Genomic DNA, 53,311 nt, shown 5'->3' on the forward strand with positions numbered 1-53,311 from the left:
CGATCTGTATTTCGAGATCGAGAACCTGGTGGGCTCGGCGTTCGACGACCGTCTGACGGGGTCGGAGGCGCGCAACCAGCTCAACGGGCTGGGGGGGGATGATTTCCTCTTCGGCTATGGCGGGATCGACTACCTGAAGGGGGGCCTGGGCGACGACACGATCAACGGCGGGGCGGGCTCGGACTACGCGCTCTTCGACGGCGACCGGGCGAGCTACACGCTGACGCGGAGCTCGGGCACGGAGGTCACCGTGAGCGGCCCCGACGGCACCGACAGCCTGACCAACGTGGAGTATTTCCGCTTCGACGACATGGACGTGACCATCTGGGACCTCGCGATCGTGTAGAGGGGGGCAATGCCCTGAGAACGCGGAGGAGGCTCGACGTCGCATGAAGGTATCGGCGTTCACGGTTGCGCAGAGAATGTGGCGACCACGGCTATCGACGCTGCGAACCGCCGGCGGGAAGAGATCCTTGCCGACCTGACATCCGGTGGGGCGAGGGTGCAGGACGATGTCCGCCGCAATCTCGGACGTCGACTTCGAAGCGCTACGGGTGAATGCACACCCGCGGGCCTCTTCGGCCATCCTCCCTTCGTGTCCACCTCCGCCGACCGGCAACGCGGTGCTTTCGGACGGATATCCTGCGTGCCGAACCGCGCCGCCCATTCGTGTCGCATCGCCGGGCCACTGCCCGCAAAAAGGGCAGCGCGACGGTCCTTGCGGAGACGAACCCGTGCGTGTCCGACAGTGCGCGCAAGCCGGCGCACGATCCAGATTGACAGGCGACGGGAAGCGATCCAAAGCGTTCCAGAACAACATGTCTGGAATCGGTGATGGAGAAGACCGCGCCTGTCTCGCATCTCGAGGACGACCACCCCGAGCTTGACGCCATTTTCGCGTGCATCTGCGACCTGAACGGCGTGATGCGCGGAAAACGGCTTCCCGCCGACCAGATCCAGAAAGTCCGCGACGGCGGCTTGCGCATGCCCTTGTCGCTTCTGGGGATGGATATCTGGGGCGAGGACGTCGAGGGCTCGGACCTGGTGTTCGACACCGGCGATGCCGACGGCATCTGCGAACATACCGACCGCCCCGCGAGCCTTCTGGGCTGGACCGAAAGACCCACCGCGTTCATCCAGCTCTGGACCCGGACCGAGGACGGAACGCCTTTCGCGGGCGATCCCCGCCGGGCACTGGCCGATGTCGTGGCCCGGCTGGATCGGCGCGGCCTTCGGCCCGTCGTCGCGACCGAGCTCGAATTCTACATCGTCGATCCCACCAAGGCCGCTCCGCAACCGCCGCGCTCGCCCGTCACCGGCAAGCGGCTGGACACCGACGGCGCGCTCAGCCTGGACGAGCTGCAACACTTCGACGTCCTTCTGAACGAGATCTACGACGGCTGCCGGGCGCAGGGGATCCCTGCCGACAGCGCGATCTCGGAAAACGGCGCGGGCCAGTTCGAGATCAATTTCGTCCACCAGTCCGACCCGCTGAAGGCCGCCGACGATGCGGTGCTCTTCAAGCGGCTGGTCCGGGGCCTTGCCCGCAAACACGGCTTCGCGGCGACCTTCATGGCCAAACCCTATGGCGAGCGGGCGGGATCGGGCATGCACGCCCACCTGTCGCTCGTGGACGCGGAGGGCATGAACCTGTTCGACGATGGCGGACCTGAGGGCACGCCCCTGATGCGCCAGGCCGTCGCCGGCCTGATCGCCACGATGCAGGAAAACGGACTGGTCTTCGCCCCGCACGAGAACTCGTATCGCCGCCTGCTGCCCGGGGCCCACGCGCCGGCGGCGGTCGCCTGGGGATACGAGAACCGGACGGTGGCCATCCGCATCCCCGGCGGCGACAACCGCGCGCGCCGGATCGAGCATCGCGTGGCCGGCGCCGATGCCAATCCGTATCTCGTGCTGGCCGCCATCCTTGGCGGCATGCTGCTGGGCATCGAAAAGGGCATGGAGCCGCCCCCGCCCGTGACCGGCGACGCGTATTCCATGCGGCTGGACCGGCTGCCGCCGGACTGGGCCTCGGCGATCGACGCCTTCGCCCGCGGCGCGGCCCAGACCGGGATCTTCGCGCCCCGGCTGGTGCGGATGTTCGAACAGATGAAGCGCCAGGAGCTCGGCCGTTTCACCCGGCACGTCACCGACTTCGAATACCATTCCTACCTCGAGGCGGTGTAGTGGACGGCACGTCGCCCCCGGCCGCGCAGGCCACCCCGTATCCCGACAGCTACTACGCGGCCAGCAGGAACCCCGCGCCGCCGCGCCCCCGTCTCGAGGGGCGGCATAGCGTCGATGTCTGTGTCGTCGGCGGCGGGTATTCGGGCCTGTCGACGGCCATCACCCTGCTGGAACGGGGCCATTCGGTCACGCTGCTGGAAGGTGCGAAGATCGGCTGGGGCGCCTCGGGCCGCAACGGGGGCCAGATCGTCAACGGCCTGAACGCCGGGCTGGACGTATTCGAACGCCGCTTCGGCCGCGATGTGGCGGCGCGCGTGGCGAAGCTGGTGCTGGAGGGCGGCGACCTGATCCGCGAGCGGGTCGCGCGTTATGACATCCGGTGCGACCTGAAGGATGGCAACGTCTTCGCCGCCTTCAACGCGCGCCACATGCGCGGTCTGGAGGCCAAGCGCGACCTGTGGGCTTCGCACGGGCTGACCAACCTGGAGATGCTGGACCGCGCCGGCATGCGCGCCCATGCCGACACGGATCTTTACTGCGGTGGCATGATCGATACGCGCGGTGGCCACATGCACCCCCTGAACCTGGCCCTGGGAGAGGCCGTCGCGGTCGAGCGTCTGGGCGGCACGATCCACGAGGATTCGCCCGTGATCCTCGCCGAACCCGAGCGCGCCCGACCCCTGGTGCGCACGGCCCATGGAGAGATCGAGGCGCGCACCCTCGTGCTGTGCGGCAACGCCTACCTGAAGGGCGTCGTGCCGGGGCTGGAATGGCGGGTCATGCCGGTCTCGACCCAGGTGATGGCGACGGCTCCGCTGGGACAGGACCTCGCCCGCGCCCTGATGCCGTCAGACACCTGCGTGGAAGACGTCCGTTATATCCTGGACTACTACCGCATGTCCGCCGACCACAGGCTGCTGTTCGGGGGCGGAACGGTCTATGGCGGCACCGACCCGCGCGACATCAAGCGCAAGCTGGTCGCGTCGATGCGCAAGGTCTTTCCCGCGCTCGCGGGCACCGCGATCGACCACGCGTGGTCGGGCAATTTCGCCCTGTCCTTCCTGCGGGTGCCGCAGATGGGGCGGTTGGGCGCCTCGACCTATTTCGCGCACGGCTACTCGGGGCACGGCGTCACCGGATCGCATCTCTTCGGCCGCATCCTGGGCGAGGCGATCAGCGGCGACCTGGGCCGGTTCGACATGTTCGCCGGTCTTCCCTGGCTTCCTTTCCCCGGCGGGCGGACGTTCCGCGTGCCGTACTCGGTTCTCGGATCGTGGTGGTACGCCACCCGCGATCGCCTTGGCGTCTGACTTAACCCCTCCATGGAGCATCCCATGACCTGCACGACCCTGACGGCCCTTCTCCTGACCATGCCCCTCGCGGCACAGGCGCAGGAAACGCTGAACTTCTACAACTGGTCCGACTACATCGCCGAGGACACGATCCCGAACTTCGAGGCCGAGACCGGTATCGACGTGAATTACGACGTGTTCGACTCCAACGAGGTGGTCGAGGCCCGCATGCTCACCGGTTCGACCGGCTACGACCTGGTCGTGCCCTCGCTGGAATTCATGGCCCGCCAGGCGCAGGCCGGTGTGTTCCAGCCGATCGACACCTCGAAGATCGCCAACTACGGGAACCTCGACCCCGAGATCATGCGCATCATCGCCACCAACGACCCGAACAACACCTACGGCGTGCCGTGGATGATGTACTCGGTCGGTCCGGGCTACAACACCGCCATGGTGACCGAGAGACTGGGCGCCGAGGCCGATCTCGACACCTGGGGCATGGTGTTCGACCCCGCCAACGCCGAGCGGCTGGCCGATTGCGGCATCGCCCTGCTGGACAGCCCGTCCGAGATCGTGGGCGCCGCGCTCAACTATCTCGGGCTCGACCCGAATTCCGAGGACACCGCCGACCTCGAGCAGGCCGTCGAGCTGCTGGACGGCATCCGTCCGCACATCCGCTATTTCCACTCGTCGCAATACATCAACGACCTGGCGAACGGTGATATCTGCGTGTCGGTCGGGTATTCCGGCGACATCCTCCAGGCGCAGGACCGCGCCGCCGAGGCCGGGAACGGGGTCGAGATCACCTATACGATCCCGCGCGAAGGCGCGCTTCTGGGCTTCGACATGATGGCCATTCCGGCGGACGCACCCAACCCCGATGCCGCGCACGCCTTCATCGACTACTTCCTGCGGCCCGAGGTGACGGCGGCGGTGTCCGACGCGGTCTTCTACGCCAACGCCAACAAGGCGGCGACACCGCTGGTCTCGGACGAGGTGCGCAACGATCCCGGCATCTACCCGCCCGAGGAAACCGTCGCCAAGATGTATACGCCCACGCCGAAATCGGCGCGGTTCGACCGGGCCCTGACGCGGGCCTGGACCACGTTGAAAACCGGTCGCTGACACGTCGGGATCGCCCCGGACCGGGGCGGTCCTTCTTTCGGGATCGAGCGATGTCCAACCCCTTCATCCGCATCGACGGCGTCACCCGCACATTCGGTGAGGTCTACGCCGTCGATGACGTCTCTCTCGACATCCAGCAGGGCGAGCTGTTCTGTCTGCTGGGCGGATCGGGTTCGGGCAAGTCCACCCTGCTCAGGATGCTGGCGGGGTTCGAACGGCCCACGACCGGCCGTATCATCATCGACGGGCGCGACATGACGGATGTGCCGCCCCATGCGCGCGACGTGAACATGATGTTCCAGTCCTACGCGCTGTTTCCGCACATGAGCGTCGAGCGTAACATCGCCTACGGTCTGCACCGCATGGGCATGCCCAGGGCCCAGATCGCCACGCGCGTGACCGAGATGCTGTCCCTCGTGCAGATGGAAAAGCTGGCCCGCCGCAAACCGGACCAGTTGTCGGGCGGCCAGCGCCAGCGGGTGGCGCTGGCCCGGGCGCTGGCACGGCGGCCGAAACTTCTTCTGCTCGACGAACCGCTGGGCGCGCTGGATCGCAAGCTGCGCGAGGAGACTCAGCTTGAGCTGAAGAAGATCCAGTCGAGCCTTGGCATCACCTTCATCGTCGTCACCCACGACCAGGAGGAGGCGATGACGCTGGGCGACCGGCTGGGCGTCATGAACGAGGGGCGAATCGTCCAGGTGGGCGCGCCGCACGAGGTCTACGAGTTTCCGCAAAGCCGTTTCGTGGCCGATTTCATCGGCACGGTGAACCTGTTCGATGGCACCATCGCCGAGGATCGCGACACCGATGCCGTCATCGCGAGCCCGGAGGCCGGCATCGACATCCGTATTCCGCACGCCGTGGCCGGAACCGCGGGGCAACCCGTGGCCGTGGCCCTGCGGCCCGAGAAGATCGTCATCTCGCGCACGTTGCCGGACCCCTACGACAACGTTCTGACGGGGCAGGTCACCGACATCGTCTACAGCGGCAACCTGTCGGTGTTCCACGTCACGCTGGCCTCGGGCAAACGCGTGCGCGTCAGCCGCACCAACCGCCTGCGCGCCGAAAGCGAGGGCATCGGCGCCGGCGATGCCGTGCAGCTTGGCTTCACCGGACACTCCGCCGTGGTGCTGGCTTCGTGAAGCGGCTGGTCGCCCTCATCCCGATGGCGTGGCTGGGGCTGTTCTTCCTGGTGCCGTTCCTGGTGCTTCTGAAGATCTCGGTCTCCGAGCCGGCCATCGCCCAGCCGCCCTACATGCCGCTTCTCGACTGGGCCGACGGGATCCTGACCATCGCGCTGAACCTCGGGAACTACATCTTCCTGACCGAGGACCCGCTCTACCTGCTGTCATACCTGTCCTCGGTGAAGATCGCCGCGATCTCGACCATCCTGACCCTGCTGCTGGGCTATCCCATGGCCTACGTGATCGCGCGGGCGCCCGAACACCGGCGCGGGCTGCTTCTGATGCTGGTGATCCTGCCCTTCTGGACGTCCTTCCTGCTGCGGGTCTACGCCTGGATCGGCCTGCTGAAGGCGAACGGGATCGTCAACAATGCCCTGCTGGCGGTCGGGGTCATCGACCAGCCTCTGGTCATGTTGCAGACCGATTTCGCCGTCTATCTCGGCATCGTCTATACCTACCTGCCATTCATGATCCTGCCGCTCTACGCCACGCTGTCGAAGCTCGATGCCGACCTGCTGGATGCGTCCGCCGATCTTGGCGCACGGCCCGGGACCACCTTCCTGACCGTGACCCTGCCGCTGTCTCTGCCGGGGGTCGTGGCGGGATCGATGCTGGTCTTCATACCGGCGGTGGGCGAATACATCATTCCCGCGCTGCTGGGCGGCCCGGGGACCCTCATGATCGGCTCGGTCCTGTGGAACGAGTTCTTCCTGAACCGCGACTGGCCGGTCGCCGCGGCCGTGGCGATCGTCATGGTTCTGGTCCTGGCGCTGCCCATCGGCCTTCTGCGGCGGGTTCAGGCCCGCGAAGGCGAACGGCCATGAGCCGCACCGTCCTGCGCCTTGTCGTGATCGCGGGCTTCGTGTTCCTCTACGCCCCGATCGTCAGCCTGGTGATCTACAGTTTCAACGAAAGCCGCCTCGTCACGGTCTGGAGCGGTTTTTCCACCAAGTGGTACGGCGAGCTTCTGCGCGACCCGCAAATCCTGGGCGCGGCCTGGATAAGCCTGAAGGTCGCCTTCCTAGCCGCGTGCCTGGCCACGGTCCTCGGCACGCTGGCGGCGACGGCCCTTGTGCGCCACGGGCGGTTTCGCGGGCAGACCCTTCTGGGCGGGCTGGTGACCGCCCCGCTGGTGATGCCCGAGGTCATCATCGGGCTGTCGCTGCTGCTGCTGTTCGTGGCCCTGGACAATGCCCTCGGCTGGCCCGGCGGTCGCGGCCTGAGCACCATCGTCATCGCCCATGCCACCTTCGGCACGGCCTTCGCGGTGGTGGTCATCCAGGCGCGCATGGTCGCGCTCGACCGTTCGGTCGAAGAGGCCGCTCAGGATCTTGGCGCGCGTCCCCTGCGGGTGTTCTTCGACGTGACGCTGCCGGGGCTCGCGCCCGCGCTGGTGGCGGCGTGGCTGCTGGCGTTCACCCTCAGCCTCGACGACGTGGTCATCGCCAGCTTCGTGGCGAGCCCAGGCTCGACCACCCTGCCGATGGTGATCTTTTCCAAGGTCCGTCTCGGCGTCTCGCCCGAGGTCAATGCCCTGGCGACACTGGTCATCGCGACCGTCTCGATCCTGGCGCTCATCGCGGCATGGCTTTCGGCGCGCCGACGCGGCGCGGTTTCGGTCTAGGCCACGCGGTTCGAGGCGGGCAGGGCGGCTGGACTGCCCGTTTCCATTGGCTCTTGTCCCGCGACGGATAGCGTTGAAACGTGCCCGCCTTTGCCGGAGGGCTTCGCCGAACCGTGTAAAATCAGGAACTCGCCCGCTGCCGTCCCTATTGATCTATGACAGCAACGGAGGACCGGCATGACCGAGACGCAAGAGCCAAATTGGTGGCAAGGCGCCGCGATCTACCAGATCTACCCGCGCAGTTACCTCGACACGACGGGCAATGGCGTGGGCGACCTGAAGGGCATAAGCGAGAAACTGCCCCATATCGCCGAGCTGGGCGCGGATGCCGTCTGGATCTCGCCTTTCGTGCGTTCGCCCATGCTCGATTTCGGCTACGACGTTTCCGACTACCGGGCCGTCGATCCGCTTTTCGGCACGCTCGAGGATTTCCAGGCGCTTCTGGACCGGGCCCACGAACTGGGCCTGAAGATCATCATGGACCAGGTGCTGTCGCACACGTCGAACCAGCACCCCTGGTTCCTGGAAAGCCGCGAGGGGCGCGAGAACGCCAAGGCCGATTGGTACGTCTGGGCCGACCCGAAGAAGGACGGCACGGTGCCGAACAACTGGCTGTCGGTCTTCGGCGGCTCATCCTGGCAATGGGAGCCGCGGCGCGGCCAGTACTACCTGCACAATTTCCTGCGCGAGCAGCCCGACCTGAACTACCACAATCCCGAGGTGCAGGACGCCGTACTGGATGTCTGCCGCTTCTGGCTGGACATGGGCGTCGACGGGTTCCGGCTGGATGTCTGCGCGTTCTACTTCCACGACAGCGACCTGCGCGACAATCCCGACAACCCCGATATCAATCCGGGCGCCCATTTCCGCTTCAATCCCTACTCGATGCAGCGCCATACGCGCGACATCGCCCAGCCCGAGAACCTGGCCTTTCTCGAACGGCTGCGCGCGCTCAGCGACGCCTACGAGGATCGCGCGCTTCTGGGCGAGTTGCACGAGGGCGACGGCGCGCGGCTGCATCGCGAATACACCGCGCCGGACCGGTTGCAGCTGGCCTATGGTTACTGGTTCCTCGGCGCCGACGAGATCGACGCCGGGCTGATCCGCGACACCGCCGCGGCGCTGGGACACGAGACACGGGACGGCTGGCCCTGCTGGGCGCTGGACAACCACGACTTTCACCGCGCCGTCACCCGCCTCGGCAAGGAGGATTGCCCCGAGGCGGTGACGGTGATCCTGGCCGCGCTGACCTGCCTGCGCGGCGCGTGCTGCATCTACCAGGGCTCCGAGTTGGGCCTGGCCCAGGCGCACGTGCCCTACGACCGTATCGTCGATCCCTACGGGCGCGAGTTCTACCCTTCGTTCCAGGGCCGGGACGGCGCGCGCACGCCCATGCCCTGGGAGGGCGGCGAACCCCACGGCGGCTTCTCGAAGACCGAGCCATGGCTGCCGGTTCCGCCCGAGCACCTGGACCGCGCCGTGGACCGGCAGAAGACGCTGCCGGGCTCGACGCGGAACCAGATGAGCCGTTTCCTGAACTGGCGGCGCGAACAGCCGGCGCTGCGCCATGGCGGCATGGCGTTCCTGGATCTGCCGCAGCCGGTGCTGGGCCTGACCCGCGAACACGGGGGCGAAACCGTGACCTGCCTGTTCAACCTCGGCGCCGACGAAGCCGTGATCGAGATGCCCGAGACCCGCTGCGGCGCCGCGCTGGAGGGCCACGGCTTCGGCGCCCCGCGCGAGGGCGACCTGGTCCGCCTGCCGGCGCACGGAGCCTTCTTCGCCAGCACGGGAGGCGCGGGATGAAGAATACCGGACGCGAGGCCCTCGTCGCCGAAGCGATGCTGCACCGCCCGCGCCGTGACCGGTCGCGGGACGCGCAGGAATGGTGGCGCGGGGCGATGTTCTACGAGGTCTACATCCGTTCGTTCCGCGACAGCGACGGCGACGGTGTCGGCGACCTGCAGGGCGTCATCGAGAAGCTGGACCATATCGCCAGCCTGGGCGTGGACGGATTGTGGCTTTCGCCCTTCTATCCCTCGCCGCAGGTCGATTTCGGGTACGACATCAGCGATTTCTCGAATGTCGATCCGCTCTACGGCTCGATGGGCGACTTCCACGAGCTGACCGAGAAGGTCCACGAGAAAGGCATGAAGCTGCTGATCGACCTGGTGCCGTGCCATACCTCGGACCAGCATCCCTGGTTCAAGGAAAGCCGGCAGGACCGCGAGAACGAGAAGGCCGATTGGTACATCTGGGCCGACGGGGCCGAGGATGGCGGCCCGCCGAACAACTGGCTCAGCAGCTTTGGCGGCTCGGCCTGGCAATGGGATCCCCGGCGGTCGCAGTATTACTATCATCCCTTCCTGACCTGTCAGCCCGCGCTGAACCTGCAGAACCCCGAGGCGCTCGAGGCTGTGCTGGACATCTTCCGCTTCTGGATGGACCGCGGGGTGGACGGGTTCCGCCTGGATGCCGTGCAATGCCTGTGCTGCGACCCCGCTTTGCGGTCGAACCCGCCGTCGCCCTCGGGCGAACAGAACATCATGGTGGGCGGCGGGCCGAACAATCCGTTCCGCAAGCAGTTGCACCTGTTCGACCGCGACGTCCCGCAATCCGCCAAGGTGCTCGAGGCGTTCCGCGGGGCGGTGCGCGAATACGAACCCGAGCGGGTGCTGATCGGCGAGCTTGCGGACGTGGACAGCTCGCGCTTCGCGGTCAAGTACACGCTTCAGGATCAGCGGCTGCACGCGGTCTATGATTTCGACCTCATCAACGCCGCCAACTCTCTGGACGACTGGCGCGACATCCTGCGCGTGCGGGTCGAGTTCATGGCCTCGGGCTGGATGATGAACGTGTTCACCAACCACGACTCGGTGCGCGCGGTGTCCAACCTGACGCTTTTCGCCGAGAGGGAAGGCTGTCACGACCAGGCGGCCAAGCTGCTGCTGTTCATGCAGTCCACGCTGCTGGGCGGCGGGATCATCTTCCAGGGCGAGGAGCTGGGCCTGCCGCAGCCCGAGCTGGAATACGAGGATCTGCAGGACCCCTGGGCGAAGGCCTTCTGGCCCGATTTCGAGGGGCGCGACGGCGTGCGCACGCCGATCCCGTGGAAGAAATCCGGCAAGCAAGCGGGGTTTACCGACGCCGAGGAGGCCTGGCTGCCCGTGCCCGACGACCACCGCGACCATGCCGTCACCACCCAGGAGAAGGATCCGGACTCGGTCCTGAACTTCACCCGGGCGCTGCTCGCGTGGCGGAAAGAGGAACCGCTGCTGCGCACCGGGCGCGAGCGGGTCTACGAATCCGACGTCGCGCCGGTGATCGCCTATGATCGCTACGACGACGAGCGCTGCCTGACCTTCGTCATCAACGTCTCGATGGACGAACGCTGGTTTCCGATGGAGGCGGGTGACGCGCCCATCGAAATCGCCGGCGCCTGCCCGAGCCGGGACAAGAAGGGATTGCGCCTGGGCCCGCTCGATTTCGCCGTGATCCGCCGCGCCGGGAATTGCGTTCCGGAAACGGGATCGGCGGACCGGACGAAGACGATTGCGCCGGGGTGAAAAGGCAGTCTTGGCAGTGGGGATGGTTCTGGTGAAATTGAACCGACGAATTTTGCAGACTGCCAATTGCGCGGTCTGCCGCCGGGCCTGAAATTGCGGGGGTGCATGAACCGGGAGCCGGACCGCCCGAATTTCAGGGTGCGGTTTGACTTCAATTCTTTGCGCGGGCTTGAAAAACGGTCTTGCAGCAATCCCGCACCGGCTTGCCGCCCGGATGGGATCCCGAGGGCCCCACAGGGTTGTCATCCCGCCCGTCCCTGCGCAGGCTGATCCGTGGACCCTCGTCGCCGCCGCGAGAAGAATACGGCGATAATCGATGGATGATTTTTCGAGCGACGTGACCACCACGGGGCGGCTGACACTCGACGGCCTGTCATTCGGGACGATCGAGGAGAGCGGTGACACCGACTGGTTCGAGGTCGAGCTGGTCGAGGGCGTCGCTTTTTCGATCCAAGTATTGGGTTTGGGAGTTTACAATCGGACCCTCTACGAGGCGCAGCTACGCCTGCTCGATGAGAACGGAGAGCTGTTCGCAGCTGCAACCCCGCCCGTACCTATCATTCCGCAGCGCAACGGTTACAGCCGAGCCGACGAGGATCCGGGCACCTATTACGTCGAGGTGAAAGGTTTTCTAGGGGCCACTGGAACGTATGCTCTCGAATATTTGCAAATGGTTCCCGAGACCGGGAGTTCCCGCGCAGATGCCACGGAGCTGACACTCGGGGCGTCTGTAGGAGCCGTCGACAATTCCACAGTTTACAATTTCCCCCGCGTGGGAACTGACGTACCTGACTTTGACTGGTTCTTCATGGATCTGGACGGAAACCAGTCTTATGTGATCGAAATCGACGGCGACCGGTTCTTCCCGTCCCGTTTACGCAGCGCCACTAGCCAGGTGTTCGATCAGGACGGCGAAATGATCGGCTCCAGTGCCGTCGTTGACGACGGGTTCGGAAACCAGGACATCATCCGGTTCGAGACCGGTGCGGCGGGCCGGTATGATCTGGAAGTCCGGAGCGTCGATGGACGCGACGAACACTACTCCGTTGCTCTGAAGAGCCTCGTTGCGGTCTCCGGCACCGATGGCGCCGACTGGCAGGTGGTGCCCTCCAATATGGAGGCCGTGCCGGGTTCGATCTCGGGCGGGGCGGGGGAGGACATGATCTCCTTCGCTGGCCGCGAGCGCCTGGGCGTGCTGGTGAACCTCGACAGCGGCCTGGTGCAGGCCGAGATGCCGGGCTTCATATCCCTGATCATGGACAGCATCGAGCATGTCACCGGATCGTCCCATGGCGACACGCTCTACGGCGCCGAGGGGGGCGAGCGCATGCGCGCCCTCGGTGGCTGGGACATGGTCTATGGCTCGGCCGGCCGCGATACGCTCGACGGGGGCGGCGGGCGCGACACGCTCAGCTATCTCTTCTCCGACACCGGCGTGCAGGTCTCGCTCCTGCGCGGGCGCGGCTGGACGGGGGACGTCGCGGGCGACCGGATCGACGGGTTCGAGACGCTGATCGGAAGCTACCACGACGACTTCCTCTGGGGCGATCACGGCAACAACCGGCTGGAGGGCTCCACCGGTGACGACACGATCGTAGGTGCGGGCGGGGACGACTACATCCTCGCGGGGCAGGGCACCGACGTGATCGTCTACCTGGGCAACCGCGCGGATTACGAGATCATCCAAGACGGCATCCGCACGGACGTGATCAGCGACGGCTGGGAGGGCCACGACATCATCGGCCACGCCGAGGTGCTGCGCTTCGCCGACGGGGACGTGGTGCTGTAGCGCCGCCATCTCGCCCGTCCCGAGCATCCCGGCGGCGGACCGGATGACGGGACGCATCCCCGCAACAGCCGCTGTCGACGACCCCGCCCGGACGGCATCGGGAGGACAGGGCGTCCGTCACGGGAAGTGGCCCGTTCGCGCGTGGCGTCAGTCGGTGAAGGCGGCGACGGTTTCGCGACGGCCGAGCATGAAGGCGTCGGCGACATGGATCAGCGGCTCGGGATCCACGTCGCTTTCAGCCTGCTCGATCAGTTCTGCAAAGCGGCGATAAAGGCTCGGGTATTCGCCCGGGGCCTCGACCGGCTGTTCGGTGCCGTCGATCATCAGCCGCGCGCCCCCGTCGACGAGCCTCAGCGTCCCGGCATCGGTCCCGATCTCGATCTGCCAGACTTCGCCGCCGTCCTGCCGCCAGTCGAATGCGGCTTCGGCGCTTAGCCCGTCCGGGCCCGCGAAGGCCAGCGCCGCGGCGATGGGGGCGGCGCGGTTCTCGGGGAAGGACAGGGTGGCCTCGGTCAGGTGCAGTTGGACCGGCAGGATCTTCGTGACGAGCGACAGGGCGTTGATGGCGGGATCGAATACGCCCAGCCCGCCGGGCTGCCAGATCCAGTCCTGGCCCGGGTGCCACTTGCGCACGTCCTCCTTCCAGTCGATGCGCACCGACCGGATGGCCTTGTCCGCCAGCCAGTCGCGGGCCGCGTCGGCGGCCTCGGCGTTGCGGCTGTGCCAGGTCGCAAAAAGCGTGACGCCCCGGGCACGTGCCTGCCGTTCCAGCTTCAGTACCTCGGCGACCGAGGCGCCGGGCGGCTTTTCCAGCATGACGTGGCGGCCCGCGGCGATGGCGGCCGCGGCGGCGGCATAGCGCGGCACCGGCGGCATGGTGAGCGACACCGCCGGGATATCGGGCCGCGCCGCCAGCAAAGCGGGAAGGTCGGCGTGGGTCTCGACCCCGTCGATGCCGCCCGACCGGCTGACCGTGGCGGCAAGGCGAAAGGCCGGATCGGCCGAGATCGCCGGGATGTGCTGGTCGCGGGCGATCTTGCCGATGCCGACCAGCGCGATGTCAGTGACTGTCACGCGGCACCTCCGATCCCCGGCAGCCGCGCAGGAAGTCGAAATCCGCGCCCGTATCCGCGCCCTCCACGTGGTCGTGGAACAGCTTGGCGTAGCCACCCGACGGGACGTCGACGCTGGACGACCACGCGGCCAGGCGCTGGGCCAGCTCCTCGTCGCTGATATCGAGATGCAGCCGCCGCGCGGGCACGTCGAGCTCGATCATGTCGCCCGAGCGCACGACGGCCAGCGGCCCGCCCACCGCCGCCTCGGGCGCGGTATGCAGCACGACCGTGCCGTAGGCGGTCCCCGACATGCGCGCGTCCGAGATGCGGACCATGTCGGTGATGCCCTTCTTCAGGACCTTGGGGGGCAGGCCCATGTTGCCGACTTCGGACATGCCGGGATAGCCCTTGGGCCCGCAGTTCTTCAGCACCATCACGCAGGTCTCGTCGATGTCGAGATCGTCGTCGCCGATGCGCGCCTTGTAGTCGTCGATATCCTCGAAGACGACCGCGCGGCCCCGATGTTTCATCAGGTGCTCGGACGCCGCCGAGGGCTTCAGCACCGCGCCATCGGGGGCGAGGTTGCCGCGCAGCACGGCGATGCCACCCGAGGCCGTCAGCGCCCGGTCTGCGGGGCGGATGACGTCCTCGTTCCAGTTGACCGCGTCCTTTACCTCGTCCCAGACCGGTCCGCCCGAAACGGTCAGCGCGTCCTTGTTGAGCATCCCGGCCTCGCCGAGACGTTTGAGCACCACGGGCAGGCCGCCGGCGTAGAAGAACTCCTCCATCAGGTACTTGCCGGACGGCATCAGGTTCACGATGGTCGGCACGTCGCGGCCCAGCCGGTCCCAGTCGTCGAGCGTCACGTCGACGCCGACCCGGCCCGCCAGCGCCAGCAGGTGCACGACCGCGTTGGTCGACCCGCCGATGGCGCCGTTGGTGCGGATCGCGTTCTCGAATGCCGCCTTGGTCATCACGTCCGACGGCTTCAGGTCGTCCTTGACCATCTGCACGATGCGCCGCCCCGACAGCTGCGCCATGACCCGCCGGCGCGCGTCCACCCCGGGGATCGCGGCGTTGCCCGACAGCGCCATGCCCAGCGCCTCGGCCATGCTGGCCATCGTGCTCGCGGTGCCCATGGTGTTGCAGGTGCCCGATGACCGGCTCATGGCCTGCTCGGCCTCCAGGAATTCCTCCTGGGTCATCTTCCCGGCCTTGATGTCCTCGCTCATCTGCCACAGCGCGGTGCCCGAGCCTACGCGCTCGCCCCGGAACCAGCCGTTCAGCATCGGGCCGCCGGTCACGACGATGGACGGGATGTCGGTCGAGGCCGCGCCCATCATCAGCGACGGCGTGGTCTTGTCGCAGCCCACCAGCAGCACGGCGCCGTCGATGGGCTGGGCGCGCATCGTCTCTTCCACCGCCATGGCGGCGAGGTTTCGGTACATCATCGCCGTGGGGCGGAACGTGTTCTCGGACGCCGAGAAGACCGGCACCTCGAGCGGGAAGCCACCGGCCTCCCAGATGCCCGCCTTCACCTTCTCGGCCAGTTCGCGCAGGTGGCCGTTGCAGGGCGTCAGGTCCGACCAGGTGTTGAGAATGCCGATGACAGGCCGCCCGTCGAACAGGTCGTGGGGGTAGCCCTGGTTCTTCAGCCAGCCGCGGTGGTAGATGTTGTCGCGGCTGGTGCCGCCGTACCATTCCTGGCTGCGCAGCTTGCGGGGCCACTCGGCGGGTTCAAACGGCATGGCAATCTCCAGAGAAGGGCAAGACGGTCCGCCCGGCGCGGACGCGCCGGGTCGCTGGGGGCGTGATGGCCAAAGGCTCAGCCCTTTTTCTTGTTCATGACGTCGAAGATCACGGCGGCCAGTAGGACGAGTCCCTTGATGACCTGCTGGTAGTCGATACCGATCCCGAGGATCGACATCCCGTTGTTCATCACGCCCATGATGAAGGCGCCGATCACCGCGCCGACCACCGTGCCGACGCCGCCCGCCATGGACGCGCCGCCGATGAAGACGGCCGCGATCACGTCGAGTTCGAAGGTCGCGCCGGCCTTGGGCGTCGCGGTGTTAAGGCGCGCCGCGAAGACGAGCCCCGCGAGCGCCGCGAGCATCCCCATGTTGGCGAAGGTCAGGAAGGTCAGCCGCTGGGCGTTGATGCCCGACAGCGACGCGGCCTTCTCGTTGCCGCCGATGGCGTAGATGCGGCGCCCGATGGTCGTGCGGCTGGTGATGAAGGAATAGATCGCGATCAGCAGCGCCATGACGATGAACACGTTGGGCAGGCCGCGGAAATCGGCCATCAGCCAGCTCATCCAGATGATGCCGAAGAAGATCAGCGCGGTCTTGGCGGCGAAGAAGGCGAAGGGCTCGGACGGTGCGCCGGTCCGGGCCTGCGCCTGCCGGTTGCGGATCGCCAGCCCCGCGAGGATCGTGGCCACCGCGATGCCGATCAGCAGCGACAACAGGTTGAAGCCGTCCATGCCGAACGGGTCGGCGATGAAGCCCGACGAGATCAGCTGGAATTCGCGCGGGAAGGGGCCGACCGACTGGCCGGCCAGCAGCCACAGCGTCAGGCCCTTGAACACGAGCATCCCGGCCAGCGTCACGATGAAGGACGGGATGCGGAAATAGGCCACCCAGAACCCCTGTGCGGCCCCGATCAGCGCGCCCGCCGCAAGGCAGAGGATGCCCGCCAGAAGGTAATGCATGTCCCAGTTCACGATCATTACCGCGGCGAGCGCCCCGATGAAGCCCAGGACCGAGCCCACCGACAGGTCGATATGCCCCGCGACGATCACCAGCAGCATGCCCACGGCCATGATGATGATGTAGGAGTTCTGGAGGATCAGGTTCGTCAGGTTCACGGGCCGCAGCAGGATGCCGCCCGTGGCGACCTGGAAGAACGCCATGATGGCGATCAGCGCGAAAAGGATGCCGTATTCGCGCAGGTGCCCCTTGAGGAAGCGCCAGCTTGCCTTGGCCTGTTCCCCGGCCGGTGCGTCGGCCTCGATACCGCGCTCGGTCGTGTCGCTCATGTCGCGGGCTCCCCTGACTTGATGATGCGGGCCATGATCTTCTCCTGGCTGGCCTCGTTGGTGGGCATCTCGCCCACGAAGCGGCCCTCGTTCATGACGTAGAGCCGATCGGTGATGCCCAGAAGCTCGGGCATCTCGGACGATATCACGACGATGGCCTTGCCCTGTTTCGCAAGGTCTCGGATCACCGTGTAGATCTCGAACTTCGCGCCGACATCGATGCCGCGTGTGGGTTCATCGAGGATCAGGATGTCGGGATCGGCGAACAGCCACTTGGACAGGACGACCTTCTGCTGGTTGCCGCCCGACAGGTTCACCGTCTCCTGCTCGATCGAGCTCGACTTGATGTTCAGCCGCTTGCGGTATCGCTCGGCCACTTCCGTCTCGCGCGCGCGGTTCAGAACGATCCCGTCGGCCACCGCGTCGAGCTTGGCCATCGAGATGTTGCGCCGGATCGTGTCGTCGAGCACGAGGCCATAGGTCTTGCGGTCCTCGGTCGCATAGGCAAGTCCGGCGTTGATCGCGGACCGCACGCTCGACAGGTCGGCGGGCTGGCCGTTGATCTTCGCACTGCCCGAGATGTCGCGCCCGTAGGAGCGGCCGAACAGGCTCATGGCAAGCTCGGTCCGGCCCGCGCCCATCAGGCCGGCGATGCCCACGACCTCGCCCTTCTTCACGTGGAAGGACACGTCGCGCACCACGATCCGTTCGGCGTCGATGGGGTGGTGCACGGTCCAGTTCGAGACCTCCAGCGCCACCTGGTCGCTGATCTCGGGGTCGCGCGGCGGATAGCGGTCGTCCAGCGACCGGCCCACCATGTCGCGGATGATGTCGTCCTCGCTGATGCCGTCCTTGCAGTCGAGCCGCGCCACTGTCGACCCGTCCCGCAAGACGGTGATCGTGTCGGCGACGCGCGATATTTCGTTCAGCTTGTGGCTGATGAGGATCGAGGTCACGCCCTGGCGGCGGAACTCGGTCAGAAGGGCGAGCAGCTTCTCGCTGTCCTGTTCGTTCAGAGACGAGGTCGGCTCGTCCAGGATCAGAAGGCGGACGTCCTTCGACAGCGCCTTGGCGATCTCGACCAGCTGCTGCTTGCCCAGGCCAAGGTCGCCCACGGGCGTCTTGGGATTTTCCTTCAGGCCCACGCGGTCCAAGAGCTCGGCGGCGCGGGCTTCCGTCTCGCGCCAATCGATGATGCCGCCCGAGGCGCGTTCGTTGCCCAGGAAGATGTTCTCGGCCACCGACAGAAGCGGGACAAGCGCCAGCTCCTGGTGGATGATGGCGATGCCCATCGCCTCGCTGTCGCGGATGGTGCGGAAGGACTGTGGCGCGCCGTCGAAGGCGATCTCGCCCTCGTAGGAGCCGTGCGGGTAGACGCCCGACAGCACCTTCATCAGCGTCGACTTGCCCGCGCCGTTCTCGCCCACGAGGGCGTGGATCTCGCCCCGCTCGACGCTGAGGTTCACCCGGTCGAGCGCCTTCACCCCCGGAAATTCCTTGGTGATGTCGCGCATTTCGAGAATCGTCGGCATGACGCGCCCCTTGCGTGGAAAGGCCCCCGGCATGACGCCGGAGGCAGTCGTGGCCGCGCGGGGGCGCGGCCACGTCGGGATTCACTCGATCTCGGAGGCGTCGTAGTAGCCCGAGTCGACCAGCACCTCGGTGATGTTCTCCTCGGTCACCGGCACCGGCTCCAGCAGGTACGACGGCACGACCTTCAAGCCGTTGTCGTAGGTCTCGGTGTCGTTGATCTCGGGCTCGCCGCCCTGAAGCAGCGCGTCGACCATGCCCACGGTCACACGCGCCAGTTCGCGGGTGTCCTTGAAGATCGTCGAATACTGCTCGCCCCGCTTGATCGCCTTGATCGACGGGATCTCGGCGTCCTGGCCGGTGACGATGGGCATTTCCATGTCGCCCGAGCCGTAGCCGACGCCGCGCAGCGACGAGATGATGCCGATGGACAGCCCGTCATAGGGCGACAGGACGCCGTGCACGCGCTGGTCGGTGTAGTTGGCCGACAGCAGGTTATCCATCCGCGCCTGGGCGACCGAGCCGTCCCAGCGCAGCGTGCCCACCGTGTCCATGCCCATCTGGCCCGACACGATGTTGATGCTGCCATCGTCGATCAGCGGTTGCAGCACGCTCATCGCGCCATTGTAGAAGAAGTAGGCGTTGTTGTCGTCCGGGCTTCCGCCGAACAGCTCGACGTTCCAAGCCTCCGCATCCGGGAACCGCTCTTCCAGGCCGTTCACGAGGTTCGTGGCCTGCTGCACGCCGACCTGGAAGTTGTCGAAGGTGGCGTAGTAGTCCACGTCGCCCGAATCGCGGATCAGGCGGTCATAGGCGACCACGGGGATGTCCATCGCGGCGGCGTTGGCCAGCGCGTTGGTCAGGGTGGTGCCATCGATGGCCGCGATCACCAGCGCGTCGACGCCGGTGGTGATCATGTTCTCGATCTGCGCCAGCTGGTTGGGGATGTCGTCCTCGGCGTATTGCAGGTTCGTCTCGTAGCCGGCTTCCTCGAACTGGGCGACCATGCTTTCGCCGTCCGAGATCCAGCGCGCCGAGGATTTGGTGGGCATCGCGATGCCGATGGTGCCCATGTCCTGCGCGAAGGCGGGCATGGCGATCAGGGTCGCCAGGGCGGTCGCGCCAAGGGCGCGTCGTGTGAATGTCATGTCTTCCTCCCTTGAAGCAGCTCCAGTCGGGCGGGCTGCGTTCTTGTCGCGGTCATTGCCGCGTTGGAACCGTCGCGGAAGATCGCTATGCCGACAAATTCAAAAACGGCGAACGAATATACCAATATTGGTAAGTCATTCGGTCGGCGTGGGTGCGCGCTCCATCAGCTGCCTTATCACCCGTTCGGCCGCGGGCGTCGCCTCGTCCTCGATCCGCCGGACCAGGCCATAGGTCTTGACCCGCAGGTCGGGCGCGACGTCAAGCATGTCGACCCGCCCGCCGATCCCCGTCTCGCGCACGTAGAACTCGGCCACCGCGCGGGCGAGGGGGGCGATGGCGTCGGTATCGTGGACCAGGGCCAGCGTGAACAGCGTCGACGTGGTCCCAAGCGTGCGCTCGGGCAGGCGGAAGCCGTGCGAGACCAGGTAATTCTCGGTCGTCTGGCGCAGCAGCCCGCCCGGCGGCTGCATGACCCAATCGAAGTCGAGGCAGTCGTCGAGGGTCAGTTCGGTGCGTCCGGACAAGGGATGCCCGCGCCGCACCACCAGCGCGATGGGCTCTTCGCTCACCGGCTCGAACCGGAACGGTCGCGGATCGACCCCGTCCGGCACGCGGCCGAGGAAGAAATCAAGCTCGCGGGACAGCAGCGCGTCGGTCAGCTTGACCGAGGTGTCCACGTGCACGGTCAGTTCGATCTGCGGGAACTCGGCGCGCAGATCCCGCACGGTGGGCAGCAGCCACTGCATCGACGGACCCGTAACCGAGCCGATCCGCACGATACCGTGCGCCCCCTGCAACGTCTGGTCGATCCGTTCCTGCGTCAGGTCGAGATCCGAGAGCATCCGCGTCGCCCCCTTGGCAAGAATTTCCCCCACCTCGGTCAGCTTCACACCGCGAAGGTGGCGGCGGAAGATCGGCGCGCCCACCGCCTTTTCCAGCTGCGCCAGCAGGCGCGACGCCGCCGGCTGGGTCATGCCGACCTTCTCGGCCGCCGACAGGACCTGCCCCGTCTCGGCGATGGCGGCGACGAGCTGGAGATGGGTCATCTTCACCCCGCGCCGGATCAGGACGTTGAACGAGTTGCTGCGGGAGTATTCGGGGGGCGGTGGCATCGGGCGCTCGGACTCTCGGGCTGGAAGGATCGCGCAAGCCTAGGAAGCCGTGAGGACGGACCACAAGTTGGAATATACCATGAGGGGCATGAAGCGGGCCGAATTCGTGCCATTCTGTGAAGTCCGTCCGCCTGGATGGTCGCGGCATCGGGGGCGCCGATACCGCACGCGCTTGTAATGCCGTGCCGCGGCGTCATCGAAAGCCTTGCGTTACCCTTGCGGCACCCTGATCGTGGCTGGCACGGGGCACTCCCGATCACACCGTGTGAGGGCGAGGTACAGGATGGGCGAAACGGTTGAAAACACCTGGCGCGGATCCGGGATGCCGCTCGACGCGCCCTGGCCGCGCTCCGACGCGGCCCCCGTCTCGGCCCTGCTTGCGCGATGCCCGTCCCACGCTCCGACGGACCTGATCGACAGTGAGGCCCTGGCTGGGCTTTTCGGCGTCCGTCGGATGCATCTCAAGGATGAACGGTCCCGCATGGGACTGGGCAGCTTCAAGGCGCTGGGGGCGGCGCACGCCATCGCCCGCGCGGCAACGGCGGTCGACGCGCCGGACCCCTCGCGCGCGTTGACGGGCCGCGTTTTCGTCGCGGCCAGCGCCGGCAACCACGGATTGTCGGTCGCCGCGGGGGCGCGGATCTTCGGCGCGCGCGCCGTGATCTACCTTGCCGACACCGTGCCGGAGTCCTTCGCCGACAGGCTGCGCGCCAAGGGGGCCGAGGTCGTTCGCGCGGGGGAGACCTACGAGAACAGCATGCGCGCGGCCGAAAGGGACGCCGCCGCGAAAGGGTGGACCCTGCTCTCGGACAGCTCGTGGCCCGGCTACACCGATCTGTCGATGTCGGTGATGGAGGGCTATCTGCAACTGGCCGCCGAGGCCGTCGAACAGGTCGGTGCGCCGCCCAACCATATCTTGTTGCAGGCCGGCGTGGGCGGGCTGGCGGCCGCGGTCGCGGCCCATGCCCGACGGGCCTGGGGGGACGCGCCGACCATCATCGTGGTCGAGCCCGAGGCCGCGCCGGCCCTGGCCGCCGGTATTTCCGCCGGTCACGTGGTCGACACCGTCGGGCCGGTGTCGTGCATGGGGCGGCTCGACTGCAAGACGGCGTCGATGATCGCCCTCAAGGGGCTGTCCCGCGACGCGGATCTGTTCGTCACGGTCAGCGAGGATGCCGGCCGCCGGGCCGCCGCGATACTGGCCGATGCCGGCTATCCGACCACGCCGTCGGGCGCCGCGGGGATCGCGGCGCTGCTGGAAGGTGTCGCGCCCGGGCCGGACGCGCGGGTCATGGCCATTCTCAGCGAGGGCGGCGAGGGTGGCTGACCGCTCGGCCATCTTTCCCGCCGACGAGTTCCGGGGCCGCATTGCCCGGATCCAGGACCAGATGCACACGCGGGGTGTCGATGGGCTGCTGCTGACCACCGCAGCGGACATCTTTTATACCACGGGCTTCCTGACCCGGTTCTGGGACAGCCCGGCCCGCCCGTGGTACGTGGTGGTTCCGGCCTCGGGCGACCCGGTCGCCGTGATCCCGTCGATCGGCGGTGAGCTCATGGCCGAGACCTGGATCGGCGATATCCGCAGCTGGGACGCACCGGACCCGCGAGATGACGGGATTTCGCTCCTGGCAGAGACGGTCGCGGGCCTCGTCCCCGGAAACGGTCGGATCGGCGTGCCCATGGGCCCCGAAACGCACCTGCGCGCACCGCTGTCCGACTACGAGACGCTGCGCGCCCGGCTGTCGCCCATGGCCTTCGTCGATGCGACGGCCTGCATCCAGCGCGTGCGCGAGATCAAGTCCGAGGCCGAGATCCTCAAGATCCGCGAGGCCTGCCGCATCGCGGGCCGGGCCTTCGACCGGGTCACCGACTTCGCAAGCTGCGGGCGGGGTTTCGACGCTGTCATGCGCGACTTCCAGATGGCGCTGATCGGCGAGGGCGCCGATTGGGTCAGCTATGTCGCGGGCGGGATCGGACCCGACGGATACGGCAGCGTGATCTCGCCGCCGGGGCCGGTCCCCCTGCGGCGCGGCGACGTCTTCATGCTGGATGCCGGGGCGGTTCGGGATGGCTATTACTGCGACTTCGACCGGAATTACGCCGTCGGCAGCGTCTCTTCCGTCATCGGCCGGGCACACGCCGGGTTGTGGCAGGCGACCGAAGACATGCTGACCCTACTGCGCCCCGGGATGCTTGCGCGCGAGGTCCATGCCCTTTTCGGCGAGGCCATGCGCAAGGCGGGGGTCGTTCCCAGTGGCTGGCGTCTTGGCCATGGGCTCGGGATCGCCTTGACCGAATGGCCGTCGTTCTCGGCGGTGGACGAAACACCGCTGCGCGCGGGCATGGTCCTGACGCTGGAGCCCGGTTGCGTCACCGAAGCCGATCGCATCCTGCTGCACGAAGAGGTCATCGTGCTGCGGGCCGAGGGCGCCGAGCTGCTGTCGCCCAGAACGCCGGTCACGCTGCCACAGGTCGCGGCATGAGCGGGCGGGCCGATCCGATCGAGACGCTGCCGAACCCCCGCCTGGGGCTGGTCGTGCTTCAGGCCGACGAGACCATCGAGCGGGATTTCAGGCGGATCTTTCCGGCCGACGATGTCGATCTATTCGTCACGCGGATCCCGTCAGGGGCGATGCTGACGCCCGAGACGATCGCGGCCATGGAAGCCGACCTTCCGTCCGCCGTGGCGCTGTTGCCGTCGGCGTCCCCCTTCGCGACCGTTGCCTATGCCTGCACCTCGGGCACGGCGCTGATCGGCGCGCGGCGGGTCCGCGAACTGGTCGAAGGCGCGACAACGACGGCCTCGGTGACCAATCCGCTCTGCGCCGCGCTTGCGGGGTTCGGGGCCCTGGGCCTCCGCCGCATCGGGCTGGTTTCGCCGTATGGCGCTGCGGTTTCGTCGGGCTTTCGAAATGCGCTCGAGGCACGGGGCATCACGGTCGTCGCGACCTTTTCCTTCGACGAGGAGTCCGAGGCGCGTGTCGCGCGCATCGCTCCGGCCGCCATCGCCGAGGCCGCCAGACGCCTGGCGTCGGGCGGCGGACTGGATGGCCTGTTCCTGTCCTGCACGAACCTTCGGACGCTCGATATCCTCGACCCGCTCGAGGCGGAGTTGGGGATTCCGGTTCTCAGTTCGAACCAGGTCCTGGCGTGGCACATGGCGCGCAGTGCCGGACTTGACCGACCGCCCGTGCCCGGCTGTCTGAGAGACAGGTAGGCGCGCCTCGCCCGGCAGAAAGGCGGTCGAACAGGGGCGGTGACGGGTATCGACCGCGCGACGCGAAATTCAAGCGGCGACCGAACCGATCGTTATTGCGGGCGCACCCCGGCATGCGGACGAGACCGGAAGATCCGGCGGCAAAACCTTCGAGTGATACGAAATCATTTATGCGCAAACGCTCGCGCTGTTGGAAAGCGCGGCTCGATATTGCATCGCTTGATTTTATATAACTTGCTGCGTTTCAGGGGTATAGCTGCTGTCGGCAGTGGCCAATTTCCGGGATTTTTACGTCCCTTCATTGCGTGACTGCCCGCGCCCCGCTGCGGTCCGATTAAGAAAAGGCACCCAAATTCATATCCATAGATTGCATAGCGTAATGAGCGTCAATCTTCCCGAATTTCCGTCCATTCCCAGCCCCAACTATATCGAGGTGACGCTGACGGACGGTCCGGATCTCTACGGCGAACAAGGCGGTTTCGTGCTCGGGGTGGCGGCCCTGGCGGGGAACGACACCATCACGGCCGGAGATTTCGACGACTCCCTGGTCGATGCGGGTGACGGTGACGACCAAGTGCTCGGTTCGATGTACAACGGCGTGATCCTTGGGGGGCCGGCAACGACACGCTCGAAGCGGGTGCACGAACCTGGATTGACGGCGGGATCGGGGACGACCTGATCCGGGCCGACGGGACCAGACCGTCCAATTCCGGCGGAGACAGTGACACTGGATCGTGGGAGGCGACGGGAACGACACGATCGAGGCGGCGTCTCTCCGGGATCTCAGCTACACGACGATTTTCGATGGGTCGGCTGCCCGGAACCAGACGATCATCGTCGGCGGTGCGGGGATCGATCAGCTGGTCATCGCGTCGGACTTGGCGGATGTCAGCGCCTTCCGCGATAGCGACGGGGGGATCTACCTGCGTGACGGCAGCACGGATGTCCCGGTGGTTGTCCACGAGGTCGAGCAATTCGTCTTCGATGACCAGACCGTCCTGCTAGAAGATCTCGACGTTTCGGTTCCGGTGATCGGCACGACCGGAGACGACACGCTTGACGGGACCGATGGCCCGGAGCGGATCGAAGGCAAAGATGGTGACGATCTTATCCTTCCCGGCAGCGGTCTTGATACCGTCGACGGGGGCGACGGCGAGGATACCGTCAGTTTCGCCGATGCCGCCGGGCCGATCTTCTTCCGTCTCCAGCCGAACGAGACGGGCGATTACTTCCGCTTTCCGGTTGCCGACGGGCCGGATGGCAACGCGCTGGACCTGTCCAACATCGAAAGCTTCACGGGCACCGGCTTCGATGACACGTTTCAGGGCACCGACGGGGACAACACGATCCTTGGCCTTGGAGGAGACGACCTGCTCCGCGGCAGCCGGGGGGCGGATCATTTTGACGGCGGGGACGGCGTGGATACCGACCGCTATCTCCAGGGCGGGGCGCTGTCGGCATCGTTGATGGACGGCACGGGCACCGGCGGGGAGGCCGATGGCGACAGCTCTACCGGGGTCGAGAACCTGACGGGGGGTCATGACGACGACCTGCTCGAAGGCGATGACGGGGCGAACGTCCTGCTGGGGGACACGACCGAATCCCTTTACTTCGACGTGCGCGGCGCCGGGTGGGACACCCTGATCGGACACGGCGGTGACGATACGCTGGACGGCGGCACCTACAGATCGGATTACTCCGGATCGGGCTCCACGGCGGATGTGGCGGTCTATGCCGGACCAAGGGCGCGCTACGATATCACCGGCACCGCGAATGACGGATCCTCCGCGATGACCGTGGCGGACAGCGCGCCGGGGGGCGACGGCACCGATACGCTGTTCAATATCGGATCCCCGGTCTTCTCGGACGGGGTCATGGTCATGGCCACGCCCCGTTCCGCGCCGTTGAACATGCCGACGACCGAAGAGGACGACACGATCTACGGCTCGGCGGTCTACGTGCAGGACTTCATGCTCTAGGGAAAGGGCGGTGACGACGTGTTCCTGCCCGGCCTCTACGCCCGCAGCTTCCACGGGGGCATCGGGACGACCGCGTCGATTTCTCGGCCTTCACCACCGGTGTCGTCGTCGACCTGGCGACCCGGTCCGGCACGGGCGACGGCGCGATGACCTTCGTGTCGATCGAGGACATCACCGGCACGGGCTATGGCGACCGCCTGGCGGGCGACGACGCCGCGAACCGGTTCACCGGCGGGCGGGGCAACGACACCATCGAAGGCGGCAGCGGCCAGGACGCGGTCGTGTTCGGCGTGTCCCTGGCCGATGCCGCGTTTTCGCTGGACGCGGACGGATTGATCGTATCCTCGGCGGAGGGTGCCGACCTGCTGATGCCCGATGTCGAAAGCCTGGTCTTTTCCGACGCCACGCTGGGATTCCAGCAAGCCGTGGCCCAGGCCGGGACAGGGCCGGACATCGACGGCACCGAGGTGCGCGACGTGCTCGAGGGCACGTTCATGGGCGAACGGATCACGGTGCTGGGTGGTTCGGACTGGGTCACGCCGGGCCGCGGCAACGATACGGTCGACGGCGGCGCGGGCAACGACATGGTCGCCTAGTCCGACGTTGAGAATGTCGCAGACCGCGGCACGGGTTTCCTGCTGCAGCTCGACCTGGGCGCCGGGACGGCGCAGGTGTTCGGCGACGAGACCGACACGCTGATCTCGGTGGAGCGGGCCACCGGCACGATCTCGGAAGACGTGCTGATGGGGGACGACGGCAACAACCAGCTGCGCGGACTGGGCGGATACGACTGGTTCATCGCCACCGAGGGTCAGGACACAATCGACGGTGGGGCGGGGCAGGACATGATCTCGTTCGTCGAGTACGAGACCACGTCCACCGATGCCTTGCTGGACGTGTTCGGCACCGATGGCCTGCCGCCCGCCGCCGACGTGGCAAGCGGGATCGTGATCGATCTGGCCGCGCCCGAAAACAACTCGGGTCTTGCGGCGGGCGTGACGCTGACATCGATCGAACGGGTGACCGGATCGTCCTTCCAGGACGTCTTCTTCGGTGATGACGGTCAGAACAATTTCCGCGGCCTCGGCGGATACGACTGGTTCGTGTCCTCGGCGGGCGGGCGCGAGCGCTATTACGGCGGATCAGGCCTGGACACGGTCAGCTACGTGGATGCGGACGGGGCCATCACGGCGCACCTGTCCAACGGCGCCGGGGTGGCCGGCCAGGAAACCGGCTATGGCACGCGGGGCGACGCCGCGCTGGATCTCTACTTCGAGATCGAGAACCTGGTCGGGTCGCGCTTCGACCACGCGCTTCGGGGCTCGTCCGGGCGCAACCAGCTCAACGGGTTGGACGGCGACGACCTGATCTTCGGGTTCGGCGGCACCGATTACCTGAAGGGCGGGGATGGCAACGACCGGATCGACGGCGGCGCGGACTCGGACTACGCGCTCTACGATGGGGCGCAATCGGACTACACACTCACCCGCAGCTCGGCGACCGAGGTCACGGTGACGGGGCAGGGCTTCACCGACACGGTCAGCAATGTCGAGTATTTCCGGTTCGACGATGGCACCACGTCCATCTGGGAGCTCAGCATCGTCTGACCAACAGCCCGGTCGCGGGGGCGGGCGGGGTGACGCCCTGCGCGACTGCCTGATGGCACCCCGGGGGTATCCGAACGCACCGTTCCGCGGTGCGTGAGGGCGCAGCACGCCGACGCGGGGCGTGGCGCGAAACGGGCTTGATCCCCACCCACGCGGGCGCGCGTCTCGTGGCTGGCACGACCCGATTGCCCCTTGGGTGCGGGTTCCTGTATCGGAGCCCCTGACAGAGGACGGCACTGCGATCGCGGCTTGGTGGCCGCGTTGCGGCCGGCATTCATTGGAGGCGCGATTGCGATTTTCCACTCTCATCGCGCTGATCTGCGTGCTGTCGGCGGTCGGCCTGACCTACGAGATCGCGGCCGGTCGCGTGCTGGCGCCGTTCTTCGGCACGTCGCTCCTGACCTGGACGGCCGTGATCGCGGTGGTGCTGGCGGGTTTTTCCGTGGGCAGCGCCTGGGGTGGCCTACTGGCCGAGCGGCCCCGCCCCGAGGCCCTGGCCCATGCCCGCCGCGCGCTGATCTGGACCGCCGTGCTGGCCGCGCTGTCGCCCACGCTGCTGGCGCTGGTCTACGCGCTGGGCCTGCGCGGCACCTCCGGCATGCTGCTGAGCGTCGTGGTCGCCTTCTTCCCCGCCTCGGTGCTGGTCACGGTGCCGTCGCCCCTGCTGGCCAAGCTGGCGGTCGAGGCGCGGCCGGGGCGCGAAGGCTCGTCTCTGGGGCTGGTGCTGGCCGCGGGGTCGCTGGGGGCCATCGTGGGGGCAATCGTCGCCGGGTTCGTCACGCTGCCTCTGGTGGGTTCGTCGGCCACCTTCGCGGGCTGTGGCGCGGTGGCGCTGATCTGCGCGGCGCTGCTGCGGGCGCCGGATGCAAGGCCGGACCTCGGGGCGCGGGCGGCCATGCTGACGGCGGCGGTGGTGGTGGCGGCCAGCCTGCTGACCGGGCCGCTCTGCCGGTTCGAATCCGGGCTGTCCTGCATCGACGTGGTGCGGCGCGGCGCGACCGTCAGCCTGGTCTCGGACCGGACCCAGCAGGCGGCCGAGCGGGACCTTGCCCCCGGGGCCGATCCGGCCGAGGCGCTGACGCTGGAATACACCCGTTGGCTGTGGCAGCGGATGGCGCAAGATCTGGGCGCCGCGCCGTCGGTCCTGTTCATCGGCGGGGGCGGCTACAGCCTGCCCACGACCTTGCTGGCGACCCGGCCCGCGGCCACGGCCACCGCGGTCGAGATCGATCCGCTGATCACCGAAGTCGTGCGCGATCACCTGCCGCGCGCCGGAGCCATGATCGACGCCGAGGGGCGGGGCGACATCGCCCGGCCCGCACTGGACGGGCGGCTGCGCGTGGTTCACGAAGATGGCCGCGTCTTCCTGAACGAGACCGACAGGCGCTTCGACGCGGCGGTGATCGACGCGTTCTCGTCCGGCTCGGTCCCCGCGTATCTTGCGACGCTCGAGACCTATACCCGGCTGCGCGACATCGTGAACGGGCCGGTCTACGTGAACCTGATCGACCGCCCCAATGGTGATCTGGCACGGGGGGTGCATGCGATCCTGACGCAGATTTTTCCCCACGTGCGGGCGGCGCAGGGGCCGGTCAGCGGGCGCGGGCTGGCCAACATCCTACTCGCGGCGAGCCGGACGCCGCTGGAAGGGCTCGACGCGCCACCCGAGGGCTACGGCCCTGTCACGCTGTCCGATGCGCGCGCCTTCACCGACGATCGTGGCTGGGTCGGGCACCGCTGAGCCGCGTCAGCGCGCGCAATTGACCTGATCCGCGCGCCGTCCCATCGTCCTGGTGACGCTACGGAAAGGACGGCCATGGCCCAACGTTTCATCCCGCTCTGCACGGTCGCCCTGGGCGGTGCACTGGCGACCGGGGCCAGCGCGCTCGACCTGCGCGCCACCGGGACTTACCAGCTGAACCGCCCCGCCAGCCTGGAATATGACCCGACATTCTGCGGGCTATGGATCGCGAACGAGGGGCCCGAGGCCATCCTCGTCACGCTTCAGGGAGACGAGTTGCGCCGCATCAGCAGCGATCTCTACCGCATCAAGGCCATCGCGATCGAGGGCGACAACCTGATCGTGGGCGACGGGCTGGGCCGGTTGCAGCGCCTGACCAAGGACGGCGCGCCTTTGGCAGCACCTTTCCGGCTGGGCGGCGGCGCGTCGGATACCGAGGGCATCGCGATCGACGCCACCGGCGACATCGTGACGGTCGAGGACGACCCCGAGCGGCTGACGTGGTTCACGCCGGACGGCGCGTTGCGCATGCGGATCGACACGATGGATTTCGACCCGCCGATCAGCGAGGCGCAGGGCATCGCCATCGACCCGCGGACCGGTCACCTGGTGATCGTGGATGACTGGGAAGGCTCGAACAGCCTTTACGAGTTCACGGCGGACGGAGAGCTTCTGGGGCAGGCGAGCCTGATCGAGTACGGGACCGACCCTGAAGGCATCGCGATCCGACCGGGCTCGGACCAGTTGTTCGTGGCCTTCGACGGCGGCGCGCGCATCGTCACGTTCGACTACACGCCGACCCTGCCCGAGGGCGCCGAGCCCCTGCCGCCCGGGGCCGACTGCATGCTGTTCTGAGCAAGGCGCCGCACCTGTCGCGGCCTTTCAGGCCGGTGCGGGCCCCAGCGTATCGCGCCACTTGATCGGGGCTTCCAGCCGGACCCGTTCGCCCGCGCTGTCACCGCCGCGCATGTCCAGAAGCAGGCGGGCGGCGCGGCGGCCCATCTCGCGGTGGGGCACGTGCACGGTGGTCAGCGCAGGGGTCACGATCTCGCACAGCTCGATATCGTCGAAACCGGTGATCGACACATCGCCCGGCACGTCCAGCCCCATTTCGCGGGCCTGCCGCAGCGCTCCGGCCGCCAGCACGTCGTTGCCGCACAGCACGGCGGTGGGGCGGGGCGTCTGCCGCATCAGCCGGTCGAAGGCCGCTGCCCCGTGGTGAAAGCTGTACTCGGTCTCTTCCAGGGGCATGGTGGCGGGGTCCAGTCCCCGGTCGGCCAGGGCGGACCGGGCGCCCTCGACGCGCAGGCGGGCGCGGTCGTTGCCGTTGGTCATGGCCGAGATGAAGGCGATCCGGCGATGCCCCCGCTCCAGCACCTCCGCCGTCAGGGCGGTCATGGCCGCCCGGTTGTCGAAACCGATGGACGACCGGGGCGCGTCGGGGTCGAAGGCCCAGGTCACCACGTGGGGGATCTGGCGCCGCTCCAGCATGGCGTAGGACTCGGCCGTCCGGTCATGGCCGATCAGCAGCAGCGCATCCGCGCCCCGCGCGATCAGCGACCGGATCTGCTCTTCCTCGGCGGCCGGCCTGTAGCCCGAGCTTGCCACCAGCAGGGTCACGCCCTCGTCCGTCAGCACCTCCTGGAAGGCCTGAAGCCCACGCGCGAAGATCGCGTTCTCCATGGTGGGAATGATGGCACCGAACGTGTTGGTGCGCCGCGCCGCCAGCGCCTGCGCGCCGAAATTCGGCGCATATCCAAGCTCCTGCACCGCCGCCATGACACGCGCGCGCGTCACCGCCGACACCCGCTGCGGCGCGTTCAGGCAGCGCGACACCGTCGCGGTCGAGACGCGCGCGCGCTCGGCCACGTCTTCCAGCGTCGGTACGGGTTTCGATTGTGGTCGGCGGGACGTCACGAGGGCAGGTCCTTTTCGCAATCTCTCGCCACGTGCGATGCAACAGTCGGATCAATGCCGGTCACGAGACATGCGTCGGGCGCTCATGTAAAGGCTTGCCGGATGAAATGTAAGCGCTTACACTTCTCCAGAATCACATGCTTTTCGGGGAGGAGAAGCGGGTGGCCCTTTTGATTTCGATACTGCTTTTTGCCGTCTTCGCGCTGGACGTGGTCCTGGGCGCGACGTCGGGTGCCGAATTCCTGAGCGACGTGCAGGCGATGCTGCTGCTCTTCGCCACCTCGATCGCGTTCACGGTCGCCATTCTACGGCGCGAACGCGAGGCGGGGAAACGCAAGCCATAACGACCAAGCTGTTCATAGGGAGGAACACCATGAGGAAAGATCTTGGACTGGCGTCGGAAGAGCGGCGCAATTTCCTGAAACTCGCGACGACCGGCAGTTTCACCGCCGCGCTGGTCGCGGGGGCGGGCGGTATGCTCTGGTCGTCCGAGGCCGCAGCCCAGACCGCGCAGGAGGAGCGCGCGCGGGAAGAGGCGGCCGAGCACACCATGACGCTGGCCACCGCCTACGTTCTCGGCGCCTCGCGCAGCTACCCGATCATGCAGCTGGACCTGAAGGAAAACATCCAGAACGCCACGGCCGGGAAGGTCTACGTCAAGCTGGCCCCGGGCGGGCAACTGGGCGCGGGCGGCGCGCTGGCCCAGGGCGTGCAAAGCGGCACGATCCAGTGCGCGCAGCACTCGCTGTCGAACTTCGCCCCCTTCGCCAGCGCGGTGGACCTGATCAACCTTCCGTATTTCTGCGGCTCGAACCAGCGCTTCACCAACCTGGTGACGTCGGACGCGTGGAAATCCGAGGTGCACCCCAAGATCGAAAGCTCGGGCTTCAAGGCGCTGTTCTATGTGGTCATTGATCCGCGCGTCGTTGCCATGCGGCAGGGCGGCGCCGGGCCGGTCCTGACCCCCGGTGACCTGGCGGGCGTGAAGTTCCGCGTGCCGGGCAGCCAGATGCTGCAACAATACTACCGGATGGTGGGCGCCAACCCGACCCCCGTGGCCTGGGGCGAGACGCCGTCGGCGATCAAGCAGGGCGTGGCCGACGCGCTCGACCCGTCGGTGGGCGCGCTGTACGTGTTCGGCTTCAAGGACATTCTCAGCCACGTGACCTTCACGCAGGCCGTGCCGGACAGTCAGGTCTACTCGGTCAACCTCGAGTGGTTCAACAGCCTGCCCTCGGACGTGCAGATGGGCATCGAATGGGCGGGCGAGATGACCGCGCACCAGAACCTCGCCAAGGTGCCGTCGGCCCGCGCCCACGCCATGGCCGAGCTCGAGAAGTCGGGCGTCCAGTTCCATTCGCTCAACGACGACCAACTGGCCGAATGGCAGGAGGCCGGAGGCTACCAGCGCAGCGAGTGGGACGAGTTCAAGACCGAGCTTGCCGGGTCGATGGAGACGTTCACCAAGCTGGAAGAAGCCGCGGGCACCATGGGCAAGTACTACGTCCACGACGCCTGACGGTATCACCTGACCCGGCCGGTGCGCGGTCCCGCCGCGCACCGGCAGACGATCCCGAATTCACCCCAACGCCAGGACCACCCGGTCGGGCGCGACGATGGTCGCGTGTCCCGAAACGAAGGAGGCTTGCATGTCCCGCATCCTGTCCGAGCTGAACCGGAACGCCGAAAGGTGGCTGCTGCTGGTTTTCTACGTGATGCTCGTCGCGACGATGTCGATCGAGGTGCTGCGGCGCGAGCTGCTGTCCTACTCGTCCATCTGGGGCGAGGAGATCGTGCGCTACAGCTTCATCTACCTCGCCTGGATCGGCGCCGCCGCCGCGGTGAAGGAGCGGGGGCACATCCGCATCGTCGTGCTGATGCAGTATGTCGGGCCGAGGGTGAAGGCGCTTCTCTACATCTTCGGCGACCTGGTGATGCTCGGGGTGTCCTTCATCGCGCTCTACTACTCGTATGAAACGGCGCACGTGGCCGCCAAGTTCGGCAACGTGACCCACGGGCTGCGCATCGGGCAGGTCTGGTTCCTGGCCGCCGTGCCAATCGGCTTCTCGCTGGTGGTGCTGCGTCTCATCCAATCGCTGATCCGCGACATTCGCGACCTTCGTGACGGCAGGCCCGTCTACGAGGGCGACAAGCTGTTCGACTGAGGAGGACGTCATGCTCTGGCAACAAATGGGCGCCCAGACGGTCGAGCTCGGCTGGGATTTCTACGGCCCGATCCTTCTGTTCGTCTTCCTCGTGGCGCTGGCGGTGCCGGTCTGGGCGGCGATCGGTGCGGCGGCCAGCCTGATGCTGGTCTGGTCCGGCGCGCTGCCGCTGGACCTGGTGGGTAAGAAGCTGTTCTCGGGCATCGACGCCTTCGCGCTGACGGCCGTGCCGCTGTTCATCCTGACGGGCGACGTGCTGGTGCGCACGGGCCTGTCGCGCAAGTTCCTGGACGTGGCCGAGGCGCTGACGCAGTTCGCCAAGGGCGGCTTCGGCTCGCCCACGGTGCTGGTCTGCGGCATGTTCGCCGCGATCTCGGGCTCGGACGCGGCGGGCGCGGCGGCGGTGGGGCGCATGACCATCGACCGGCTGGTCGAAAGCGGCTACCCGCGCCCCTATGCCTGCGCGCTGGTGGCCGCGGGCGCCTGCACCGGCATCCTGATCCCGCCTTCGATCGCGTATATCATCATCGGCCTCGTGCTGGGGATCTCGGTGTCGACGCTGTTCCTGGCGGCGGTCATCCCCGGGCTGGCGATCCTGATCTCGATCCTGGCCACCAACATCATCATGAACCGCCTCTACGGCTGGGAGGGGGGCGGCAATATCGGCGCGGGCGAGTATTTCCGGCGGCTGGGAACGTCGCTGAAATCCGGCTGGTATGCCTTCATCGTGCCCGGCATCATCTTCTACGGCATCTTCTCGGGCCGGCTGACGCCGACCGAGGCGGGCGCCACGGCGGTCGTCGTGACGATCATCATGGGCTTTATCCTCGGCACGCTGAAGCTGTCGGATTTCCCGGCGATGCTGGTCAGCTCGGCCAAGGTCAACGGCGTCATCCTGCCCATCATCGCCTTCTCGATCCCGCTGGCCGAGGCGCTGGCGATCATCGGGGTGCCGCAGGGTTTCGTCGCCGTGGCCACCGGCGTCAGCGACGAGCCCTGGGTTCTGATCCTGATGATGATCGCCATCCTGATCGCCTCGGGCTGCGTGATGGAGACGACGCCCAACATCGTGATCCTGGCGCCGATCCTTAAGCCGTTGGCCGATAATATCGGCATGAACGAGATCCAGTTCTGCATCATGATGATCACCGCGCTGGGGGTGGGGTTCATCACGCCGCCGCTGGGGCTCAACCTGTTCGTGGTCGCCGGGCTGACGGGCGAGTCGATCCTGAAGATCGCCTATCGCGCGATCCCCTTCGTGCTGTTCATGCTGCTGGTCACGCTGCTGATCGGCTTCGTACCCGCGATCTCGACCACGTTCCTTCCCGAGATCTACAAATAGGAGACGTCCGATGGTGCGCGAATACCTGAAGAAAGCCACACTCACCTCGCAAAGCGATGCCGGCGAGACCCAGGCCATCGTGCGCGGTATCCTCGACGACATCGAAGCAGGCGGTGATGCAGCCGCGCTGGAATACGCGGCCAAGTTCGACAAGTACGACGGCAACGTGCTGCTGACCGACGACGAGATCGCCGCCGCCATCGCCCAGGTGCCCGAGCGGCTGAAGCGCGACATCGATTTCAGCCATGCCAACGTGAAACGCTTCGCCGAGGCGCAGAAGAAGACCGTCGCCAATTTCGAGACCGAGGTGCTGCCGGGCCTGATCGCGGGGCAGAAGGCGATCCCGGTGAAGGCGGCGGGCTGCTACGTGCCCGGAGGGCGCTACAGCCATATCGCGTCGGCAATCATGACGGTGACCACCGCCAAGGTCGCGGGCTGCAAGCACATCGTCGCCTGTTCCCCGCCGCGTCCGGGCGTCGGCATCGCGCCGGCCATCGTCTATGCCGCGCATATCTGCGGCGCCGACAGGATCCTGGCCATGGGCGGGGTGCAGGGCGTGGCGGCGATGACCTTCGGCCTGTTCGGGCTGCCCAGGGCCAACATCCTCGTCGGGCCCGGCAACCAGTTCGTGGCCGAGGCCAAGCGCATCCTTTTCGGCCGGGTGGGCATCGACATGTTCGCAGGCCCCACCGACAGTCTTGTCCTGGCCGACAAGACCGCCGATCCCGAGGTGGTGGCGGTGGACCTGGTGGGGCAGGCCGAGCATGGCTACAACTCGCCCGTCTGGCTGGTGACGGACGACCGAGGCGTCGCCGAGACGGTGATGAAGCGCGTGCCCGAGCTCATCGAGGAGCTGCCCGAGCTCAACCGCGACAACGCCCGCGCGGCCTGGCGCGACTATGCCGAGGTGATCCTGTGTCCCGACCGCGAGGACATGGCCGCGACGTCGGACGCCTACGCGCCCGAGCACCTGACCGTGCAGGCGGCGGACCTCGACTGGTGGCTGGACCGGCTGGAATGCTACGGCTCGCTGTTCCTGGGCGAGGAGACGACCGTGGCCTTCGGCGACAAGGCGTCGGGCACCAACCACGTGCTGCCCACAAGCGGCGCGGCGAACTACACCGGGGGCCTGTCGGTCCACAAGTACATGAAGATCGTCACCTGGCAGCGGTCCACCAAGGAAGGCGCAAAGCCGGTGGCCGAGGCCACGGCGCGCATCTCGCGGCTTGAAGGGATGGAGGGGCACGCCCGCACCGCCGATATACGACTGAGGAAATACTTCCCGAACGAAACCTTCGACCTGACGGCCGAGGGCTGATCGATGGCGGTGCCCGGCCTTTTCGACGTGCGGGGCAAGGTGGCCCTGGTCACCGGCGCAAGCTCGGGGCTGGGCCGCCGGGCCGCCGACACGTTGTCAGGGGCAGGGGCGAACGTCGTGGGCGTCGCCCGCCGTCGCGAGGCGCTCGGGGACTGGCAGGCCGAGGCCCCCGAGGCCCGCGCCGCCGTGGCCGGCGACGTGGCCGCGCGTGCGGATTTCGATGACCTGGTCGCGCGGATCCGCGCGCCTTTCGGCGCGCCCGAGATCATCGTGAATGCCGCCGGCCTCAATACCCGGCAGGCGGCCGACGACGTGACGGCCGAGGGCTGGGACGCGACGCTGGCGGTGAACCTGTCGGCGCCGTTCTTCCTGGCGCAAGCCTTCGCCCCCGGGATGCGGGCAAAGGGCTGGGGCCGGATCGTCAATTTCGCGTCGCTGCAATCCTTCCGGGCGTTTCCGGGCGGCATCGCCTACGGCGCGTCCAAGGGCGGGGTGGCGCAGCTGACCCGCGCCATGGCGCAGGCGTGGTCGGGCCATGGCATCACCGCCAACGCCATCGGTCCGGGCTTTTTCCCGACCGAGCTGACGGCGGCGGTGTTCGACGACCCGGAACGCGCCGCCCGCAACGCGGCGCAGACCTGCGCGGGGCGCAACGGGCGGCCCGAGGACATGGACGGGCCGCTGCTGTTCCTCTGTTCCGACGCATCGGCTTATGTGACCGGACAGATCCTGATGGTCGACGGGGGGTTCACCGCGAAATGAAAGCTTTGGTTTATCAAGGTCCCGAGGAGCTGGTCTATCGCACCGTGTCGACGCCCCACGTGGCGCATGGGGCACAGGTCGTGCACATCCAGTCCTCGGGGATCTGCGGGTCGGACATGCACGCCTCACTGGGCCACGACGAACGGCGCCCGCCGCCACTGATCCTGGGCCACGAGGTCTCGGGCGTCACCGATGGCGGGCGGCGGGTCACCGTCAACCCGCTGGTCGGCTGCGGCGTCTGCCGGGCCTGCCAGTCGGGGCGCGACAACCTGTGTCCCAACCGGCAGATCATCTCGATGCCGCCGCGCGAGGGTGGCTTTGCCGAGGCCGTGGCGCTGCCCCCCGAGAACCTCGTCGACATTCCCGACACGCTCAGCTTCGACCAGGCCGCGCTGGCCGAGCCCATTGCCTGCGGCTGGCACGCGGTGCGGCTGGCGCGCGAGGCAGGCGGCAGCGCGCCCGCGCTGGTCATCGGCGGCGGGGCCATCGGCGTCGGCGCGGCGCTGTGCCTCGCCGCGCAGGGCGTGGACGAGATCACGCTGGTCGAACCGTCGGTCGCGCGGCGCGACTACCTCGCCCGTCACGTGGGGATCGATGCGCTGGACGCGGCCGCGCTGCACGACACGCCGCGCTTCAACCTGGTCGTCGATGCCGTGGGCATCGCCGCCACCCGCGCCATGGCGTCCAGCCACGTGCGCCCCGGCGGTGTGATCGCCCATATCGGGCTGGGCTCGGCCGAAGGCGGGCTCGATATCCGGCGCATGACGCTGCAGGAAATCACCTTCATCGGCACCTATACCTACACCTCCGCCGACTTCCGCGCGACCGTCGCGGCCATGGGCGACGGGCGGCTCGGGCGGCTCGACTGGACCGAGACCCGGCCGCTGGCCGACGGCGCCCGCGCCTTCAGCGATATCCGCGCGGGCACCGTCGCCGCGCCCAAGATCATTCTGAAACCGTAACCTCCCGAAGGAGACTGAAATGGCCGAAATACCCCATCTTCTGGTGCACGAGCACGACGACAATGTGGGCGTCGTCGTCGTCGAGGGCCTGACCGCGGGCACCGACATGCTGTGCTGCGTCACCCACGACAATTCCACCTTCCGCCTGAAGGCCGAGGCCGACGTGCCCATCGGCCACAAGATCGCCCTGAAGGATTTCAAGGCGGGCGACACGGCCATGAAATACGGCGAGGACATCGGCAAGATCATCGCCGACATCCCCAAGGGCCACCACGTCCACACCCACAACTGCAAGACCAAGCGCTGGTAAGACGCGCGGCCGCCCCGGCGGCGCGCCATCCCGAGAGGACACTGATATGGCATCGAAATATTCCAACATGACCGTCAAGGCCTACCGGCGCGAGAACGGTCGCGTGGGCGTGCGCAACCACGTCATCATCCTGCCCGTCGACGATATCTCGAACGCCGCCTGCGAGGCGGTGGCGAACAACGTCAAGGGCACGCTGGCCCTGCCGCACGCCTATGGCCGCCTGCAATTCGGCGAGGATCTCGACCTGCATTTCCGCACCATGATCGGCACCGGGGCGAACCCCAACGTCGCCGCCGTGGTCGTCATCGGGATCGAGCCGGGCTGGACCAGGCGCATCGCCGACGGCATCCGCGAGACCGGCAAGCCCGTGGCCGAGTTCAGCATCGAGCAGAAGGGCGATTTCGAGACGATCCGCGCCGCGAGCTGGGCCGCAAAGGAGTTCGTGCACAAGACGACCGAGTACCAGCGCGAAGAGGTCTCGATCTCCGAGCTTTGGGTCTCGACCAAGTGCGGCGAAAGCGACACGACCACCGGCCTTGGATCCTGCCCGACGGTCGGCAACATGTACGACAAGCTGCTGCCCGAGGGCATCACCGGCTTCTTCGGCGAGACCTCCGAGATCACGGGGGCCGAGCACATCTGCAAGACGCGCGCCATCAACGAGGAAGTGGGCGAGCGGTGGTACAATATGTGGAAGGCCTACCAGGACGACGTCATCTTCGCGCACCAGACCGATGACCTTTCCGACAGCCAGCCCACCAAGGGCAATATCGAGGGCGGCCTGACCACCATCGAGGAAAAGGCGCTGGGCAACCTCGAGAAGATCGGCCGCACGTCGCAATATATCGACATCCTCGACCCGGCCGAACGGCCGAACTCGGGTCCCGGCCTTTACTTCATGGACAGCTCCTCGGCGGCGGCGGAATGCGTGACGCTGATGGCTGCGGGCGGTGCCGTGATCCACACCTTCCCCACGGGGCAGGGCAACGTGGTGGGCAACCCCATCGTGCCGGTAATCAAGATCACCGCAAACCCGCGCACGGTGCGCACCATGGGCGAGCACGTGGACGTGGACGTGAGCGGTATCCTGCGGCGCGAAATGACCATCGACGAGGCGGGCGACGCGCTGATCGACAGCATCTGCCGCACCGCCAACGGGCGCTTCACCGCGGCCGAGGCGCTGGGTCACCGCGAATTTTCCATGACCAAGCTCTATCGCAGTGCTTGATCCCGCGGGCGGTCGCCCCCAAACGCGGGGGCGACCGCAACAGACCTTACGGATGACCCGATGCCCGACCCGATCCGCCTTGGCCTTGCCGAGGCCACCGACCTCCTGACCCAAGTCTTCGCCGCCTGCGGCTGCACGCCGGCCGCCGCCGTGTCGGTGGCCAGCGCGCTGGTCGCGGCCGAGGCCGAGGGGCAGTCGGGCCACGGGTTCAGCCGCGTGGCGGACTATGCCGCTCAGGCGCGCAGCGGAAAGGTCGTCGCCGACGCGACGCCGGTCCTGGAGCGTGCCGACGGAACGGCGCTGACCGTCGATGCGGGCTTCGGCTTCGCCTATCCGGCGCTAGACCTGGCGCTGACCGCGCTGGTCGAAGCCGCGAATACCCACGGCACCGCCTCGGTCGCGATCCGCAATTCGCACCATTGCGGCGCGCTGTCGGTGCAGGTCGAGAAGATCGCGCAGGCCGGGCTGGTGGGCCTGATGGTCGCCAACGCGCCCGCCGCCATCGCGCCCTGGGGCGCGCGCACGCCGATCTTCGGCACCAATCCCATCGCCTTCGCCGCGCCGCGCGCCGTGGGCGCCGCGCCCTTGGTCATAGACCTTTCGCTGTCGAAGGTGGCGCGCGGCAAGGTCATGCATGCCCGCAAGTCCGGCCAGCCGATCCCCGAGGGTTGGGCCTTCGACTCCGATGGCAATCCCACCACCGATCCCGAGGCCGCGCTGGCCGGGACTATGGCCCCCATCGGCGGCGCGAAGGGCACCGCGCTTGCGCTGATGGTCGAAGTGCTGGCCGCGACGCTGACGGGCGCCAATGCCTCGCGCGAGGCCGGGTCGTTCTTCACCGCGGATGGCGAGAGGCCCGGCACGGGGCAGTTCCTGCTGGCGCTGCGCCCGGGCGATCCGGGCGGGTTCGCGGACCGGCTCGAGTCGCTTCTGACCGACATCGCCGCGCAGGAGGGCGCCCGTCTGCCCGGCACGCGCCGCGCCACCGCCATCGCCCGGGCCGAGGCCGAGGGCATCGACGTGCCCGCCGCCTACGTGGACGAGGCGCGCGCGCTGGCCAGCAGCCATGGATGAGACGGCGGGAAACTCGCGCCTCGCGGCGCTGCAGGACCGGGCGCGCGTGGTCTTTCCGGGCCTGCTGGTCGCGCTGCTGATCGCGCTGGCGTCGAAATTCGTGTCGGAGCATTACGGCGCGCCCGCGATGCTTCTGGCGCTGCTTTTCGGGATGTCGTTGAATTTCCTCGGGACCGAGGATCGCACGCGTCCCGGCGTCGAGTTCGGGGCGCGGCAGGTGCTGCGCCTCGGCGTGGCCCTTCTGGGCGCACGGATCAGCGTCGAGCTGTTGTCGAGCCTCGGCGCAGCCGTGGTTCTTCTGGTCGTCGCCGGGGTGCTGCTGACCATTGGTTTCGGGATGCTGTCGTCGCGCATCTTCGGGTTCCGCTACCGCTTCGCGTTCCTGTCGGCCGGAGCCGTGGCGATCTGCGGCGCGTCGGCGGCCATGGCCATCGCCGCCGTCCTGCCGCGCGACGACCGGTCGGAACAGCGGCTGATCTTCACCGTGGTGGGCGTGACGCTTCTCTCGACGCTGGCGATGATCGTCTATCCCATCCTCGCGCAGGCCATGGGCATGAGCGACCGCATCACCGGCATCTTCATCGGCGCGACCGTCCACGACGTGGCGCAGGTCGTCGGCGCCGGTTTTTCCGTCAGCCAGGAGGCCGGGGATACCGCGACCCTGGTCAAGCTGCTGCGCGTGGTCATGCTGGCCCCGGTCGTGCTGGTCACGACGCTGGTGGTCCGCTCGGTCGCCGGGGCGGAACCGGGGGAGGGCAAGCGCCCGCCGCTGGTGCCGGGCTTCGTGCTGGGGTTCATCGCGCTGGCCGTGCTCGCATCTCTCGGCGCCATCCCGGCGCCAGTGGTCGACGCGGCGTCCACGGCCTCGGGCTGGCTGCTTCTGGCCGCGATCGGGTCGGTGGGGATGAAGACCATGCCGAAGGACATCATGAACGTGGGCGCGCCCGCGGCCCTGTTTCTCGTGGCCGAAACCGCCTTCCTGGCGGTCTTCATCCTGCTGGGCCTGACGGTCCTGACCGGATCGGCGCCCGGCTGAATCCCTGCGCAAGGAGGCATCGCAGATGTATGGCAATATCCTGATCGCCGTGGCGCTGGACCACGAAGAGCTGGTTCCCGGCAAGATCGCCCTGGCCCGAAGGCTTCTGGCCGATGGGGGGCGCATCACGCTTCTGACGGTGCTGGAGAACGTGCCGGGCTTCGTGGCCGAGTTCGTGGACATGAAGCCTGAGAACCACCTGCGCGCGAAGGTCCTGCAGCGGCTCGAGGCGGCCCATGGCGGCGCGCCGGATATCAAGGTCGCGGTCGAGACCGGCAAGTCGGGCGTGGTGATTTCCCACTATGCCGAAGCGCAGGGCACCGACCTCATCATCGTCGGATCGCACAAGCCCGGGCTACAGGACTACTTCCTCGGCTCGACCGCTGCGCGGGTGGCGCGGCGTGCGCCGTGCTCGGTCATGATCTTCCGCGAGGATTGACGGGCGGGCGCACGGGCCGCCCGCCGTCTAGTTGCCGAAGTTCAGGCCAGGCGTGGCGTCGCTCTCGCTGTCCTGCGGGTCCGCGTCGCCGCCGCTCGTGTCTCCACCGCTGCCGCCGAAGTTGAACCCACCGGTCGCGTCGCCGCGGGTCCCGGCGTCCTCCGCACCGCCGGTGCTGTCGCCGGAGGTCTCGCCGCCACCCCCACCGAAGTTGAAGCCACCATCGCCGCTGCTGTCGGCCCCACTGGACGACGTGCCTCCGCCGGACGCCACGCTGTCGCCGTTCGACGCGCCGCCGCCGAAGTTGAACCCGCCGGTGGCATCATTGCCGCCACCCGAAGACTCCCCGCCGCCGGAGCCGCTGCCGCCACCGAAATTGAACCCGCCGGTCGCGTCGTTCGAGCCGCCCGACGAAGTGCTGCTGCCGCCGCCCCCGCCGCCGCCGAAGTTCAGCCCGCCGGTGGGATCACCGCTGGGGGCCGGGGCCGATTGGCGCGCGGCTTCGCGGTCGGCCTTGTAGTGGGTGACAAGTGACGGCACCGAGATCACCAGGATGATCAGCAGGAAGTTGATCGCGATGAAGGGCAGCACGCCCTTGTAGATCTCGTTGGTGCGGATGCGCGGCAAGGTCTGGCCGGTCTGCTTGTCCTGCCAGTCCTCGGTCGGCGCCACGGATCGCAGGTAGAACAGCGCGAAGCCGAAGGGCGGCGTCAGGAACGAGGTCTGCAGGTTCATCGACAGGATGACGCCGAACCAGATCAGGTCGATGCCCAGCGTGTCGGCCACCGGCGCCAGCAGCGGTACCAGGATGAACGCGATCTCGAAGAAGTCGAGGAAGCATCCCAGGATAAAGACCACGATCGTCACGACAACGAGGAAGCCGAACTGGCCACCGGGCAGGCCCAGCAGCAGCTCTTCCAGCCAGACCTGCCCGTTGACGCCGTAGAAGGTCAGGCCGAAGACCCGCGCGCCGATCAGGATGAACAGCACGAAGGCGCTGAGCTTGGCCGTCGCCTCGACCGCCGAGCGCAGCATGGGGAAGGTCAGCCGCCGCTTGCCGATGGCCAGCAGCAACGCGCCCACCGCGCCCATGGCGCCGCCCTCGGTCGGCGTCGCGATCCCGAGGAAGATCGTGCCCAGCACCAGGAAGATCAGGGCCAGCGGCGGGATCAGGACGATGACCACCGTCTCGGCCAGGCGCGACAGGAGGTTCAGGTTGAAGAAGCGGTTAGCCAGCGCGATGCCGTAGCAGATCAGCACCGAGAAGGCCGAGGCGAAGACGATCCGCGTTGCATTCGCGTACTCGGTGAACAGCACCCACATCCCGAGGTAGTAGAGCACCACCGACAGCACCGCCATGACGACCAGCGACAGGACGCCCGAGCCCAGCTTGCGTTCTTCCGGGGGAAGCGCCGGGACGGCGTCGGGCTTGATGAAGGTCAGAAGCAGGATGTAGGCGCAATAGGCCGCGATGATGATGAGCGCCGGATAGATCGCGCCCAGGTACATGTCGCCGACGCTGACGCCCAGCTGGTCGGCCATGACGATCAGCACCAGGCTGGGCGGGACGATCTGAGCCAGGGTGCCCGCAGCCGCGATGGTGCCGGTGGCGGCGGGCGCATCGTAGGAATAGCGCTGCATGATCGGGAGCGAGATCAGGCCCATGGCGATGACCGACGCCGCCACGACGCCGGTCGTCGCCGCCAGAAGCGCGCCAACCAGCACCACCGCGAAGGCAACGCCGCCGCGCAGGGGGCCGAACAGCTGGCCCACCGTGTCGAGCAGGTCCTCGGCCATGCCGGATCGCTCAAGTATCAGGCCCATGAAGGTGAAGAACGGGATCGCCAACAGCGTGTCGTTCGACATGATCCCGAAAACCCGCTCAGGCATCGCGCGAAGAAGCGGCCAGAACAGGTTGATTTCGTTCGAGTAATCGGAAAGCCCCACGCCAACCACGAAGTAGAACAGCCCGCCCGCGGCAAGGGTCAGCGCCACCGGGTAGCCGAGGATCAGCATGCCCATCACCGAGATGAACATGATCGGGGCGAGGTTGTGTGCGATAAGCTCGATCATGGCCTTACCCCCGGTTTCCGGCTTCTTTCGCCGCGGGCGGCAGGTCGTCTTCCTTCTGCGGCGGATCGGGCAGGTCCAGATGGCCGGTCAGCATCGCGGCCTTCTTGATGATCTCCGACACGCCCTGCGCCGCGAGCACGATGAACCCCAGCAGCACCCAGATCTTGGCGGGCCAGCGGATCAGCCCCCCCGCGTTCGAGGACTGTTCGCCGCTGGTGTAGGACGACACGAAGAACGGCCAGGCGAGATAGACCATCAGAACCGCGAAGGGCATCAGAAACAGGATGTGGCAAATCAGGTCGATCCGGACCCGGGCGCGCGGGCTCAGCCGCTGCGACAGCACGTCGACGCGCACATGCTCGTCCTCGCGCAGGGTCCAGGCGGCGCACATCATGAAGACCGCGCCGAACAGGTACCACTGCGCCTCGAGCCAGGCATTGGACGAGATGTTCAGGGTTTTGCGGATGATCGCGTTGCCCGCCGAGACCAGGACGGCGACGAGTATGAGCCAGGCGAAAGATCGGCCGATGATGCCGTTCACGCGGTCGATGGCACGGGCGATCCCCAGCAGTCCGGACATCAGCGTCTCCTCCCAATTCGTCCGCGCCTGCGCGCGTTCGCCGGGAAAAGGGTGGGCCGCGTCCCGGCTGCGTCAAGGGCGCGAGGGCGGGCACCGGCGCGGGACCGCTGCCATCGCGGATTGCGGGGATTCCGGCTGGAAAGGCGCGGGCCTGACCCTAGGTCGATCGCCATCAATCGAAGCAATTCGCAAGGGAGAGAGCCATGGATCGTCGTCGTTTTCTGAAGACGGCCACGCTGGGCAGCGCGGGGGCCACGGGCCTTGCCGCACCGGCCATCGCACAGGAGAATCCGCAGATTAGCTGGCGGATGACATCATCGTTCCCCAAGTCGCTGGACACCATCTACGGCGGCGGGGCGGACGTGGCGCAATACGTGCGCGAAGCCACCGACGGGGCCTTCGACATCCAGGTCTTCGCGGGGGGCGAGATCGTCCCCGGCCTGCAGGCCGCCGACGCGGTCCAGAACGGCACGGTCGAGATGTGCCACACCGCCGCCTACTACTACGTCGGCAAGTCGCCGACCTGGGCGCTGGGCGGCGTGATCCCCTACGGCCTGAACAACCGGGGCATGAACGCCTGGCTGTATTACGGCGGTGGACTGGACCAGCTGAACGAGTTTTACGGCAAGAACGGCCTGCACTACCTGCCCGCCGGCAATACCGGCGCGCAGATGGGTGGCTGGTTCCGCAACGAGATCAACAGCCTGGCCGACATGGAAGGCCTGCAGATGCGCATCGGTGGCCTCGCGGGCCGGGTGATGGAGCGCGTGGGCGTGGTACCGCAGCAGGTCGCGGGCGGTGATATCTACCCATCGCTGGAGCGTGGCACGATCGACGCCGCCGAATGGGTCGGCCCCTACGATGACCAGAAGCTCGGCTTCTACCAGGTCGCGCCCTATTACTACTATCCCGGCTGGTGGGAGGGGAACCTGACCCTCTGCTGCTTCGTGAACCAGGAGCAGTGGGACGGTCTGCCCGACCGCTACAAGGCGTTGCTGCAAACCGCGAGCCGCGCCGCCAATACCGAGATGATGGCGGAATACGACTACAAGAACCCCACCGCCCTGCGCGAGCTCGTGCAGAACGGCGCGCAGCTGCGTCGCTATCCCGACGAGGTGCTGAATGCCACCTACGACGCGGCGATGGAGCTTTATTCCGAGCTGCGCGAAAGCGAGCCCGACTGGGGCCCGATCTACGACAGCATGATGGCGTTCCAGGCCGAGCATTTCCTGTGGCAGCAGGTGTCGGAGTCGACCTTCGCCCAGTTCATGCAGGCCAAGCAGAGCGCGGGCGAACTGCCGGCCCAGCAGCAGTAAACCGCGCCCCTGCGCGCGACACCGGCCCCCGGCGCGACTTGCGCCGGGGGTCTTTTTGTTCCTATCGCTGTCGGGGTCACAGCCGGAAGGAACGCGCCATGAAACGATCCCGCATCAACCAGATCATGGCCGAGGCCGACGCGATGATCTCGCGCCACGGCTTCACCCTGCCGCCCTTCGCGCGCTGGTCGCCGGAAACCTTCCGCGACCGGGCCGATGCGGCCGCCCACGTCATCGACAGCCGCTGCGGCTGGGACATCACGGATTACGGGCAGGGCGATTTCGACGGGATGGGCCTGTTCCTGTTCACCCTGCGCAACGGCCTCCTGTCCGATCTGCAGGGCGGTGGTGGCATGTGCTACGCCGAGAAACTGCTGATCTCGCGCCGCGACCAGCTCAGCCCGCTGCACACCCATGTCATCAAGGCCGAGGACATCATCAACCGGGGCGGCGCGACCCTGGCGGTGCAGCTTTACGGGTCGGACGACGCGGGCAACCTGGCGCGCGACCGCGGGGGCAGGGTGCTTTGCGACGGCATCGCCCGCGACTTTGCTGCCGGCGAGGTGCTGACCTTCGCGCCGGGCGAAAGCATCACCCTGCGTCCCGGCGACTGGCACGCCTTCTGGGGCGAGGGCGGCGACGTTCTGATCGGCGAGGTCAGCACGGTCAACGACGACGAGACCGACAACATCTTTGCCGAGCCCATCGGCCGGTTCTCGGAGATCGAGGAAGACGAGCCCCCGGTCCACCTACTGGTCAGCGATTACGCCCGCTGGCTGTGATCGAGGTTCTGGAAATCGGTGCGAAACCTGTCAGGGTGGCGCCGAAACACGCGGGGAGGAAAGCGTAACCATGTCACTTCTTTCGGGAAAATTCGCCATCGTCACGGGGGCCGCGTCGCCGCGCGGGCTGGGCAAGGCCACGGCCAGGGCCTTTGCCGATCACGGCGCCACCGTTGCCATCCTGGACCTCGACGAAGGGAACGCGAAGGCCGCGGCGGCCGACCTGGGCGACGGCCATGTCGGGATTGCCTGCAACGTGACCGACAAGGCCGCCTGCGAAGCGGCGGCGGCGCAGTTGCTGGATACCTGGGGCCGTATCGACGTCCTGGTGAACAACGCGGGCATCACCCAGCCCCTGAAGATCATGGAGATCGAGCCCGGCAACTACGATGCGGTGCTGGACGTGAACCTGCGCGGGACGCTTTACATGACGCAGGCCTGCATCCCGGCGATGCGCAAGCAAAAGGCGGGCAGCGTCGTCAATCTTAGCTCGGTTTCGGCCCAGCGGGGCGGGGGTATCTTCGGCGGACCGCACTATTCGGCCGCGAAGGCGGGTGTCCTGGGGCTGACCAAGGCCATGGCACGGGAACTGGCGCCCGACCAGGTGCGGGTGAACGCCATCTGCCCGGGCTTCATCGACACCGACATCACCGCCGGCAAGCTGACCGACGAGATGCGCGCGCAGGTGCTTGCGGGCATTCCCATGGGCCGGGCGGGAACGGCCTCGGACGTGGCGGGCTGCGCGCTGTTCCTGGCCTCGGACCTGTCGGCCTATTGCACCGGAACCGAGGTCGACGTGAACGGCGGTTCGCTCATCCACTAGGGCGGTCACCCGCCTGTCTTTTGCAGCAGCGCGATGAGTTCGTTGAACTTTTCGCGCTGCTCTTCCGCGTCGCCAGACGCGATGGCGTCGGTCACGCAGTGCCGCGCGTGGTTTTCCAAAAGCAACCGCTCCACCCCTTTCAGGGCCGACCGCACGGCGGCGGTCTGCGCGAGGATATCGACGCAATAGCGATCGTTCTCGACCATCTTGGCGATACCGCGCACCTGGCCTTCCAGCCGGGCCAGCCGATCCAGCGTCTTTTGCTTGTTTTCCTGCATCCTGGTCCGTCCCCGGTCTGCTGCCTGTTGCATATACCTATAGGGGGTATATGTATGCGGCAAGAGAAAGTGCAACACGGCCGCGAAGGAGATACCCGTGAAGGACCTGACCGATACGCCCGAGGTCGACAGCCCCGACATCGCCCGCGACAAGAGCCGGGGCGTCGGCAAGACCGCCGCGCTCTACCGGATGGCCATGCCCGGCCACCTGTGCCCCTTCGGCCTGAAGTCGAAATCCCTGCTCGAGCGGAAGGGCTACACGGTCGACGACAACCACCTGACCAGCCGCCCGCATATCGACGCCTTCAAGGCCGCGCATGGCGTGCAGACCACGCCGCAGGTCTTCATCGACGGTGAGCGCATCGGCGGATACACCGAGCTGAAGGAACATTTCGGCCAGCGCGTGCTGAAGAAGGGCGAAACGACCTATCGTCCCATCGTGGCGATCTTCGGCTCGACCTTCCTGATGGCGCTGGCGGTGGTGCTGAACCTCTACGAGGGCTTCCCGATCCTGACGCTGGCCAAGTGGTTCTTCGCGATCTCGATGGTGGCGCTGGCGATCCAGAAGCTCCAGGACGTGGGCGGCTTCGTGAACGGATTCCTGGGCTACGACCTGCTGGCGCGCCGCTACGTGCCATACGGCTATGCCTATCCGTTCCTGGAGCTCTGGGCCGGCGTGGGGATGATGGCCCTCATCGGCACCGGCAGTGCGCTGATCTGGGCCGTGGCGCCCGTGGGCCTGTTCATCGGCACCATCGGCGCGATCAGCGTCATCAAGGCGGTCTATATCGACAAGCGTGAACTGACCTGCGCCTGCGTCGGCGGCGGATCGAACGTGCCGCTGGGCTTCGTATCGCTGTCGGAAAACCTCATCATGATGCTCATGGGCGTCTGGATGCTGGGCGCCTGGGTCGCGGCGTCGTAAACGGCACGGCAAGGGGCGCGCTTTGGCTTGCCGAGCGCGCCCCCCGAGATGACAAGGCGCAAAACGCCCACCCTTTCGGAGCCTTGCGCCCACATGACATATGCCCTTCGCGTCCGCTGCCCCTCGACCCGCGGTATCGTCGCCGCCGTCTCAACCCTGCTGGCCGAACAGGGCTGCAACATCATCGACAGCGCCCAGTTCGATGACCAGAAGACCGGCAATTTCTTCATGCGCGTCAGCTTCGTGTCCGAGAAGGGCGCCAGCGCGACGGATGTCGAAACGGCCTTCGCCCCGGTGGCGAAGAGCTTCGACATGGAGCTCGAGATCTTCGACGAGGCGATCAAGCGCCGCGCGATCATCATGGTCAGCCGCTTCGGCCACTGCCTGAACGACCTGCTGTATCGCTGGCGCATTGGCGCGCTGCCCATCGACATCGTGGGCGTGATCTCGAACCACCTGGATTACCAGAAGCTGGTGGTGAACCACGACATCCCGTTCCACCACATCCGCGTCACGCCCGAGAACAAGCCGCAGGCCGAGGCGCGGATCATGGAAGTGGTCGAGGATACGGATGCCGAGATGGTGGTCCTGGCCCGGTACATGCAAATCCTGTCGGACCGCATGTGTCGCGAGATGTCTGGCCGCATCATCAACATCCACCACTCGTTCCTGCCCAGCTTCAAGGGCGCCAACCCCTACAAGCAGGCGTTCGAGCGTGGCGTGAAGCTGATCGGGGCCACCTCCCATTACGTCACCGCCGACCTGGACGAGGGCCCGATCATCGAGCAGGACACGGTGCGCGTCACCCACGCCCAGTCGGCCGGCGATTACGTGTCGTTGGGCCGCGATGTGGAGGCGCAGGTGCTGGCCCGCGCGATCCACGCCCACGCCCATGGCCGCGTCTTCCTGAACGACGACAAGACGGTCGTTTTCCCGCCGCAGCCGGGATCCTTCGTGTCCGAGCGGATGGGCTGAGCCGGGATCAGTCGAAGATCACGACCTGGCGCACGGCCTGCCCTGCGGCGAGCCGTTCGAACCCCTCGTTGATCTCGTCGAGCCGCAGCCGGTGGGTCACCAGCTTTTCCACCGGCAGCTTGCCCTGCATCATCATGCGGGCGAAGCGCGGGATATCGCGCACCGGCACGCAGGAGCCCACGTAGGATCCCTTGAGCGTCCTTTCCTCGGTCGTCAGCGATACCGGGGGCAGCGCCATCCGCGCGTCGGGGTGGGGCAGGCCGGCCGTGACGGTCGTGCCGCCGCGCCGGGTGATGTCGTAGGCGAATTGCAGGGCAGGGGCCGCGCCCGCCAGCTCCACCGCCAGGTGGACGCCGCCGCCGGTGATATCGCGCGCGGCCGCGACCGCGTCCGGCGCGGCGGGGTCGATGGCGTGGGTGGCCCCCAGCTCCAGCGCCAGCGCGCGCTTGGCCGGGTCAAGGTCGGCCGCGACGATCTTGCCCGCGCCGGCCGCAACCGCGCCCAGAAGCCCGGCCAGCCCGACGCCGCCGAGCCCCACGATCGCGCAGGCCTCGCCCATGCGCAGCGCGCCCGAGTTCAGCACCGCCCCCACGCCCGTCAGCACTGCGCAGCCCAGCAGGGCGGCGCGGTCCAGCGGGATATCCTTGTCGATCCTGACGCAGGAGTTCTCCGACAGCACCGCGTGGGTCGAGAAGGCCGAGACGCCCAAGTGGTGGTGTATTTCATCGCCCTCGACCGCGATCCGCCGGTGGCCACCCAGAAGCGTCCCCGCCGCACCGGCCGCCGCGCCCGGTTCGCACAGGGCCGGGCGGCCCTCGGCGCAGGGCACGCAATGGCCACAGGACGCGATGAAGACCGTCACCACGTGGTCGCCGGGCGCCAGCCGCGTGACGTGGGGGCCGACCGCCTCGACCACGCCCGCGCCCTCGTGGCCCAGCGCCAGCGGCGTGTCGCGCGGGCGGTCGCCGTTGATGACCGACAGGTCCGAATGGCACAGACCGGCCGCCGCCATCCGGATCCGCACCTCGCCCGGTCCGGGCTCGGCCAGTTCGGCCTCGACCAGCTCCAGCGGGCGGCTGTCGGTATAGGGCCGCGCCGCGCCCCGTTCGCGCAGGATCGTGATGGTCGTTTTCATGGCCCCTCCCGTGGCTCGCCTCGCCGGCATGAAGCCACACTGCCGGCCCCACGGCAATGTCGGCAGAGTGGCGGCGCCCGTCTCCGATTTTTCCAACATTTCGCCTTGCACCCGGTCGCGCGGGGCAGTATCCCGCCCGCAACGCGCTGGTAGCTCAGTTGGATAGAGTATCTGACTACGAATCAGAGGGTCGGGGGTTCGAATCCTCCCCAGCGCGCCACCGCCTCTTATAAAGCGTTGTTTTTAAGGCACTTTTCCTGGGTTTGTCTATGGAAGACTGAGGCTTAGACAATTTGCGGAGTGTGGTCCGGCTCGGGATCATTTCGTTGTTCGTTATCACCATGGACTTTTCCGTTGAGATGTTGCCGAGCGGCGACACGGCGGACGACGAAAAGGGCCGCACATCGTGCGGCCCCGTTGCTTGCTGACGCGGTGTCACTCTTTCAGAAAAAGCCCGGTCTCCAAGACCGACGGTTCCGGAGCCGATTGGTTCGGCGTGAGGATGCGACGCCTCTCGGCCTTCTTCGTGTAGCGCTCGATTTCCTTCAGGGTCTCATGACCGCTCCATGCGGCGATCTGATGGATATTGGCGCCGCGCTCGGCATGAAGGATCATCCGGCTCTTCCGAAGTCCGTGGGATGTCTTGCCGGCCGGTAGCTTGGCCATCCGAGCCCGCTCCGAGAACCACTGCGAGGCTCCCTTGCTCGACCGGGCCTTGCCATGCTCGGTGAGCATGAACGTTGCCCGACGCGGCCCCATCGCGTCGATGGCGCGCCGCAGATGCACGAGGTCTTCCGCCACGGCGAAGTGCGGCAACGCGCGGTCGAAGGGCACGGAAACCTCGCTCTTGGTCTTCTTCTGGACGAAGACCAGCCAGCCATCTTCATCCACATTCGTCGGCCTTTTCCAAGTCTTGGAACTCAACGGTCGTCGGTTGAGATTCAGATTCAGCCACTCGCTGGCAGAGGCCACGGCGCTCTACACCAAGGCAAAGTTCGCTATCCTGGACTGTGGGGTTATCGCTCAGCTTCACTCGCCCTCGCAGGTCTACTTCTACTCGCGCGCAGAGATGGTGCAGCGCCAAAAGCGGCCGATTTTCTACCTACCCGGTGTGTGTCCGGTGAATGAGCCCTGGAACCAGTCTAAGCGCACGTGGCTGGCTGCGGCTTCACGTGTCGGAGCAATCCTCGGGCATCACTACATCTTCATCCCCGAACTCGATGACCTCTGCGAGCATGTTGTGCGTGTCCGGGTGAAGATCGTTCATAGCCGGACCGAATGGTCCCAAGGACGCCTCTTTCCTCGCCGCGCGCCCGAACCCGTGAGCATCGTCTCCAACGGAGGCAGCCGCACGTTGACAAGGGGTGAGCTGAGCAAGAGGGCAAACTGGACCCTGGTCGATGGGCCCGCGCCGCGGCCTGCATCCTGACCTGAGCGAGGCAAGGGCATCAATTGAATGGCACAGTGTTTCTTGGACGTCCCCGCAATTCGCTCCTTGCTGCGCAATGAAGGCGACCGACGACAGCATTTCATTCCGCGCGTGAATGCGCTTCAGGTTGCCGAGACCGCTCATAACTCATTACGCTGAAAAGATAGGATTGGTGATTATCCCGGGGAAACGCCTTCATGCGATTTTGTGGCCGCGCCGATGAGATGGCGCAGATTGTCGACCGCTGGCATCGTGCGAGCAAAGTCGAGGCACCGGAGCCACAGCTCGTCGTCCTGAAGGCGGAACGCGGCGTAGGGAAGACCCGGCTGGCCCTGGAGTTCTATGGCTGGCTCAGCGAGACCTTGGATGGTGTCGGGCGCGAGGGATACTGGCCCGATGGTGTCGAGATCCTCGGTCGCAGTATCGACGTCAATCCTGATCCCGATGTCTGCCGCTACGACGTGCCGATCCCGTATCTTTGGTGGGGGCTGAGAGCATCGGACAAGGACGCAGAGAACGGAATCGCCGGGGATGCAATCGCGACCTATGACAAGTTTCTCGCGCCGCATCTCGTGGCGTTGACGATGCGGGCCAAGATGATGAGCTCGGGCAAGGCCATTCTTGAGGTCTGGCGCGACGTTGCCAAGGGCGAGGCCGCCAGTTGGAGCGGCTACGACACGGTGGTGTCGGTCGGTGAAGGTTTGCTGAAGACTGCTGGAATTCTCCGAGGCACGCTCAGGTCATCCGACGGAAGCGCACGCAACGAAGCAGGCAAGCGTGCGATGAGCCGTGTCGACGCCGTCATGCAGGACCTCGGCTCGAGAACGACAGCGTGGATGCGGATGTTGAGGAACAGGTTCTCACCTTTGGCCTCGCGGCGCAGACGTTCGCCGGAGATGACCACAGGGACCGTCATTACCTGATGCTGGCTCTGGCGCACTTGGCGCGGGCGGAGGCGGGACGTTACTCCCACGAGGCGGCAGTCGAGGCTGCATCCACATTCTATGCAGTATATCGGCGTGATCCTGCTGCGGCGAACGAGATCAACACATGGCTCCTCGCGGAGTGTGCCATCCTGCTTCGAGATGAGGGCCGCGTGAACGAAGCCCTTGAAATGCTTGATCCGCTCTTAACCCGCCATCGCGACCTGGCGGAGCGGCTGAAGACGCCGGAGAGCCTGCGGGACCTGTCGGTGTCGCTGGACAACGTGGGTCGGGCGGCGCAGACGGCCGGAGACCATGC

General features: G+C 67.1%; 49 protein-coding genes, 1 tRNA gene and 1 pseudogene. 39 read left to right on the forward strand and 12 right to left on the reverse strand.

Translation table 11 applies throughout. The annotated features are described in order from the left end of the window. The 10 genes and pseudogenes from BUB76_RS16065 to BUB76_RS16110 form a co-directional block, all read left to right on the forward strand. Window positions 1–346 (forward strand): annotated as a pseudogene (locus BUB76_RS16065) (hypothetical protein); the annotation flags it as partial. Window positions 347–834: 488 nt separating this feature from the next. Then, window positions 835–2,187, forward strand: coding sequence for a glutamine synthetase family protein (locus tag BUB76_RS16070; protein WP_073130058.1), 1,353 nt, complete (start codon window positions 835–837; stop codon window positions 2,185–2,187). Then, complete coding sequence (locus tag BUB76_RS16075) at window positions 2,187–3,497, forward strand: NAD(P)/FAD-dependent oxidoreductase (protein ID WP_073130061.1); 1,311 nt, start codon at window positions 2,187–2,189, stop codon at window positions 3,495–3,497. The genes BUB76_RS16070 and BUB76_RS16075 overlap by 1 nt, the downstream gene beginning before the upstream one ends. A 24-nt stretch (window positions 3,498–3,521) precedes the next feature. Next, window positions 3,522–4,604 (forward strand): polyamine ABC transporter substrate-binding protein, encoded by a 1,083-nt coding sequence (locus tag BUB76_RS16080; RefSeq protein WP_073130063.1) that lies wholly within the window; start codon window positions 3,522–3,524, stop codon window positions 4,602–4,604. Window positions 4,605–4,654: 50 nt separating this feature from the next. Then, on the forward strand, window positions 4,655–5,746 hold the full coding sequence (locus tag BUB76_RS16085; RefSeq protein ID WP_073130066.1) for an ABC transporter ATP-binding protein: 1,092 nt from the start codon (window positions 4,655–4,657) through the stop codon (window positions 5,744–5,746). Between the two features lie 23 nt (window positions 5,747–5,769). After that, window positions 5,770–6,612 (forward strand): ABC transporter permease subunit, encoded by an 843-nt coding sequence (locus BUB76_RS16090; RefSeq protein WP_084140722.1) that lies wholly within the window; start codon window positions 5,770–5,772, stop codon window positions 6,610–6,612. Then, the gene (locus BUB76_RS16095; RefSeq protein WP_073130072.1) at window positions 6,609–7,412 is read left to right on the forward strand and encodes an ABC transporter permease subunit; all 804 of its coding nucleotides are present in this window, start codon (window positions 6,609–6,611) and stop codon (window positions 7,410–7,412) included. The genes BUB76_RS16090 and BUB76_RS16095 overlap by 4 nt, the downstream gene beginning before the upstream one ends. A 177-nt stretch (window positions 7,413–7,589) precedes the next feature. Next, window positions 7,590–9,218 (forward strand): alpha-glucosidase, encoded by a 1,629-nt coding sequence (locus BUB76_RS16100; protein WP_073130075.1) that lies wholly within the window; start codon window positions 7,590–7,592, stop codon window positions 9,216–9,218. Beyond that, window positions 9,215–10,978: an alpha-amylase family glycosyl hydrolase gene (locus tag BUB76_RS16105; RefSeq protein ID WP_084140716.1), complete on the forward strand. Its 1,764-nt coding sequence runs from the start codon at window positions 9,215–9,217 to the stop codon at window positions 10,976–10,978. The genes BUB76_RS16100 and BUB76_RS16105 overlap by 4 nt, the downstream gene beginning before the upstream one ends. 316 nt (window positions 10,979–11,294) lie before the next feature. Continuing rightward, window positions 11,295–12,767: a calcium-binding protein gene (locus BUB76_RS16110; RefSeq protein WP_139250905.1), complete on the forward strand. Its 1,473-nt coding sequence runs from the start codon at window positions 11,295–11,297 to the stop codon at window positions 12,765–12,767. A 147-nt stretch (window positions 12,768–12,914) separates the two neighbouring features. On the opposite strand, the gene BUB76_RS16115 is transcribed toward BUB76_RS16110, so the two are convergent. The 6 genes from BUB76_RS16115 to BUB76_RS16140 all read right to left on the reverse strand — a co-directional run bounded on the left by BUB76_RS16115 (window position 12,915) and on the right by BUB76_RS16140 (window position 20,653). After that, complete coding sequence (locus BUB76_RS16115; protein WP_073130082.1) at window positions 12,915–13,841, reverse strand: Gfo/Idh/MocA family protein; 927 nt, start codon at window positions 13,839–13,841, stop codon at window positions 12,915–12,917. After that, the gene (araD, locus tag BUB76_RS16120) at window positions 13,828–15,570 is read right to left on the reverse strand and encodes an L-arabinonate dehydratase (protein WP_073130085.1); all 1,743 of its coding nucleotides are present in this window, start codon (window positions 15,568–15,570) and stop codon (window positions 13,828–13,830) included. The genes BUB76_RS16115 and araD overlap by 14 nt, the downstream gene beginning before the upstream one ends. A gap of 77 nt (window positions 15,571–15,647) precedes the next feature. Further along, entirely contained in the window at window positions 15,648–16,862 is a 1,215-nt protein-coding gene (mmsB, locus tag BUB76_RS16125; protein WP_073130088.1) for a multiple monosaccharide ABC transporter permease, read from the reverse strand. Continuing rightward, window positions 16,859–18,394 carry a multiple monosaccharide ABC transporter ATP-binding protein gene (mmsA, locus tag BUB76_RS16130; protein WP_073130091.1) on the reverse strand — a complete coding sequence of 512 codons (1,536 nt, stop codon included), beginning with the start codon at window positions 18,392–18,394 and terminating at the stop codon, window positions 16,859–16,861. The genes mmsB and mmsA overlap by 4 nt, the downstream gene beginning before the upstream one ends. Before the next feature lie 81 nt (window positions 18,395–18,475). Then, window positions 18,476–19,486, reverse strand: coding sequence for a multiple monosaccharide ABC transporter substrate-binding protein (gene chvE, locus BUB76_RS16135; RefSeq protein WP_308417682.1), 1,011 nt, complete (start codon window positions 19,484–19,486; stop codon window positions 18,476–18,478). A 189-nt stretch (window positions 19,487–19,675) separates the two neighbouring features. Next, on the reverse strand, window positions 19,676–20,653 hold the full coding sequence (locus tag BUB76_RS16140) for a LysR family transcriptional regulator (protein ID WP_073130098.1): 978 nt from the start codon (window positions 20,651–20,653) through the stop codon (window positions 19,676–19,678). 283 nt (window positions 20,654–20,936) lie between these two features. Here BUB76_RS16140 and BUB76_RS16145 point away from each other — a divergent pair, with 283 nt between their 5' ends. The 9 genes from BUB76_RS16145 (at window position 20,937) to BUB76_RS16185 (ending at window position 30,055) form a co-directional block, all read left to right on the forward strand. Beyond that, the gene (locus tag BUB76_RS16145; RefSeq protein ID WP_073130102.1) at window positions 20,937–21,980 is read left to right on the forward strand and encodes a pyridoxal-phosphate dependent enzyme; all 1,044 of its coding nucleotides are present in this window, start codon (window positions 20,937–20,939) and stop codon (window positions 21,978–21,980) included. Further along, entirely contained in the window at window positions 21,973–23,139 is a 1,167-nt protein-coding gene (locus BUB76_RS16150) for a M24 family metallopeptidase (protein WP_073130105.1), read from the forward strand. The genes BUB76_RS16145 and BUB76_RS16150 overlap by 8 nt, the downstream gene beginning before the upstream one ends. Continuing rightward, a complete protein-coding gene (locus BUB76_RS16155; RefSeq protein ID WP_073130108.1) occupies window positions 23,136–23,873 on the forward strand; it encodes a maleate cis-trans isomerase family protein in 738 nt (245 codons plus the stop codon). Before BUB76_RS16150 ends, BUB76_RS16155 begins: the two co-directional genes overlap by 4 nt. A gap of 379 nt (window positions 23,874–24,252) precedes the next feature. Next, window positions 24,253–24,552 (forward strand): hypothetical protein, encoded by a 300-nt coding sequence (locus BUB76_RS16160; RefSeq protein WP_073130111.1) that lies wholly within the window; start codon window positions 24,253–24,255, stop codon window positions 24,550–24,552. Window positions 24,553–24,607: 55 nt separating this feature from the next. Beyond that, complete coding sequence (locus BUB76_RS16165; RefSeq protein WP_073130114.1) at window positions 24,608–25,852, forward strand: calcium-binding protein; 1,245 nt, start codon at window positions 24,608–24,610, stop codon at window positions 25,850–25,852. Window positions 25,853–25,998: 146 nt separating this feature from the next. Next, on the forward strand, window positions 25,999–26,448 hold the full coding sequence (locus tag BUB76_RS16170) for a hypothetical protein (protein ID WP_073130118.1): 450 nt from the start codon (window positions 25,999–26,001) through the stop codon (window positions 26,446–26,448). A gap of 75 nt (window positions 26,449–26,523) precedes the next feature. Next, a complete protein-coding gene (locus BUB76_RS16175) occupies window positions 26,524–27,459 on the forward strand; it encodes a calcium-binding protein (protein ID WP_073130123.1) in 936 nt (311 codons plus the stop codon). Window positions 27,460–27,748: 289 nt separating this feature from the next. Next, complete coding sequence (locus BUB76_RS16180; RefSeq protein WP_073130127.1) at window positions 27,749–29,200, forward strand: fused MFS/spermidine synthase; 1,452 nt, start codon at window positions 27,749–27,751, stop codon at window positions 29,198–29,200. 75 nt (window positions 29,201–29,275) lie between these two features. After that, a complete protein-coding gene (locus BUB76_RS16185) occupies window positions 29,276–30,055 on the forward strand; it encodes an NHL repeat-containing protein (RefSeq protein ID WP_236737942.1) in 780 nt (259 codons plus the stop codon). A gap of 27 nt (window positions 30,056–30,082) precedes the next feature. On the opposite strand, the gene BUB76_RS16190 is transcribed toward BUB76_RS16185, so the two are convergent. Continuing rightward, window positions 30,083–31,117 carry a LacI family DNA-binding transcriptional regulator gene (locus tag BUB76_RS16190; protein WP_073130130.1) on the reverse strand — a complete coding sequence of 345 codons (1,035 nt, stop codon included), beginning with the start codon at window positions 31,115–31,117 and terminating at the stop codon, window positions 30,083–30,085. A gap of 161 nt (window positions 31,118–31,278) precedes the next feature. Here BUB76_RS16190 and BUB76_RS16195 point away from each other — a divergent pair, with 161 nt between their 5' ends. The 12 genes from BUB76_RS16195 to BUB76_RS16250 all read left to right on the forward strand — a co-directional run bounded on the left by BUB76_RS16195 (window position 31,279) and on the right by BUB76_RS16250 (window position 41,753). Further along, window positions 31,279–31,461 carry a hypothetical protein gene (locus BUB76_RS16195; RefSeq protein WP_073130199.1) on the forward strand — a complete coding sequence of 61 codons (183 nt, stop codon included), beginning with the start codon at window positions 31,279–31,281 and terminating at the stop codon, window positions 31,459–31,461. A gap of 29 nt (window positions 31,462–31,490) precedes the next feature. Beyond that, a complete protein-coding gene (locus BUB76_RS16200) occupies window positions 31,491–32,636 on the forward strand; it encodes a TRAP transporter substrate-binding protein (RefSeq protein ID WP_073130133.1) in 1,146 nt (381 codons plus the stop codon). A gap of 130 nt (window positions 32,637–32,766) precedes the next feature. Further along, window positions 32,767–33,282, forward strand: coding sequence for a TRAP transporter small permease (locus BUB76_RS16205; RefSeq protein ID WP_073130137.1), 516 nt, complete (start codon window positions 32,767–32,769; stop codon window positions 33,280–33,282). A 10-nt stretch (window positions 33,283–33,292) separates the two neighbouring features. Then, on the forward strand, window positions 33,293–34,624 hold the full coding sequence (locus BUB76_RS16210) for a TRAP transporter large permease (RefSeq protein WP_073130140.1): 1,332 nt from the start codon (window positions 33,293–33,295) through the stop codon (window positions 34,622–34,624). A gap of 10 nt (window positions 34,625–34,634) precedes the next feature. After that, window positions 34,635–35,942 carry a histidinol dehydrogenase gene (gene hisD, locus BUB76_RS16215; protein WP_073130143.1) on the forward strand — a complete coding sequence of 436 codons (1,308 nt, stop codon included), beginning with the start codon at window positions 34,635–34,637 and terminating at the stop codon, window positions 35,940–35,942. Window positions 35,943–35,945: 3 nt separating this feature from the next. Then, window positions 35,946–36,704 carry an SDR family NAD(P)-dependent oxidoreductase gene (locus tag BUB76_RS16220; protein ID WP_073130146.1) on the forward strand — a complete coding sequence of 253 codons (759 nt, stop codon included), beginning with the start codon at window positions 35,946–35,948 and terminating at the stop codon, window positions 36,702–36,704. Next, the gene (locus BUB76_RS16225; RefSeq protein ID WP_073130149.1) at window positions 36,701–37,666 is read left to right on the forward strand and encodes an alcohol dehydrogenase catalytic domain-containing protein; all 966 of its coding nucleotides are present in this window, start codon (window positions 36,701–36,703) and stop codon (window positions 37,664–37,666) included. Before BUB76_RS16220 ends, BUB76_RS16225 begins: the two co-directional genes overlap by 4 nt. A 19-nt stretch (window positions 37,667–37,685) precedes the next feature. Further along, on the forward strand, window positions 37,686–37,976 hold the full coding sequence (locus BUB76_RS16230) for a UxaA family hydrolase (RefSeq protein WP_073130152.1): 291 nt from the start codon (window positions 37,686–37,688) through the stop codon (window positions 37,974–37,976). 46 nt (window positions 37,977–38,022) lie between these two features. Beyond that, complete coding sequence (locus BUB76_RS16235; protein WP_073130156.1) at window positions 38,023–39,204, forward strand: UxaA family hydrolase; 1,182 nt, start codon at window positions 38,023–38,025, stop codon at window positions 39,202–39,204. A 60-nt stretch (window positions 39,205–39,264) separates the two neighbouring features. Beyond that, window positions 39,265–40,278 (forward strand): Ldh family oxidoreductase, encoded by a 1,014-nt coding sequence (locus BUB76_RS16240; RefSeq protein ID WP_084140718.1) that lies wholly within the window; start codon window positions 39,265–39,267, stop codon window positions 40,276–40,278. Next, on the forward strand, window positions 40,271–41,314 hold the full coding sequence (locus BUB76_RS16245) for a YeiH family protein (protein WP_073130159.1): 1,044 nt from the start codon (window positions 40,271–40,273) through the stop codon (window positions 41,312–41,314). Before BUB76_RS16240 ends, BUB76_RS16245 begins: the two co-directional genes overlap by 8 nt. A gap of 25 nt (window positions 41,315–41,339) precedes the next feature. Next, window positions 41,340–41,753 carry a universal stress protein gene (locus BUB76_RS16250; RefSeq protein WP_073130162.1) on the forward strand — a complete coding sequence of 138 codons (414 nt, stop codon included), beginning with the start codon at window positions 41,340–41,342 and terminating at the stop codon, window positions 41,751–41,753. Between the two features lie 27 nt (window positions 41,754–41,780). Here BUB76_RS16250 and BUB76_RS16255 read toward each other — a convergent pair whose 3' ends face one another. Then, entirely contained in the window at window positions 41,781–43,826 is a 2,046-nt protein-coding gene (locus tag BUB76_RS16255) for a TRAP transporter large permease (protein ID WP_084140719.1), read from the reverse strand. A gap of 4 nt (window positions 43,827–43,830) precedes the next feature. After that, the gene (locus tag BUB76_RS16260; RefSeq protein ID WP_073130165.1) at window positions 43,831–44,406 is read right to left on the reverse strand and encodes a TRAP transporter small permease subunit; all 576 of its coding nucleotides are present in this window, start codon (window positions 44,404–44,406) and stop codon (window positions 43,831–43,833) included. Between the two features lie 203 nt (window positions 44,407–44,609). Between BUB76_RS16260 and BUB76_RS16265 the strand changes: the two genes are divergently transcribed. The 3 genes from BUB76_RS16265 to BUB76_RS16275 all read left to right on the forward strand — a co-directional run bounded on the left by BUB76_RS16265 (window position 44,610) and on the right by BUB76_RS16275 (window position 47,327). Then, a complete protein-coding gene (locus BUB76_RS16265; protein WP_073130168.1) occupies window positions 44,610–45,722 on the forward strand; it encodes a TRAP transporter substrate-binding protein in 1,113 nt (370 codons plus the stop codon). A 98-nt stretch (window positions 45,723–45,820) separates the two neighbouring features. After that, window positions 45,821–46,504: a D-lyxose/D-mannose family sugar isomerase gene (locus BUB76_RS16270; protein ID WP_073130171.1), complete on the forward strand. Its 684-nt coding sequence runs from the start codon at window positions 45,821–45,823 to the stop codon at window positions 46,502–46,504. 70 nt (window positions 46,505–46,574) lie between these two features. Further along, window positions 46,575–47,327, forward strand: coding sequence for an SDR family NAD(P)-dependent oxidoreductase (locus BUB76_RS16275; protein ID WP_073130174.1), 753 nt, complete (start codon window positions 46,575–46,577; stop codon window positions 47,325–47,327). Window positions 47,328–47,332: 5 nt separating this feature from the next. On the opposite strand, the gene BUB76_RS16280 is transcribed toward BUB76_RS16275, so the two are convergent. After that, window positions 47,333–47,605: a metal-sensitive transcriptional regulator gene (locus tag BUB76_RS16280; protein WP_073130176.1), complete on the reverse strand. Its 273-nt coding sequence runs from the start codon at window positions 47,603–47,605 to the stop codon at window positions 47,333–47,335. A 190-nt stretch (window positions 47,606–47,795) separates the two neighbouring features. Between BUB76_RS16280 and BUB76_RS16285 the strand changes: the two genes are divergently transcribed. Together BUB76_RS16285 and purU are read left to right on the forward strand one after the other, a co-directional pair. After that, window positions 47,796–48,530, forward strand: a complete 735-nt coding sequence (locus BUB76_RS16285) for a MauE/DoxX family redox-associated membrane protein (protein WP_073130206.1) — start codon at window positions 47,796–47,798, stop codon at window positions 48,528–48,530. A 93-nt stretch (window positions 48,531–48,623) separates the two neighbouring features. Continuing rightward, window positions 48,624–49,505: a formyltetrahydrofolate deformylase gene (gene purU / locus BUB76_RS16290; RefSeq protein ID WP_073130179.1), complete on the forward strand. Its 882-nt coding sequence runs from the start codon at window positions 48,624–48,626 to the stop codon at window positions 49,503–49,505. Window positions 49,506–49,512: 7 nt separating this feature from the next. Here the strand turns inward: purU and BUB76_RS16295 are convergent, their stop codons facing one another. Then, window positions 49,513–50,640: a zinc-binding dehydrogenase gene (locus tag BUB76_RS16295; protein ID WP_073130181.1), complete on the reverse strand. Its 1,128-nt coding sequence runs from the start codon at window positions 50,638–50,640 to the stop codon at window positions 49,513–49,515. Between the two features lie 143 nt (window positions 50,641–50,783). Here BUB76_RS16295 and BUB76_RS16300 point away from each other — a divergent pair. After that, window positions 50,784–50,860 (forward strand) — tRNA-Arg (locus BUB76_RS16300). Between the two features lie 215 nt (window positions 50,861–51,075). Here BUB76_RS16300 and BUB76_RS16305 read toward each other — a convergent pair. Next, window positions 51,076–51,612 (reverse strand): tyrosine-type recombinase/integrase, encoded by a 537-nt coding sequence (locus BUB76_RS16305; protein WP_084140721.1) that lies wholly within the window; start codon window positions 51,610–51,612, stop codon window positions 51,076–51,078. 681 nt (window positions 51,613–52,293) lie between these two features. Between BUB76_RS16305 and BUB76_RS16310 the strand changes: the two genes are divergently transcribed. Continuing rightward, window positions 52,294–52,992, forward strand: coding sequence for a hypothetical protein (locus BUB76_RS16310; protein WP_139250906.1), 699 nt, complete (start codon window positions 52,294–52,296; stop codon window positions 52,990–52,992). Then, the coding region (locus BUB76_RS18025; protein ID WP_214607549.1) for a hypothetical protein at window positions 52,992–53,311 on the forward strand (320 nt) is incomplete at its 3' end. The genes BUB76_RS16310 and BUB76_RS18025, both read left to right, overlap by 1 nt.

It is taken from the genome of Palleronia salina (assembly GCF_900141995.1).
In the GTDB taxonomy this organism is placed as follows: domain Bacteria; phylum Pseudomonadota; class Alphaproteobacteria; order Rhodobacterales; family Rhodobacteraceae; genus Palleronia; species Palleronia salina.

Coding starts and splice junctions, on each gene's coding strand:
- BUB76_RS16270 (WP_073130171.1), top strand. CDS start 45,821: ATGAAACGATCCCGCATCAACCAGATCATGGCCGAGGCCGACGCGATG.
- BUB76_RS16105 (WP_084140716.1), top strand. CDS start 9,215: ATGAAGAATACCGGACGCGAGGCCCTCGTCGCCGAAGCGATGCTGCAC.
- mmsB (WP_073130088.1), bottom strand. CDS start 16,862: ATGAGCGACACGACCGAGCGCGGTATCGAGGCCGACGCACCGGCCGGG.
- BUB76_RS16220 (WP_073130146.1), top strand. CDS start 35,946: ATGGCGGTGCCCGGCCTTTTCGACGTGCGGGGCAAGGTGGCCCTGGTC.
- purU (WP_073130179.1), top strand. CDS start 48,624: ATGACATATGCCCTTCGCGTCCGCTGCCCCTCGACCCGCGGTATCGTC.
- BUB76_RS16110 (WP_139250905.1), top strand. CDS start 11,295: ATGGATGATTTTTCGAGCGACGTGACCACCACGGGGCGGCTGACACTC.
- hisD (WP_073130143.1), top strand. CDS start 34,635: ATGGTGCGCGAATACCTGAAGAAAGCCACACTCACCTCGCAAAGCGAT.
- BUB76_RS16235 (WP_073130156.1), top strand. CDS start 38,023: ATGGCATCGAAATATTCCAACATGACCGTCAAGGCCTACCGGCGCGAG.
- chvE (WP_308417682.1), bottom strand. CDS start 19,486: ATGCCCGCCTTCGCGCAGGACATGGGCACCATCGGCATCGCGATGCCC.
- BUB76_RS16070 (WP_073130058.1), top strand. CDS start 835: ATGGAGAAGACCGCGCCTGTCTCGCATCTCGAGGACGACCACCCCGAG.
- BUB76_RS16250 (WP_073130162.1), top strand. CDS start 41,340: ATGTATGGCAATATCCTGATCGCCGTGGCGCTGGACCACGAAGAGCTG.
- BUB76_RS16295 (WP_073130181.1), bottom strand. CDS start 50,640: ATGAAAACGACCATCACGATCCTGCGCGAACGGGGCGCGGCGCGGCCC.
- BUB76_RS16090 (WP_084140722.1), top strand. CDS start 5,770: ATGGCGTGGCTGGGGCTGTTCTTCCTGGTGCCGTTCCTGGTGCTTCTG.
- BUB76_RS16160 (WP_073130111.1), top strand. CDS start 24,253: ATGAGCGTCAATCTTCCCGAATTTCCGTCCATTCCCAGCCCCAACTAT.
- BUB76_RS16100 (WP_073130075.1), top strand. CDS start 7,590: ATGACCGAGACGCAAGAGCCAAATTGGTGGCAAGGCGCCGCGATCTAC.
- BUB76_RS16155 (WP_073130108.1), top strand. CDS start 23,136: ATGAGCGGGCGGGCCGATCCGATCGAGACGCTGCCGAACCCCCGCCTG.
- BUB76_RS16240 (WP_084140718.1), top strand. CDS start 39,265: ATGCCCGACCCGATCCGCCTTGGCCTTGCCGAGGCCACCGACCTCCTG.
- BUB76_RS16170 (WP_073130118.1), top strand. CDS start 25,999: ATGACCTTCGTGTCGATCGAGGACATCACCGGCACGGGCTATGGCGAC.
- BUB76_RS16095 (WP_073130072.1), top strand. CDS start 6,609: ATGAGCCGCACCGTCCTGCGCCTTGTCGTGATCGCGGGCTTCGTGTTC.
- BUB76_RS16145 (WP_073130102.1), top strand. CDS start 20,937: ATGGGCGAAACGGTTGAAAACACCTGGCGCGGATCCGGGATGCCGCTC.
- BUB76_RS16200 (WP_073130133.1), top strand. CDS start 31,491: ATGAGGAAAGATCTTGGACTGGCGTCGGAAGAGCGGCGCAATTTCCTG.
- BUB76_RS16225 (WP_073130149.1), top strand. CDS start 36,701: ATGAAAGCTTTGGTTTATCAAGGTCCCGAGGAGCTGGTCTATCGCACC.
- BUB76_RS16085 (WP_073130066.1), top strand. CDS start 4,655: ATGTCCAACCCCTTCATCCGCATCGACGGCGTCACCCGCACATTCGGT.
- BUB76_RS16210 (WP_073130140.1), top strand. CDS start 33,293: ATGCTCTGGCAACAAATGGGCGCCCAGACGGTCGAGCTCGGCTGGGAT.
- BUB76_RS16185 (WP_236737942.1), top strand. CDS start 29,276: ATGGCCCAACGTTTCATCCCGCTCTGCACGGTCGCCCTGGGCGGTGCA.
- BUB76_RS16255 (WP_084140719.1), bottom strand. CDS start 43,826: ATGATCGAGCTTATCGCACACAACCTCGCCCCGATCATGTTCATCTCG.
- BUB76_RS16275 (WP_073130174.1), top strand. CDS start 46,575: ATGTCACTTCTTTCGGGAAAATTCGCCATCGTCACGGGGGCCGCGTCG.
- BUB76_RS16260 (WP_073130165.1), bottom strand. CDS start 44,406: ATGTCCGGACTGCTGGGGATCGCCCGTGCCATCGACCGCGTGAACGGC.
- mmsA (WP_073130091.1), bottom strand. CDS start 18,394: ATGCCGACGATTCTCGAAATGCGCGACATCACCAAGGAATTTCCGGGG.
- BUB76_RS16205 (WP_073130137.1), top strand. CDS start 32,767: ATGTCCCGCATCCTGTCCGAGCTGAACCGGAACGCCGAAAGGTGGCTG.
- BUB76_RS16285 (WP_073130206.1), top strand. CDS start 47,796: ATGGCCATGCCCGGCCACCTGTGCCCCTTCGGCCTGAAGTCGAAATCC.
- BUB76_RS16265 (WP_073130168.1), top strand. CDS start 44,610: ATGGATCGTCGTCGTTTTCTGAAGACGGCCACGCTGGGCAGCGCGGGG.
- araD (WP_073130085.1), bottom strand. CDS start 15,570: ATGCCGTTTGAACCCGCCGAGTGGCCCCGCAAGCTGCGCAGCCAGGAA.
- BUB76_RS16230 (WP_073130152.1), top strand. CDS start 37,686: ATGGCCGAAATACCCCATCTTCTGGTGCACGAGCACGACGACAATGTG.
- BUB76_RS16140 (WP_073130098.1), bottom strand. CDS start 20,653: ATGCCACCGCCCCCCGAATACTCCCGCAGCAACTCGTTCAACGTCCTG.
- BUB76_RS16310 (WP_139250906.1), top strand. CDS start 52,294: ATGGCGCAGATTGTCGACCGCTGGCATCGTGCGAGCAAAGTCGAGGCA.
- BUB76_RS16280 (WP_073130176.1), bottom strand. CDS start 47,605: ATGCAGGAAAACAAGCAAAAGACGCTGGATCGGCTGGCCCGGCTGGAA.
- BUB76_RS16245 (WP_073130159.1), top strand. CDS start 40,271: ATGGATGAGACGGCGGGAAACTCGCGCCTCGCGGCGCTGCAGGACCGG.
- BUB76_RS16080 (WP_073130063.1), top strand. CDS start 3,522: ATGACCTGCACGACCCTGACGGCCCTTCTCCTGACCATGCCCCTCGCG.